General features: G+C 64.0%; 50 protein-coding genes, 1 tRNA gene and 1 CRISPR repeat array (1 of these 52 running past the window's edge). Of the genes, 31 read left to right on the forward strand and 20 right to left on the reverse strand.

The annotated features are described in order from the left end of the window. From AC22G6_RS15350 to cas2, 8 genes are all read left to right on the forward strand, one after another. Positions 1-133 (forward strand): integrase core domain-containing protein (locus AC22G6_RS15350; protein WP_487367561.1); only part of this gene is annotated, 133 nt, incomplete at its 5' end. A gap of 204 nt (positions 134-337) precedes the next feature. Beyond that, the gene (locus AC22G6_RS15355) at positions 338-2,590 is read left to right on the forward strand and encodes a CRISPR-associated endonuclease Cas3'' (RefSeq protein ID WP_108972065.1); all 2,253 of its coding nucleotides are present in this window, start codon (positions 338-340) and stop codon (positions 2,588-2,590) included. A gap of 497 nt (positions 2,591-3,087) precedes the next feature. Then, the gene (gene cas5c / locus AC22G6_RS15360; RefSeq protein ID WP_108972066.1) at positions 3,088-3,762 is read left to right on the forward strand and encodes a type I-C CRISPR-associated protein Cas5c; all 675 of its coding nucleotides are present in this window, start codon (positions 3,088-3,090) and stop codon (positions 3,760-3,762) included. Then, entirely contained in the window at positions 3,759-5,594 is a 1,836-nt protein-coding gene (gene cas8c, locus AC22G6_RS15365) for a type I-C CRISPR-associated protein Cas8c/Csd1 (protein WP_487367477.1), read from the forward strand. Before cas5c ends, cas8c begins: the two co-directional genes overlap by 4 nt. Next, entirely contained in the window at positions 5,591-6,484 is an 894-nt protein-coding gene (gene cas7c, locus AC22G6_RS15370; RefSeq protein ID WP_487367478.1) for a type I-C CRISPR-associated protein Cas7/Csd2, read from the forward strand. The genes cas8c and cas7c overlap by 4 nt, the downstream gene beginning before the upstream one ends. A gap of 25 nt (positions 6,485-6,509) precedes the next feature. Further along, entirely contained in the window at positions 6,510-7,145 is a 636-nt protein-coding gene (gene cas4 / locus AC22G6_RS15375) for a CRISPR-associated protein Cas4 (protein WP_487367479.1), read from the forward strand. Positions 7,146-7,148: 3 nt separating this feature from the next. Beyond that, positions 7,149-8,189 carry a type I-C CRISPR-associated endonuclease Cas1c gene (gene cas1c / locus AC22G6_RS15380; protein WP_487367480.1) on the forward strand — a complete coding sequence of 347 codons (1,041 nt, stop codon included), beginning with the start codon at positions 7,149-7,151 and terminating at the stop codon, positions 8,187-8,189. A gap of 9 nt (positions 8,190-8,198) precedes the next feature. Continuing rightward, on the forward strand, positions 8,199-8,489 hold the full coding sequence (gene cas2, locus AC22G6_RS15385; protein WP_108972071.1) for a CRISPR-associated endonuclease Cas2: 291 nt from the start codon (positions 8,199-8,201) through the stop codon (positions 8,487-8,489). Between the two features lie 184 nt (positions 8,490-8,673). After that, positions 8,674-14,814: a CRISPR direct-repeat array (repeat unit 32 nt; unit sequence GTCGCGCCCCGCGTGGGCGCGTGGATTGAAAC). Positions 14,815-14,976: 162 nt separating this feature from the next. On the opposite strand, the gene AC22G6_RS15390 is transcribed toward cas2, so the two are convergent. Genes AC22G6_RS15390 through AC22G6_RS15400 form a run of 3 tightly spaced genes read right to left on the reverse strand, consistent with a single transcriptional unit; the run spans position 14,977 to position 17,417 of the window. Continuing rightward, positions 14,977-15,951 carry an HD domain-containing protein gene (locus AC22G6_RS15390; RefSeq protein WP_108972072.1) on the reverse strand — a complete coding sequence of 325 codons (975 nt, stop codon included), beginning with the start codon at positions 15,949-15,951 and terminating at the stop codon, positions 14,977-14,979. Then, the gene (locus tag AC22G6_RS15395) at positions 15,944-17,188 is read right to left on the reverse strand and encodes an Arm DNA-binding domain-containing protein (RefSeq protein ID WP_487367481.1); all 1,245 of its coding nucleotides are present in this window, start codon (positions 17,186-17,188) and stop codon (positions 15,944-15,946) included. The genes AC22G6_RS15390 and AC22G6_RS15395 overlap by 8 nt, the downstream gene beginning before the upstream one ends. Further along, positions 17,181-17,417, reverse strand: a complete 237-nt coding sequence (locus AC22G6_RS15400) for a hypothetical protein (RefSeq protein ID WP_487367482.1) — start codon at positions 17,415-17,417, stop codon at positions 17,181-17,183. Before AC22G6_RS15400 ends, AC22G6_RS15395 begins: the two co-directional genes overlap by 8 nt. A 143-nt stretch (positions 17,418-17,560) precedes the next feature. On the opposite strand from AC22G6_RS15400, the gene AC22G6_RS15405 reads away from it, so the two are divergent. Further along, entirely contained in the window at positions 17,561-17,821 is a 261-nt protein-coding gene (locus tag AC22G6_RS15405; RefSeq protein WP_487367483.1) for a helix-turn-helix domain-containing protein, read from the forward strand. Between the two features lie 208 nt (positions 17,822-18,029). Here the strand turns inward: AC22G6_RS15405 and AC22G6_RS15410 are convergent. The 6 genes from AC22G6_RS15410 to AC22G6_RS15435 form a co-directional block, all read right to left on the reverse strand. Continuing rightward, positions 18,030-18,106, reverse strand: a tRNA-Arg gene (locus AC22G6_RS15410). A gap of 104 nt (positions 18,107-18,210) precedes the next feature. Further along, complete coding sequence (hemW, locus tag AC22G6_RS15415) at positions 18,211-19,443, reverse strand: radical SAM family heme chaperone HemW (RefSeq protein ID WP_487367484.1); 1,233 nt, start codon at positions 19,441-19,443, stop codon at positions 18,211-18,213. Next, the gene (rdgB, locus tag AC22G6_RS15420; protein ID WP_487367485.1) at positions 19,440-20,036 is read right to left on the reverse strand and encodes an RdgB/HAM1 family non-canonical purine NTP pyrophosphatase; all 597 of its coding nucleotides are present in this window, start codon (positions 20,034-20,036) and stop codon (positions 19,440-19,442) included. The genes hemW and rdgB overlap by 4 nt, the downstream gene beginning before the upstream one ends. Before the next feature lie 4 nt (positions 20,037-20,040). Continuing rightward, on the reverse strand, positions 20,041-20,757 hold the full coding sequence (gene rph, locus AC22G6_RS15425; protein WP_487367486.1) for a ribonuclease PH: 717 nt from the start codon (positions 20,755-20,757) through the stop codon (positions 20,041-20,043). 17 nt (positions 20,758-20,774) lie between these two features. After that, positions 20,775-21,692, reverse strand: coding sequence for a PP2C family protein-serine/threonine phosphatase (locus tag AC22G6_RS15430; RefSeq protein WP_487367487.1), 918 nt, complete (start codon positions 21,690-21,692; stop codon positions 20,775-20,777). Between the two features lie 11 nt (positions 21,693-21,703). Next, on the reverse strand, positions 21,704-22,651 hold the full coding sequence (locus AC22G6_RS15435; RefSeq protein WP_487367488.1) for a serine/threonine protein kinase: 948 nt from the start codon (positions 22,649-22,651) through the stop codon (positions 21,704-21,706). A gap of 92 nt (positions 22,652-22,743) precedes the next feature. Here AC22G6_RS15435 and AC22G6_RS15440 point away from each other — a divergent pair, with 92 nt between their 5' ends. Further along, positions 22,744-23,610 carry a YicC/YloC family endoribonuclease gene (locus AC22G6_RS15440; RefSeq protein ID WP_487367489.1) on the forward strand — a complete coding sequence of 289 codons (867 nt, stop codon included), beginning with the start codon at positions 22,744-22,746 and terminating at the stop codon, positions 23,608-23,610. A gap of 4 nt (positions 23,611-23,614) precedes the next feature. Further along, positions 23,615-24,505 (forward strand): EamA family transporter, encoded by an 891-nt coding sequence (locus AC22G6_RS15445; RefSeq protein WP_487367490.1) that lies wholly within the window; start codon positions 23,615-23,617, stop codon positions 24,503-24,505. A 4-nt stretch (positions 24,506-24,509) separates the two neighbouring features. Here AC22G6_RS15445 and AC22G6_RS15450 read toward each other — a convergent pair whose 3' ends face one another. The 10 genes from AC22G6_RS15450 to urtA all read right to left on the reverse strand — a co-directional run bounded on the left by AC22G6_RS15450 (position 24,510) and on the right by urtA (position 34,869). Beyond that, positions 24,510-26,150 (reverse strand): nitric oxide reductase activation protein NorD, encoded by a 1,641-nt coding sequence (locus AC22G6_RS15450; RefSeq protein ID WP_487367491.1) that lies wholly within the window; start codon positions 26,148-26,150, stop codon positions 24,510-24,512. Then, a complete protein-coding gene (locus AC22G6_RS15455; protein WP_487367492.1) occupies positions 26,134-26,934 on the reverse strand; it encodes an AAA family ATPase in 801 nt (266 codons plus the stop codon). The genes AC22G6_RS15450 and AC22G6_RS15455 overlap by 17 nt, the downstream gene beginning before the upstream one ends. Positions 26,935-27,200: 266 nt before the next feature. Beyond that, the gene (locus AC22G6_RS15460; protein WP_108950174.1) at positions 27,201-28,238 is read right to left on the reverse strand and encodes an aliphatic amidase; all 1,038 of its coding nucleotides are present in this window, start codon (positions 28,236-28,238) and stop codon (positions 27,201-27,203) included. Positions 28,239-28,273: 35 nt separating this feature from the next. After that, positions 28,274-28,615, reverse strand: a complete 342-nt coding sequence (locus AC22G6_RS15465; protein ID WP_108950175.1) for an FmdB family zinc ribbon protein — start codon at positions 28,613-28,615, stop codon at positions 28,274-28,276. Positions 28,616-28,683: 68 nt separating this feature from the next. Further along, positions 28,684-29,916, reverse strand: a complete 1,233-nt coding sequence (gene fmdA / locus AC22G6_RS15470) for a formamidase (RefSeq protein WP_487367493.1) — start codon at positions 29,914-29,916, stop codon at positions 28,684-28,686. Between the two features lie 21 nt (positions 29,917-29,937). Further along, positions 29,938-30,627, reverse strand: coding sequence for an urea ABC transporter ATP-binding subunit UrtE (urtE, locus tag AC22G6_RS15475; RefSeq protein WP_108950177.1), 690 nt, complete (start codon positions 30,625-30,627; stop codon positions 29,938-29,940). 12 nt (positions 30,628-30,639) lie between these two features. Continuing rightward, on the reverse strand, positions 30,640-31,383 hold the full coding sequence (gene urtD / locus AC22G6_RS15480; RefSeq protein WP_487367494.1) for an urea ABC transporter ATP-binding protein UrtD: 744 nt from the start codon (positions 31,381-31,383) through the stop codon (positions 30,640-30,642). Between the two features lie 21 nt (positions 31,384-31,404). After that, positions 31,405-32,598 carry an urea ABC transporter permease subunit UrtC gene (gene urtC, locus AC22G6_RS15485; protein WP_487367495.1) on the reverse strand — a complete coding sequence of 398 codons (1,194 nt, stop codon included), beginning with the start codon at positions 32,596-32,598 and terminating at the stop codon, positions 31,405-31,407. 27 nt (positions 32,599-32,625) lie between these two features. Continuing rightward, complete coding sequence (urtB, locus tag AC22G6_RS15490) at positions 32,626-33,540, reverse strand: urea ABC transporter permease subunit UrtB (RefSeq protein ID WP_108950180.1); 915 nt, start codon at positions 33,538-33,540, stop codon at positions 32,626-32,628. A gap of 72 nt (positions 33,541-33,612) precedes the next feature. Continuing rightward, positions 33,613-34,869 carry an urea ABC transporter substrate-binding protein gene (gene urtA, locus AC22G6_RS15495; RefSeq protein WP_487367496.1) on the reverse strand — a complete coding sequence of 419 codons (1,257 nt, stop codon included), beginning with the start codon at positions 34,867-34,869 and terminating at the stop codon, positions 33,613-33,615. A gap of 306 nt (positions 34,870-35,175) precedes the next feature. On the opposite strand from urtA, the gene AC22G6_RS15500 reads away from it, so the two are divergent. The 8 genes from AC22G6_RS15500 to AC22G6_RS15535 all read left to right on the forward strand — a co-directional run bounded on the left by AC22G6_RS15500 (position 35,176) and on the right by AC22G6_RS15535 (position 45,060). Then, a complete protein-coding gene (locus AC22G6_RS15500) occupies positions 35,176-38,538 on the forward strand; it encodes an ATP-binding protein (protein ID WP_487367497.1) in 3,363 nt (1,120 codons plus the stop codon). After that, on the forward strand, positions 38,535-39,440 hold the full coding sequence (locus AC22G6_RS15505; protein ID WP_487367498.1) for a response regulator: 906 nt from the start codon (positions 38,535-38,537) through the stop codon (positions 39,438-39,440). The genes AC22G6_RS15500 and AC22G6_RS15505 overlap by 4 nt, the downstream gene beginning before the upstream one ends. A gap of 73 nt (positions 39,441-39,513) precedes the next feature. Continuing rightward, entirely contained in the window at positions 39,514-40,128 is a 615-nt protein-coding gene (gene gmk, locus AC22G6_RS15510) for a guanylate kinase (protein ID WP_108950184.1), read from the forward strand. Between the two features lie 3 nt (positions 40,129-40,131). Beyond that, positions 40,132-40,347 (forward strand): DNA-directed RNA polymerase subunit omega, encoded by a 216-nt coding sequence (gene rpoZ, locus AC22G6_RS15515; RefSeq protein WP_108950185.1) that lies wholly within the window; start codon positions 40,132-40,134, stop codon positions 40,345-40,347. A gap of 24 nt (positions 40,348-40,371) precedes the next feature. Then, positions 40,372-42,573, forward strand: a complete 2,202-nt coding sequence (locus AC22G6_RS15520; protein WP_108950186.1) for a RelA/SpoT family protein — start codon at positions 40,372-40,374, stop codon at positions 42,571-42,573. Positions 42,574-42,665: 92 nt separating this feature from the next. Continuing rightward, the gene (locus tag AC22G6_RS15525) at positions 42,666-42,854 is read left to right on the forward strand and encodes a DUF3460 family protein (protein ID WP_487367499.1); all 189 of its coding nucleotides are present in this window, start codon (positions 42,666-42,668) and stop codon (positions 42,852-42,854) included. 9 nt (positions 42,855-42,863) lie between these two features. Then, on the forward strand, positions 42,864-43,631 hold the full coding sequence (locus tag AC22G6_RS15530; RefSeq protein WP_487367500.1) for a class I SAM-dependent methyltransferase: 768 nt from the start codon (positions 42,864-42,866) through the stop codon (positions 43,629-43,631). Continuing rightward, the gene (locus AC22G6_RS15535) at positions 43,603-45,060 is read left to right on the forward strand and encodes an exonuclease domain-containing protein (RefSeq protein WP_487367562.1); all 1,458 of its coding nucleotides are present in this window, start codon (positions 43,603-43,605) and stop codon (positions 45,058-45,060) included. The genes AC22G6_RS15530 and AC22G6_RS15535 overlap by 29 nt, the downstream gene beginning before the upstream one ends. A 16-nt stretch (positions 45,061-45,076) precedes the next feature. On the opposite strand, the gene AC22G6_RS15540 is transcribed toward AC22G6_RS15535, so the two are convergent. Then, entirely contained in the window at positions 45,077-45,769 is a 693-nt protein-coding gene (locus tag AC22G6_RS15540) for a Crp/Fnr family transcriptional regulator (RefSeq protein ID WP_108950189.1), read from the reverse strand. Between the two features lie 240 nt (positions 45,770-46,009). Here AC22G6_RS15540 and AC22G6_RS15545 point away from each other — a divergent pair, with 240 nt between their 5' ends. The 12 genes from AC22G6_RS15545 to ccmC form a co-directional block, all read left to right on the forward strand. After that, positions 46,010-47,926 carry a histidine kinase gene (locus AC22G6_RS15545; protein ID WP_487367501.1) on the forward strand — a complete coding sequence of 639 codons (1,917 nt, stop codon included), beginning with the start codon at positions 46,010-46,012 and terminating at the stop codon, positions 47,924-47,926. Beyond that, positions 47,923-48,567 (forward strand): two-component system response regulator NarL, encoded by a 645-nt coding sequence (gene narL / locus AC22G6_RS15550; RefSeq protein WP_487367502.1) that lies wholly within the window; start codon positions 47,923-47,925, stop codon positions 48,565-48,567. The genes AC22G6_RS15545 and narL overlap by 4 nt, the downstream gene beginning before the upstream one ends. 204 nt (positions 48,568-48,771) lie before the next feature. Then, positions 48,772-49,263: a ferredoxin-type protein NapF gene (napF, locus tag AC22G6_RS15555; protein ID WP_487367563.1), complete on the forward strand. Its 492-nt coding sequence runs from the start codon at positions 48,772-48,774 to the stop codon at positions 49,261-49,263. Further along, positions 49,260-49,514: a chaperone NapD gene (locus tag AC22G6_RS15560; RefSeq protein ID WP_108950193.1), complete on the forward strand. Its 255-nt coding sequence runs from the start codon at positions 49,260-49,262 to the stop codon at positions 49,512-49,514. The genes napF and AC22G6_RS15560 overlap by 4 nt, the downstream gene beginning before the upstream one ends. 5 nt (positions 49,515-49,519) lie before the next feature. After that, positions 49,520-52,066 (forward strand): nitrate reductase catalytic subunit NapA, encoded by a 2,547-nt coding sequence (gene napA, locus AC22G6_RS15565; RefSeq protein WP_487367503.1) that lies wholly within the window; start codon positions 49,520-49,522, stop codon positions 52,064-52,066. Positions 52,067-52,136: 70 nt separating this feature from the next. Beyond that, on the forward strand, positions 52,137-53,000 hold the full coding sequence (gene napG, locus AC22G6_RS15570; RefSeq protein ID WP_487367504.1) for a ferredoxin-type protein NapG: 864 nt from the start codon (positions 52,137-52,139) through the stop codon (positions 52,998-53,000). Then, the gene (gene napH, locus AC22G6_RS15575) at positions 52,997-53,920 is read left to right on the forward strand and encodes a quinol dehydrogenase ferredoxin subunit NapH (protein WP_487367505.1); all 924 of its coding nucleotides are present in this window, start codon (positions 52,997-52,999) and stop codon (positions 53,918-53,920) included. Before napG ends, napH begins: the two co-directional genes overlap by 4 nt. Then, on the forward strand, positions 53,917-54,366 hold the full coding sequence (locus AC22G6_RS15580) for a nitrate reductase cytochrome c-type subunit (protein WP_487367506.1): 450 nt from the start codon (positions 53,917-53,919) through the stop codon (positions 54,364-54,366). Before napH ends, AC22G6_RS15580 begins: the two co-directional genes overlap by 4 nt. A gap of 22 nt (positions 54,367-54,388) precedes the next feature. Beyond that, on the forward strand, positions 54,389-55,009 hold the full coding sequence (locus AC22G6_RS15585) for a NapC/NirT family cytochrome c (RefSeq protein WP_487367507.1): 621 nt from the start codon (positions 54,389-54,391) through the stop codon (positions 55,007-55,009). A 165-nt stretch (positions 55,010-55,174) separates the two neighbouring features. Further along, the gene (gene ccmA / locus AC22G6_RS15590; RefSeq protein ID WP_487367508.1) at positions 55,175-55,801 is read left to right on the forward strand and encodes a cytochrome c biogenesis heme-transporting ATPase CcmA; all 627 of its coding nucleotides are present in this window, start codon (positions 55,175-55,177) and stop codon (positions 55,799-55,801) included. Further along, positions 55,795-56,463: a heme exporter protein CcmB gene (gene ccmB, locus AC22G6_RS15595; RefSeq protein ID WP_108950199.1), complete on the forward strand. Its 669-nt coding sequence runs from the start codon at positions 55,795-55,797 to the stop codon at positions 56,461-56,463. Before ccmA ends, ccmB begins: the two co-directional genes overlap by 7 nt. A 39-nt stretch (positions 56,464-56,502) precedes the next feature. Beyond that, positions 56,503-56,876 carry the start of a heme ABC transporter permease CcmC gene (ccmC, locus tag AC22G6_RS15600; RefSeq protein ID WP_487367509.1) on the forward strand. 391 nt of this gene lie beyond the right edge of the window, so the window shows 374 of its 765 coding nt (coding positions 1-374); it begins with the start codon at positions 56,503-56,505; its stop codon lies off the right edge, out of view.

Consider the following 56,876-nt stretch of genomic DNA (forward strand, 5'->3'; position numbering starts at 1 on the left):
ACGCGTCGTCATCGAGCAGTGGCGCCGTCGTTACGACGAAGTACGACCGCATTCTGCGCTGGGATACCTGACCCCGGCGCAGTACGTTCAGAACCAGTCAGGCAACGACCACGAGGCCATCCGTCTCAAGTAACTCGTGGTCCGAAGAATCGGGGCAGGTCAATGCCCCTCGGCTGGATGCCTCCTATGCCGCGAATCTGCCGACCTGTCCTCCAATTACCGGTCTCTCCGTCAGGTCGTATGGTCAAGTTTGTTTTCGCAGGACTTTATCGCCTAAGGAAAATGGATATCATGATGGCATGAGTGACAACTTATCGCCGTTTTGGCGTGTTCCGTGATGGCTTACTACGCGCATTCCACGCCGAGCGTGGATAAATCCGATTGGCAAAGCCTAGCGGAGCATCTTCATAGCGTCGGCAAGATTGCCGGTAAGAACGCGGCGACCTTCGGCGCTTCAACATTGGCTGAGGTAGCCGGGTTACTTCACGATCTCGGCAAGTATTCGGAAGACTTTCAACGACGCATCGCGGGGAATGCGATTCGTGTTGATCACGCCACCCGAGGTGCGATGATCGCTGCAGAGCGCTTCGGCCCGATCGGCATGTTGCTCGCCTATGGCATCGCCGGCCATCACGCAGGTTTGGCGAACGGAGCTGAGGGCGGTGAACGCACGGGACTTCGCGACCGCATGAAGGGCATCGGCTTACCGCCGCTGAAGGACGACTGGGCACAGGAGATATTCCTGCCGGAGCAACTGCACGCACCGAAACTCTTGCTCCACAAAGAGCGCAGCATGTTTCAGTTCGCATTCCTTGCGCGCATGCTGTTCTCCAGCCTGGTGGATGCCGACTACCTCGATACCGAGGCCTTTTACGATCGGGTCGCCCCTCCCGGACAGCCCAACGACCGCAACGCATCGCGCGCGCTCGAAGTCCCCTCCCTGCAAGCGTTGCGCGAGCGCCTCGATACTCATCTTTTGGGCTTCACAGCCGACTCCGACGTCAATCGCATCCGCGCGGACATTCTCGCCTATACGCGCCAAGCCGCGCAGCATGCGCCCAGCCTATTCTCGCTCACGGTACCGACCGGCGGTGGTAAGACGCTTGCCTCGCTCGCCTTCGCGCTCGATCACGCGATTAAGCATGGGCTGCGGCGGGTGATCTTCGTGATTCCCTTCACCAGCATCGTCGAGCAGACCGCTGCGGTATTCCGTTCCGCGCTGAGCGATCTGGGCGAAGCGGCGGTGCTTGAACACCACAGCGCCTTCGTCGCAGCGCCACTTCCGCGCTCGGACGCCGAGCGTTACCAGGCCCGGGAAAAACTGCGGCTGGCGATGGAGAACTGGGATGCACCCATCGTCGTCACCACAGCAGTGCAGTTCTTCGAGAGTCTGTTCGCGGCACGCCCGTCGCAATGCCGCAAGCTGCACAACATCGCCGGCAGCGTGGTCATCCTCGACGAGGCGCAGACCCTGCCGCTGAAGCTGTTACGGCCGGCGGTCGCGGCCATCGACGAACTGGCCCGGAACTACCGCAGCAGCGTCGTCCTGTGCACAGCCACCCAGCCGGCCTTGAACGCGCCGGATTTTCGCGGCGGACTGGAGAACGTGCGTGAACTCGCCCCGAATCCGCCGGAACTCTTCCGCAAGTTGGACCGGGTACGTGTGCGCCATGTCGGCACGCTCGACGATGACGCGCTCGCGGCGCAACTCCGCGATCTCGATCAAGTGTTGTGCATCGTCAACAACCGCCGCCACGCCCGCGCCCTGTATCAGGCACTCGCCTACCAACCCGGCGCGCGCCACCTGACCACGCTGATGTGCGCCAAGCATCGCAGCCAGGTGCTCGCCGAGGTACGGGTACGCCTCAAGGCCGGTGAGCCCTGCCGGCTGGTGTCGACGTCGCTGATCGAAGCCGGCGTCGACATCTCGCTGCCCACCGTCTACCGCGCCGAAGCCGGCCTGGACTCAGTCGCCCAGGCGGCCGGGCGTTGCAACCGCAACGGCGAGCGCGCAGCGGAGCTGAGCGAGGTGCGCGTGTTCGGCACCGCCAACAGCGACTGGGCACCGCCGCCGGAACTGCGCCAGTTTGCCCAGGCCGCGCAGGAGGTCATGCGCCAGCCGCGGTTCCGCGACGATCCGCTGTCGCCGTCCGCGATCGAAGCCTACTTCCGACTCCTTTACTGGCAGAAAGGCGACAAGGAACTGGATGCCGCTAACCTGCTTGGCCTGTGCGCGGAAAGCCGCATCGATTCCCTGCCGTTGGAAACGCTGGCGGCCAAGTTCCGCATGATCGACACCGTGCAGATGCCGGTGATCGTACCCTTCGACGACGACGCCCGCGAGTACCTGAAGAGCCTGCATCACGTGGACAAGAGCGGCGGCCTCGCACGCAAGCTGCAGCCGTATCTGGTGCAGTTGCCGCGCAACGGCTTCGATGCGCTGCGCAAGGCGGGCGCGATTCAGCCGGTTGCGCCGGAGAGATGGGGGGAACAGTTCATGGAACTGGTGAACGAAGACTTGTACAACCAACATTCTGGGCTGTCTTGGGACGATCCTTCCTTCCTAAGCACAGAGCGACTGCTTTGGTGAACGTTCGTTGAGCTATTGGATAAACTTGTTCATTGAACTGTTAGCTGAAAGCGATGATATAATTTGACGGCATCCCCATTGTCTGTGTACGCTAGCTACGAAATGGCGAAGACCCCGGTGTCTGCCAACACCGAGGCCTTCAAGTAGCAACCGCTGCCACGCGGCAGAGCTAGCGTCTGGGGCTAGTAAGGAGGGCTCGTATATGGCTAGAACCCATATGACCCTGATAGGAGATTGAACTCAATCACCCACGACTCAACTCGCACCTCGCCTGCCAATCAAGGTGCGTTTGAACTGTACCGTACTTTGCAGTTCTCGTCGCACCTCCGTGGGCGCGTGGATTGAAACATTGAGCTGTTAGCCGAAAGCGTTTGATGAAACCGTGCCTCCGGCAGGTGATCTTGTCGGAGGCACTACCCAGAAGAGCAGCCTTGTCGTTAACTGCGTCGAGCACGTTCGCGACATACGCACAGCCCGATTTGGGAGGGAGGGTGTCAATGAGCTACGGAATCCGCCTGCACGTCTGGGGCGATCGGGCCTGCTTCACGCGGCCGGAAATGAAGGTGGAGCGGGTGAGCTACGACGTCATCACGCCGTCGGCCGCGCGCGGCATCCTGGAGGCCATTCACTGGAAGCCGGCGATCCGCTGGGTGGTGGATCGCATCCATGTGCTCAAGCCGGTGCGCTTTGAATCCATCCGTCGCAATGAGGTTGGCAGCAAGCTGTCACCCGGCAACGTGAGCAGGGCGATGAAGGCGGGCACCACCGCCGGGCTGGCGACCTATGTCGATGAAGACCGCCAGCAGCGTGCCGCCACGGTGTTGCGCGACGTGGCCTACGTGATCGAGGCCCACTTCGAACTCACCGACAAAGCCGGGCCGGACGATTCGGTGGGCAAGCATCTGGACATTTTCAACCGCCGCGCCCGCAAGGGGCAGCACTTCCACGCCCCCTGCCTGGGCGTGCGCGAGTTTCCCGCCCATTTCAGCCTGATCGAGGACGGCCAGCCGCTGCCCGACGCGCACCCCGCACGCGATGCGGACAAGGACTTGGGCTGGATGCTGCACGACATCGATTTCGCCCGGGACATGACGCCGCGCTTCTTTCGCGCGCAGTTGAAGGCAGGCGTGATCGAGGTGCCGCCATGGCAGGGCGAGGGGGTAAAGTCATGATCCTGCAGGCGTTGAACCGCTATTACGAGCGGCTGATCGAGCAACAGGCCGAGGATGTGGCGCCTGCGGGCTGCAGCCCGGAAAAGATCAGCTTCGAGATCCTGCTCACGCCGGATGGCGATGTGGCGCAGGTCAACGACATTCGCGACACCTCCGGCAAGAAGCCCCTGCCGCGCATGCTCAACGTGCCGCAGGCCGAAAAACGCACCGTCGGCATCAAGTCCAACTTCCTTTGGGACAAGACCAGCTACGTGCTTGGTGTGAGCAACACAAGCAAGCGCACCGACAAGGAGCATGAGGACTTCGTCGAATTGCACGAAACTGTGCTCGCCGGCGAGGACGACCCCGGACTCAAGGCCTTGCTCAGCTTCCTGCGCGGCTGGTCGCCGGATCAGTTCGAGGCACGTGGTTTCCCTGCCGACATGGTCGACGCCAACCTCGTGTTCCGGATGGACGGCGAGCATTGCTTCCTGCACGACCGGCCAGCCGCACGGGCGGTGCGCGCCCGGCTGCTCGCAGGCGACGGGGGACAGGAAGCGGCGGCAAGCGGGACGGTTTGCCTGGTCAGCGGGGAAGTGGCACCGGTGGCCCGCCTGCATCCCGCGATCAAGGGGGTGAACGGAGCGCAGAGCTCGGGTGCGTCCATCGTTTCCTTCAATCTCGATGCCTTCACGTCCTATGCCAAGAGTCAGGGCGACAACGCACCGGTATCCGAACAAGCCGCCTTCGCCTACACCACGGCGCTGAACTACCTGCTACGCCGGGGCGAACACAACCGTCAACGCCTGCAGGTGGGCGACGCCTCAGTGGTGTTCTGGGCCGAAGCGGTCGATGCAAAGCAAGCAAGCGCCGCCGAGGATCTCTTCGCCTCCATGCTCAGCCCGCCCGCCGATGACGCTTCGGAGGCCGCGCGGGTGCGTGCGGTGTTGGACTGCATCGCGAAAGGCCACCCGGTGGCGGACCTCGCCCCGAATCTCGAACCCAGCACCCGCATGTACGTGCTGGGCCTCGCGCCCAACGCGTCGCGTCTGTCGGTGCGCTTCTGGCAAGTGGATACGCTGGGCGTGCTCGCTGGCCGTATCGCCCAGCACGCTGAAGACCTGCGTCTCGAACCGCTGCCGTGGCGCACCGAACCATCCGCGTATCGGCTGGTGCTGGCGACCGTGCCGCATCGCGAGGGCGCCAAGCCCAAGGCCGACGACGCGATCAACATCGTCATTGGCGAGACGATGCGAGCCATTCTGAGCGGCGGGCCGTATCCACGCAGTCTGTTGGCCAACACCATCATGCGGTTTCGGGCGGACGGAGACATTTCCGGCCTGCGCGTGGCCTTGTGCAAGGGCGTTCTGGCGCGCGAACGGCGCCGGGACATTCGTACATCCGAGGAGGAGATCCCCGTGAGTCTCGACAAGCAATCCACCCAGCCCGGTTACCTGCTCGGGCGGCTGTTCGCAGTGCTGGAAAACGTGCAGCGCGCCGCCCTGGGCGGCCAGGTCAACGCCACGATTCGCGACCGCTTTTACGGCGCGGCATCGGCCACACCGGCCTCGATCTTTCCGGTGCTGTTGCGCAACACCCAGAACCACCTCGGCAAGCTGCGCAAGGAGCGCATGGGCCAGGCGGTGAACCTGGAGAAGGACATCCGCGAGATCGTCGGCGGCCTGCCCGACCAGTTCCCGCGCAGCCTCAAGATCGAAGACCAGGGCCGCTTCGCCATCGGCTACTACCACCAGTCGCAGTACTACTTCACGCGCCGCGACGCGGTCGGGGACGCGCCCGCCGACGAATCCGCCGAACCCACCGACATCGAAACCGAAGGAGCCGACCAATGACCGCCATCGCCCACCGCTACGAGTTCGTCTATCTGTTCGACGTCATCAACGGCAACCCCAACGGCGACCCGGACGCCGGCAACCTGCCGCGCCTGGACCCGGAAACCAACTGCGGCCTGGTGACCGACGTCGCGCTTAAGCGCAAGATCCGCAACTTCGTCGCTTTGGATAGAAACGGCGGATCGGGCTACGCGATTTATATGCAAGAAAAGGCCATTCTCAACGCACAGCACCTTCTGGGCCGCGAAGGCGTCGGTCTAACGAATGAAAGCAAGGAAGAACTGAAGAAGCTGCCGAAAGACGAGGCCAAGGCACGCGAAATCACCGCGTGGATGTGCGCGAACTTCTTCGACGTGCGCACCTTCGGCGCGGTGATGACTACGGGTGTCAATGCCGGCCAAGTACGGGGGCCGGTACAACTGGCGTTTGCGACATCAGTCGAGCCAGTCCTTCCGTTGGAAATCTCAATTACCCGTATGGCAGTGACGACTGCGGAGGAAGCGGAGAAGCAGTCGGGCGACAACCGCACCATGGGCCGCAAGCACATCCTGCCCTATGGGTTGTATCGCGCGCACGGCTTTGTCTCCGCCAAGCTGGCCGAGCGCACCGGCTTTTCCGACGACGACCTGCGACTGCTGTGGAACGCGCTCATCAACATGTTCGAGCACGACCGCTCCGCAGCGCGGGGTGAAATGGCGGCGCGCAAGCTGATCGTGTTCGAACATGAGAGCGCCATGGGCAACTCCCCGGCGCACGCGCTGTTCGATGCGGTCAAGGTGCAGCGTGCCGAGGGCACGGAAGACCGACCCGCACGCAGTTTTGCGGACTATCGCGTCCGCGTCGATTCGGAAGCCATGCCCAAGGGCGTGAGCGTGCGCGAGCTGTTGTAAAGCAGCGGGCGAAGGGGGGCGAAGCATGGACGAATCCGACGATCTCGTTCCCCTGTCCGCGCTGCAGCACTATCTCTACTGCCCGCGGCAGTGCGCGTTGATCCATGTCGAGCGCCTGTGGGCCGAGAACCGCCAGACCGCGGAAGGGCGCGTGCTGCACGACCGCGCCGACACCCCGCAGATCGAGCGCCGCCACGGCGTGCGCACGATTACCGCGATGCCGCTGTCCAGCGCGGAACTGGGCATCGCCGGGGTGGCGGATGTCGTCGAGTTTCGGGCGGAAGAGGGAGGCGAGCATCCCGTGCCGGTCGAGTACAAGCGCGGCCGCCCCAAAGCCCACCGTGCCGACGAGGTACAGCTGTGCGCGCAGGCGCTGTGCCTGGAAGCGATGTTCGGCTGCCGGGTGGCGGAGGGCGTCTTATTCTACGGTCAGACACGTCGCCGGCAGACTGTGGTGTTTGACGACGCGCTTCGTCAGCTGACTCTGGAATCCATACAGGCCACGCGCGAGATGATCCGCGCGGGGCAAACACCAACGGCGAGCTATCTGGCGAAACGCTGCGACGCCTGTTCGCTCATCGAACTGTGCCAACCCAAGCTGCTCGACAAGGGGCGGGATGTCGAAGCCTGGCTACGCGAGCAGATTGCTGAGGAACCCTGACGCATGCGTCGCCAACTCAACACCGTGTATGTGACCACCGAAGGCGCGTGGCTGCGCAAGGATGGCGAAAACATCGTCATGGAGGTGGAAGGCGAAACCCGCGCCCGCCTGCCGGCACACATGCTCGACAGCCTGGTGTGCTTCGGCCGCGTCCTAGTTTCCCCGCCGTTGCTCGGCTACTGCGCCGAGCAGGGGATCTGCGTGAGCTATCTGAGCCCCAACGGCAAGTTCCTCGCCCGCGTGGAAGGGCCGGTTTCCGGCAATGTGTTGCTGCGCCGCGAGCAGTACCGACGAAGCGACGACGGGCCGCGTTGTGCCGCCATCGTGCGCAACGTTCTTGTGGGCAAGGTGCATAACCAGCGCGCCGTGGTGTCACGCGGACTGCGTGATTACGGCGAAGATCTGCCGCCGGAGGCACGCGCAGCGCTATTGCATACCGATAAGCGCTTGAAGCGGATCGGCGTGCGACTGCTTGCCGATGCGCCGGTCGACGTTCTGCGTGGCCTGGAAGGAGAAGCAGCACAGGCCTATTTCGGAGTGCTTGACCACTTGATACGAGTACCTGATGCGGCGATGCGTTTTGGCGGGCGTAGCCGCCGTCCTCCCACTGATTCGGCGAATGCGCTGCTGTCCTTCCTGTACACATTATTGACCCACGATTGCCGGTCGGCGCTCGAAACAGTGGGGCTTGATCCCGCCGTGGGTTTCCTCCACCGAGACCGCCCCGGTCGCCCTAGTCTCGCACTGGATCTTGTTGAGGAGTTCCGCCCCGTGTTTGCTGATCGTCTGGTCTTGTCGCTGATCAATCGTAAACAGGTGTCCGCGCGTGATTTCACGCGTATGGACAATGGCGCTGTCCTGCTTAAGGAGGACGCGCGCAAGACCGTTCTCACCGCCTACCAGGAGCGTAAGAGAGAGCAATTGCGCCACGCCTTTATCGACGAAAAAATCGACATCGGGCTGTTTCCCGCTATCCAGGCACAGTTGCTTGCTAGGCACCTGCGAGGCGATCTTGATGCTTACCCTCCTTTTCTCTGGAAGTAGGGTTTCATCATGATGGTCCTCGTTAGCTACGACGTGAGTACGATCACAGCGAGCGGACAGAAACGCCTACGGCGACTGGCCAAGGCGTGTCGCGATTACGGCCAGCGCGTGCAATATTCCGTGTTCGAGATCGAAGTGGATTTTGCCCAGTGGACCTTTCTCAAGAGCAAGTTGTGTGAGCTGATCGACCCAGAGCAGGACAGTCTGCGCTTCTATTATCTTGGTAAAAATTGGCAGACAAAGGTTGAGCATGTCGGTGCAAAACCGGTTCTTGACTTGAATGGTCCGCTCATTCTCTGAATAACGGCGCGAACCTGAAGCGTCCGGGAAAACCCCGGGAGGTTCGCAATAGGTCAAAGTCTCCCATTCTTCGAGTATCTGGCTGCAGATGTCAGCCTTTTACTCCTGCTTTACGGTAACTCTCACCAGAGTTCGCAGATATCCGGTATTTTTCGTATTGTTCTCATGGAGTTGTGAGGGCACTGTCGCGCCCCGCGTGGGCGCGTGGATTGAAACTACATCGGCGATCGCCTGCCGCGGTTCCGCTCGGCGTCGCGCCCCGCGTGGGCGCGTGGATTGAAACTCCACCAGCACTTGGGGCATGCGGCGCTGCTCATGTCGCGCCCCGCGTGGGCGCGTGGATTGAAACACGTCCATCTGATTGATCGGGTCGTTCCAGAAGCGGGTCGCGCCCCGCGTGGGCGCGTGGATTGAAACAAAACGAACCATGTCAACAAAAAAAGAGACGGATGTCGCGCCCCGCGTGGGCGCGTGGATTGAAACCGTATCCGCCGGCTTGCGCGGTGAGTTGCCCGGGTCGCGCCCCGCGTGGGCGCGTGGATTGAAACCAGGCAGGACTCCAGAGGCAGGCACGCCCGGAGTGTCGCGCCCCGCGTGGGCGCGTGGATTGAAACGCCACCGGCACGCGGTGCCCGCCGATCACCATTTGTCGCGCCCCGCGTGGGCGCGTGGATTGAAACCCTTGATTCGATCCAGCAGCCGGCCGGTGATACGTCGCGCCCCGCGTGGGCGCGTGGATTGAAACCGTCCCTCGGCGCGTGCGCGTGCATGCCCTGTATGTCGCGCCCCGCGTGGGCGCGTGGATTGAAACATACTCCTGCTGGTGGTGGTGAAAAAAGGGTGAGTGTCGCGCCCCGCGTGGGCGCGTGGATTGAAACCGCTGCGCCAGGCTTTCCCGGGCAGGCGGATCATGTCGCGCCCCGCGTGGGCGCGTGGATTGAAACAGGTAGTCATAATCGGCCTCGACAGAGTACGCCGGGTCGCGCCCCGCGTGGGCGCGTGGATTGAAACCTCGCTTTAGCGCCCACTCGACCGTTGCGCGCTGGGTCGCGCCCCGCGTGGGCGCGTGGATTGAAACGATTCTTTGGTGACGAGCCCAACCGGTCACATATAGTCGCGCCCCGCGTGGGCGCGTGGATTGAAACATCGTGAGCAACCCCGCTACAAACATCCAGTACGGGTCGCGCCCCGCGTGGGCGCGTGGATTGAAACAGCTACACGTTGCGTTTGTTACACGCAACAGGGCGTCGCGCCCCGCGTGGGCGCGTGGATTGAAACATCCCAATGTGCATCACGAATGACATATACATAGGTCGCGCCCCGCGTGGGCGCGTGGATTGAAACATCAGATAGCCGATGGCGTTGCGCTTGACCGTCGTCGCGCCCCGCGTGGGCGCGTGGATTGAAACCGCTTGGTGATTACAAGGATGTTTTCGCTGAGCGAGTCGCGCCCCGCGTGGGCGCGTGGATTGAAACAGTCCGAGGTGTTCGGCAATCTCGCCTTCTGAAATGCGTCGCGCCCCGCGTGGGCGCGTGGATTGAAACGTGACGGATTCAAAGAGGTGCAGCAAAACCTCGGTCGCGCCCCGCGTGGGCGCGTGGATTGAAACATTGTGGGCGACAGCGTGCATGTGTCCGGCGTGTCCGTCGCGCCCCGCGTGGGCGCGTGGATTGAAACACGCCTACGAAGCTGCCGGCAAAAGCTGTGAGCGTCGCGCCCCGCGTGGGCGCGTGGATTGAAACATCGCGTGGTTGCGGGCCTGGGAGCCTGCTACGTCGCGCCCCGCGTGGGCGCGTGGATTGAAACACCAGCAGCCGCGAACGGATTGCTCGCAATTGGGTCGCGCCCCGCGTGGGCGCGTGGATTGAAACGCTTGCGTTGCCTTCATCCCCGCGTCGCCCTTGAGTCGCGCCCCGCGTGGGCGCGTGGATTGAAACTCTACCTTGCCGCGCTTGCTGGTGGTCTGTTCGACGTCGCGCCCCGCGTGGGCGCGTGGATTGAAACTGCGCAAGGCTATGGCTAAGGCAGAGATCGAGGATGTCGCGCCCCGCGTGGGCGCGTGGATTGAAACAAAACTACCTGAAGGAAGAACTGTGAAATCGAAAAGTCGCGCCCCGCGTGGGCGCGTGGATTGAAACGCCCCCGCATCCGCCAGCGCGGGCGCCATCGCAGGTCGCGCCCCGCGTGGGCGCGTGGATTGAAACGAGACCGTGGGCAGCGTGGGCATTGCCACGCTCACCGTCGCGCCCCGCGTGGGCGCGTGGATTGAAACAAACCCTGGGCAGCATCGGCGACCGCGAAGAAGGCGTCGCGCCCCGCGTGGGCGCGTGGATTGAAACTAACACCTCAGACACTCCAGCGAACCTCCAGCGAGTCGCGCCCCGCGTGGGCGCGTGGATTGAAACTGATCCGAGTTCGTCCGAGTTCGTGGTTTGGAGTCGCGCCCCGCGTGGGCGCGTGGATTGAAACTTCTTGGTTTCAGCCTAGTGCGAAACGGTGGGGATGTCGCGCCCCGCGTGGGCGCGTGGATTGAAACATGCGCGCACCAACTGGGCGAGGCTCTCGGCGCCGGTCGCGCCCCGCGTGGGCGCGTGGATTGAAACAACACGCTGAACGTGCTCGAGAACGATCCAGAGTGTCGCGCCCCGCGTGGGCGCGTGGATTGAAACGGAGCGTACTTGATCCACTCCCATTGCACACAAAGGTCGCGCCCCGCGTGGGCGCGTGGATTGAAACAGGTATCTGTCGGCTTAGGGGCCCCAGGGTCGATTGTCGCGCCCCGCGTGGGCGCGTGGATTGAAACACAAGGGCGATTCCATCGCCGTAACTATCCTGAAACGTCGCGCCCCGCGTGGGCGCGTGGATTGAAACTACTGCGTTTCCTCCCGGGACGAAGCCGTCGAGTAGTCGCGCCCCGCGTGGGCGCGTGGATTGAAACGGAAACACCCAGCGCGGGTGCTTACCGATCTGCTCGTCGCGCCCCGCGTGGGCGCGTGGATTGAAACTCAGACCGTGGCGGTGAAATGTCCGCTAACGTGGATTGTCGCGCCCCGCGTGGGCGCGTGGATTGAAACGAGTCGAACGGCGCAACGGCGACCGTCCGCGCTCGGTCGCGCCCCGCGTGGGCGCGTGGATTGAAACCATACGATTTATGAAGAACTCGGCGCCTACGGCAGTGTCGCGCCCCGCGTGGGCGCGTGGATTGAAACAACATGGTCGGCGGTGCGCCTGACTACTGGACTGGTCGCGCCCCGCGTGGGCGCGTGGATTGAAACAGACCGTAACCCTCACTGAAGGCCCGAACAACACGTCGCGCCCCGCGTGGGCGCGTGGATTGAAACGTCGCAGTCGGCGAGCTGACGCGGCTATCAGGTCGCGCCCCGCGTGGGCGCGTGGATTGAAACTGGTGACGGCCAGCAGCGCGCGCCCTCGTTATAGGTCGCGCCCCGCGTGGGCGCGTGGATTGAAACGATCAGGAAGCAGATCAAGCAGCTGGAAGACCTCCGTCGCGCCCCGCGTGGGCGCGTGGATTGAAACTGGCAGTCGTCTGGACTGAATGCGCTCGCCGACGGTCGCGCCCCGCGTGGGCGCGTGGATTGAAACACTGGCGCCGAGGCGCTTGGGCTTGTTCGCAATGGTCGCGCCCCGCGTGGGCGCGTGGATTGAAACTGACCTGTCGCGGTCGTTCGCGCAGCTCGCTAACACGTCGCGCCCCGCGTGGGCGCGTGGATTGAAACAACATGGTCGGCGGTGCGCCTGACTACTGGACTGGTCGCGCCCCGCGTGGGCGCGTGGATTGAAACAGACCGTAACCCTCACTGAAGGCCCGAACAACACGTCGCGCCCCGCGTGGGCGCGTGGATTGAAACGTCGCAGTCGGCGAGCTGACGCGGCTATCAGGTCGCGCCCCGCGTGGGCGCGTGGATTGAAACTGGTGACGGCCAGCAGCGCGCGCCCTCGTTATAGGTCGCGCCCCGCGTGGGCGCGTGGATTGAAACGATCAGGAAGCAGATCAAGCAGCTGGAAGACCTCCGTCGCGCCCCGCGTGGGCGCGTGGATTGAAACTGGCAGTCGTCTGGACTGAATGCGCTCGCCGACGGTCGCGCCCCGCGTGGGCGCGTGGATTGAAACACTGGCGCCGAGGCGCTTGGGCTTGTTCGCAATGGTCGCGCCCCGCGTGGGCGCGTGGATTGAAACTGACCTGTCGCGGTCGTTCGCGCAGCTCGCTAACACGTCGCGCCCCGCGTGGGCGCGTGGATTGAAACCTGATGAAGGATGAAGCCGACAGACTCATCAAGGCGTCGCGCCCCGCGTGGGCGCGTGGATTGAAACAGCGGCAGATTGAAATGGCACCACTCCGGGCGTCGTCGCGCCCCGCGTGGGCGCGTGGATTGAAACAAGCGACGCAGGCTGCAATAAACTTCCTGAAGCGTGTCGCGCCCCGCGTGGGCGCGTGGATTGAAACTTCGTCTTCGTCAGGCACCCATCCTTTGACTTCGTGTCGCGCCCCGCGTGGGCGCGTGGATTGAAACCTCACCACGGCCGATGACCCAGACCGTCACCGCCAGGGTCGCGCCCCGCGTGGGCGCGTGGATTGAAACGAGCCATTACTGCACCCGCAGGCGATACGTGCGGTCGCGCCCCGCGTGGGCGCGTGGATTGAAACTGCTGGATGCCGGCGACCACTTGCGCGCTGAACTGTCGCGCCCCGCGTGGGCGCGTGGATTGAAACACAAGCAGCGCATCAAAGTCATAGGCGAGCACAGTCGCGCCCCGCGTGGGCGCGTGGATTGAAACGCATCCGAGCAAGCCATCCGGTACGGGCAGAAGGTCGCGCCCCGCGTGGGCGCGTGGATTGAAACCTCTGAGGGAGTCTCAGATCAATCTCGGCCATGTGTCGCGCCCCGCGTGGGCGCGTGGATTGAAACACTCCGCTGGTCGCATCGCGGTTGAGTGTGGTGTCGTCGCGCCCCGCGTGGGCGCGTGGATTGAAACGAGGCCATGCGAAAGGCCAACCGCATCCTGTTCGAAGTCGCGCCCCGCGTGGGCGCGTGGATTGAAACTGCGCCCTTGAGATCGCCCTCATAGCCCTTGATCACGTCGCGCCCCGCGTGGGCGCGTGGATTGAAACGGCTACGGTGAGGTGTCGAAGAAGACGACGGCAAAGGTCGCGCCCCGCGTGGGCGCGTGGATTGAAACTGTGTTGAGGGTTGCGCGGCTACGGCGCAGGGTGGTCGCGCCCCGCGTGGGCGCGTGGATTGAAACGGTATGGCGCTCAATATCCCCGGTGGCTACGACGGTCGCGCCCCGCGTGGGCGCGTGGATTGAAACTGAATTGTCGCCTGCCATGAGCTGATCGGCAGCCGAGTCGCGCCCCGCGTGGGCGCGTGGATTGAAACCTCGGTCACGTGGCCAAGTTGCCGGGTTGGGTGAGTCGCGCCCCGCGTGGGCGCGTGGATTGAAACAACAAACTGCAGGTGCGCATCTGATGGGCATTAGTCGCGCCCCGCGTGGGCGCGTGGATTGAAACCAGTTCAATTTGTCAGGCGCTACAGCGGGATCATGTCGCGCCCCGCGTGGGCGCGTGGATTGAAACAAGGACGGTGGCAAGGTCCGAGACATGCGAGATGCGTCGCGCCCCGCGTGGGCGCGTGGATTGAAACCCGCCGACGTGTCACGCCGGATTGAAATGCTGGGTCGCGCCCCGCGTGGGCGCGTGGATTGAAACACGAGTAACGATACGTCGCAACTGCTGGCAATTCGTCGCGCCCCGCGTGGGCGCGTGGATTGAAACTGCGTTGAGGGATGCTCGGCGACGGCGCAGGGCGTCGCGCCCCGCGTGGGCGCGTGGATTGAAACTGCTTGGTGCGTTGATCTGGATTTTTTTGCAGTGGTCGCGCCCCGCGTGGGCGCGTGGATTGAAACGGTATAACGTCCAAGCCTGCGCTGCGGGTGAAACGTCGCGCCCCGCGTGGGCGCGTGGATTGAAACATTGCAGCGCATCTCCACCGGATGCTGTGGTGAGTCGCGCCCCGCGTGGGCGCGTGGATTGAAACAATCCATAGGCCGCCACGGCAGCCGGGGCAACGACGTCGCGCCCCGCGTGGGCGCGTGGATTGAAACGACAAACGATCGGGCGCAGTGCTGGGGTTGGACTGGTCGCGCCCCGCGTGGGCGCGTGGATTGAAACGTTGACGTGCGGTATCGCGTTTTGCCTTGGACTGAGTCGCGCCCCGCGTGGGCGCGTGGATTGAAACGTCCAGTTGTCGCTTGAGCACTTCGATGTTCTCTGGTCGCGCCCCGCGTGGGCGCGTGGATTGAAACATCAGCGGCAAGATCGGCTATGAGGCGCAGCTTGGTCGCGCACCTCTCACGGGGTGCGCGTGGATTGAACTTTCCTGACTTATCCTCCGATGCCGAATACAAAAAAGCCCGTGCTCACCTCTCAGTGGCCCGGGCCTCTAGGCATACTCCTCGCTCGATGTCTCACAAGTGCTCACTTGCCCCGCTCACAATCACATACGGCTGCATGCCAAGATGCCGATGGTACTGCCCAAACCCCGTGCTCTTTGGCGCGTGCCGTCGGATCAATTCGCCCTCTCCAGATGCCCTGTCTGCCATTGAGAGCAATTTCGCCTCAAGGCTTTGCGGTTCCCGCAGGCCGAGCCAGAGCGGCGCGCCCTTGGCGCTCGACAGGATATGAATCAGTGCCAACCGGTGATCATGGGGAATATCCACGTTGTGCTTTGCACACGCTGCGGCGACCCACTCGATCACCGTGGTGCGATGCCCGATGAGACGCCCGCGGTCCGAAAGCACAAGCCGTCGGTTGGCCAGGCGGTATTCATCGGCTTTGCCTGCATCGTGAAGTAGAGCTGCAAGAATAAGTGCTTCTTCGCAGACAACGGGATCACCGGCGGCCAGTGCGAGGGCTCGCTCGGCAACCTCAACGCTGTGCCGGAGGTTGCCTTCACGGTCGTTATGATGACCGTTGAGCGAGCTTGGTCCCATGACGAAGCGATGAAAGCGGTTGTCGTCCCAGAAGATCGCGTTCAGCAGATGCCGATACGGCAGTGGAAGCGCTTCCCACAACTTGGCAGCACGCTTAAGCAATGCACGATCGCGCACCCAGCTCGGGAGCACTGTCGCGAAGAGATTCAATGAGGGCATGGGCCGCTCAAGCACCGCGAGGCGAGCAATGTTCACCGCACCACCAATGGAGGTTGGGCGACCGCGCCAGCGGATTGAGACCAGTGCGCCCGCCACAATCCGGTTGTCCGCGTGGCGATCGGACCATTCGACCGAGAGCGAAGCTGCATCATGATAAAGCGCGGCACGTGACAGCACGCCAGCGTCTCCGTGGGGGTATCGCTCGATCGAGCAGACACGGAAGGCGGGCGGCAGCTTCTGGACGACCAGATCTTCGGAAGCGCTGGGCACCGGGAAGTAGTGATCACTCATGGTCGCCCCCTCCGTTTGCCGCCACAGTGACATCCAGCGGATGCTCGGCGATGGCGCCCGTGATCAGTCGCTCGAAGGCCGAGCCATCCCGGCGCGTGAGGTTCGGGACATACCGGCTGTAGACGCGAAAGAGCATCTCGGTCGTCGTGTGTCCGAGCTGGCGGGCGATCCATTCCGGTGCCTCGCCGGCGGCGAGCCACAGCGTTGCTGCCGTGTGCCGGCACTGGTAGGGACGGCGCTTCTTCAGCCCGAGGTGGCGCAGCAGCGGGTACCACACCCTGTTGGTGATGTTCTTGTGATCGAGCGGCTTGCCGAGCCGGTTACAGAACACGTACTCGGAGAGCGTGCCCGTAGCGGCCTGCTGTCGCTTCAGCGCCTCGAATACGATCTGGCTCATTTGGATATCGCGCTGACTGCCGTCGGTCTTGGTGTATTCGTCCTCGCCATTCACCACGGTCTCCCGGATGAGGAGCAGACGGTTTTCGAAGTCGACGTACTTCCACTTCAGCCCATCGACCTCGCCCGTGCGCATGCCGGTGAAGAAGCGCACGGTGAAGTAGTCGCGAAAGTCCGCCCGGATCGTGTCCAGGATGGTCTTCACCTCATCGAGCGAGAATGGATCGACGTCGGTCCGTTTGATACGAAGCTGTTTGATGCTGTGGAACGGTGTGCGAAAATCAAAGCGGTCGGCCGCTTCATTGAGGATTTGCCTGAGTGGGTTCATCACTTTGTTGATCCTTGCTGCAGACAGCTTCGTCTTTTTGCCTTTCGCGGTTGCTTTCCCGAGCTCGGCGCGATAGGCAAGCACTTCCGCCTTGGAGATCTGGCCGACCTCCTTATCCCCGAAATGGGGAATCAAATGACTGTCGAGTGTCGCCCTGAGCGTGAGCTTGTACGACTTGCGCCACTCGATCTCCCGCTCGCCGTACCAGACCTCCGCAAAGTCACAAAAGAGCGGGGTGGTGGGCGCTGGCGCTGCTCCAACGATAGCGGCCGCAGTGATGGTCAGAGACAGCTTATCGTCGAACTTGGCGGCGTTCTTGCTGTTCGGGAAGTAGCTGCGGTACTGGAAGGTGCCGGCTGCGATGTCGGCTTCGATTAGCCGCAACATTTTCTCAAGCTTCTTCTTGTTGCTCGGTGCGTCTGGTAGCGCCGTATATTCCCTGCAACGCTGTCCTTGGTACCGAAAGTCGAAGAAGAGCGCGCCGGTCTGGTCATGCTTTCGGATGCTACCCATGACAGATGCCTCCGTTGGCCATCGGAATGGCGAACGAGCTGACCGACGACCGAACTGCCATGTCCTGCTCGATCTGCTCCCAGATATAGAGGATCTTGCGGCCGCCAAACGGGCGGATGTAATGGGTGCCCTCGAGCAGCACGCTGTCCTTGAGGCGCTCACGAATCGTTCTCGGGTCATACTTGATTCGCACCGAGAGTTCGTCTGTGGTCAGGTAGGTGAGTGACATGACTTTCTCCTTGATTAAAGTCGTTTGCAGAAGTCACGATATATGAGCTTCTGATAACAAATTTAATCATGGTTGTGAGCAATGTCAACTGCGGGTGATAATGTTTTTTATCACTCGATAGTAAACAGACTCAGGCGTAGATCATGATTAGGTTCAGGCTTAAGGAACTTGTCGCGGAGAAGGAGTTTCGCGAACGTCGCGTGATTACGATGACGGAGGTTGCTGCCAAAACTGGTATCAACCGGATGACATTGTCGAAAATCGCAAACCACCCGGGTTACAGCACTGTTACAGACAACCTCGACCGGCTATGCGATTACTTCGAGTGTCGTCTTGAGCAACTGGCGCAGCACATACCGACATTACCGAACGAAAGTTCATCATCGACTGATGTTCAGCCTTGAGTCGGTACGGTGCGTTGTGTGAAGAAAGGGCGCGCTGCCTTGCCGCCTTAAAAAAATTTACTGTTTTGGCTAGGAAAGCAGGGGTCAAAATTGGTGCTGCGAAAAATTTCTGGAAGGATCGTGGGCCAGACTTGGGCCAAGAATGGGCCAAAGATGGGCCAAAAATAAAAATGGGTTAGGTCGCTTTGACCTAACCCATTGAAAAATATGGCGCGCCCGAGACGATTCGAACGTCCGACCACTGCCTTCGGAGGGCAGTACTCTATCCAGCTGAGCTACGGGCGCAGAGTGGGCCGGTCAGAACGACCAGCGCACGAAGGCCGGAAGGATATACCGCTTCGCGGGGGAAGTCCATTCGGCCTTCGTGTGTCAATGAAGCGGTGTGGGGTTCAGTCGCGCAGAAAGACCTGCAGCAGATCATTGAGAAAGCGGCGGCCTTGCTCGGTGGGGCGCAGGGTGTTGTTGGCGGTGTCCAGCAGGCCGCGCTTGCGGGCGTCGATGAGTTCGGCTTCGATGCTGGCCAGCGGCAGGCCGGTGCGTTCGGCGAACAGGGTGTGGGGCACGCCGCCTGTGAGGCGCAGGGCGTTCATCATGAACTCGAAGGGGAGTTCGGTGGTGCCGACGTCGCGGCGCTCCTGGATGAAGTCGCCTTTGGTTGCGCCTTCGAGGTAGCGGCCGGGGTGCTTGTGGCGCATCTCGCGCACGATGCCTTCGTGGCTGGAGAGCTTGCCGTGGGCGCCGGGGCCGACGCCGAGGTAGTCGCCGAACGCCCAGTAGTTGAGGTTGTGGCGGCATTCCTGGCCGGGGCGGGCGAAGGCGGAGGTTTCGTAGTGCCTGAAGCCGGCGTCGGCCAGGCGCGCTTCGATGGCGTCCTGCATGTCGGCGGAGAGGTCGTCGTCCGGCAGCGAGGGCGGCGTGTGGGCGAAGGGCGTGTTGGGTTCGAGCGTGAGGTGGTAGCACGACAGGTGGCTGACGCCGGTGGCGAGCGCGGTGTCGAGGTCCTTGAGTGCGCCTTCGAGCGTCTGCTCGGGCAGGGCGTACATCAGGTCGAGGTTGATGCGCTCGAAGTGCTGCTGGGCGATGTCGATGGCACGGCGCGCTTCACCGCTGTCGTGGATGCGCCCGAGGCGCTTGAGCATGGTGTCGTCGAAGCTCTGGATGCCGATCGACAGCCGATTGACGCCGGCGGCGCGGTAGTCGCGGAAGCGTTCGGACTCGAAGGTGCCGGGGTTGGCTTCGAGGGTGATCTCGGCCATCGGGTCGAGCTGCAGGCGCATGCGCAGGGCGACGAGCAGGCGGTCGAGGGTGGCGGCAGACATCAGGCTGGGGGTGCCGCCGCCGATGAAGATGCTCAGCACGCGCCGGCCCCAGACCTGCGGCAGGGCGGATTCGACGTCGGCGATGACGGCATCGAGCCACGCATCCTCGGGCAGGCTGCCATCGCTGCTGCGACTGGTGTGCGAGTTGAAGTCGCAGTACGGGCACTTGCGCACGCACCACGGGAAATGCACATACAGCGACAGCGGGGGCGAGGCGCTGAGCTGGGGTTTTTCGAGGGTGTCGGGGCGGGCGCCGACGGCGGCCGGGGCCGGCGTCAGCGGGATGATGCGGCGATCACTCACAACGGATGGGCGGCGAGGCGGTCGAGCAGGTGACGCATGGCTGCGCCGCGATGGCTGAGCGTGTTCTTGAGCCCGGCGTCGAGTTCGGCGGCGGTCTGTTCGAGTTCGGGCAGCCAGAACAGCGGGTCGTAGCCGAAGCCACTGTCGCCACGCGGTGCTTCGAGGATTTCGCCGTGCCATTCGCCGTCGGCGATGAGCGGGCGCGGGTCCTGAGCGTGACGCACGAGGACGACCGCGGAATAGAAATACGCCGTGCGGTCGGTCTCGTTGGCGAGTTTGTCGAGCAGCAGCAGATTGTTGCGTGCATCGGATTTCGGCTCACCGGCGAAGCGCGCCGAGTGCACGCCGGGCGCGCCACCGAGCGCGGTGACGCACAGGCCGGAGTCGTCGGCGATGGCGGGCAGGCCGGTGGCCGCGGAGGCGTGGCGGGCCTTGGCCAGCGCGTTCTCGACGAAGGTGGCGTGGGGCTCCTCGGCTTCGGACACGCCGAGCACGGATTGCGGTACCACCTCGATGCCGAGTGGCGCGAGCAGGGCCTGCATTTCGGCGGCTTTCTTGGCGTTGTTGCTGGCGAGAACGAGACGCTGGCTCATGGTTTCAACCCCCTAGTGCAGCCTGTTGCAGTTCGGTCAGGCGACCGATGCCGGCCTCGGCGAGATCGAGCAGGGCGTTGAGTTCGGTGCGCGAGAAGGCGGCGCCTTCGGCCGTGCCCTGCACTTCGATGAGACCGCCGGCGCCGGTCATGACGACATTCATGTCGGTGTCGCAGTCGGAATCTTCATCGTAGTCGAGGTCGAGCACCGGTGTGCCCTTGTAGATGCCGACCGACACGGCGGCCACGAAGTCGGTCATCGGACTGGTGGCGAGCTTGCCGTCGGCGACCAGCTTGTCGAGCGCATCGCGCACCGCGACGCAGGCGCCGGTGATGGCAGCGGTGCGGGTGCCGCCGTCGGCCTGCAGCACGTCGCAGTCGATGGTGATCTGGCGTTCGCCCAGTGCGGCGAGGTCGACCACGGCGCGCAGGCTGCGGCCGATCAGGCGCTGGATCTCCTGGGTGCGGCCGCTCTGCTTGCCCTTGGCCGCTTCACGCGCGCTGCGGGTATGGGTGGCGCGCGGCAGCATGCCGTATTCGGCGGTGAGCCAGCCCTGACCCTTGCCGCGCAGGAAGCCCGGTACGGTTTCTTCCACGCTTGCCGTGCACAGCACGCGGGTTTCACCGAACTCGACCAGCACCGAGCCTTCGGCGTGTCGGGTGAAGCCGCGGGTGATGCGGACGGGGCGGAGTTGATCGGGCTTACGTTGACTGGGTCGCATTGCAGATTCCTGTTGCTTTACTTGGTGAATTTCTTGATGGCCGAGTTGATCTCGGAGATGGCGCGTTCGATTTCGTCGTCGGTGAGGTCTGCCGCGCTGGCCGGGCTACGGGTGCGCTGGAAGGCTTCCATCTGCGTGGTGAAGTCGTGCAGGGCCATGGTCTGGGTGGACACCGAATCGGGCACGGCTTCGCCCAGGTCGTCGTGCCAGCACATGGTGACCATCGACAGGTTGTCGCAGGTTGCGCCAGCAAGCGTCTCGGCCTCGGACATGAGCTTCGGAACGGCTTCAAGCAGATTGGTTCCGGTCAGGCCGCGCAGCAGGCCCTGATTGCCCACTGGCCCCCATACGCCGTCCGAGCAGATGGCGATGATGTCGCCGTCCTGCAGCAGGGTGCGGCGGGAGAACTCGATCTGCGGCGGATGGGTGCCACCCAGGCAGGAGTAGATGCGGTTGCGCCCGGGGTGGGTCGCCGCGCCTTCTGCGTCGAGCAGGCCCTGATCCATCATCAGTTGCACGCGCGAGTGGTCGCGGGTCTGCACGTTGATCCTGCCCTGGCGCAGCAGGTACAGGCGCGAGTCGCCGGCATGAGCCCAGTGAGCGTAGCCTTCCTGCACCACGCAGACGACGATGGTCGTGCGTGGCGCCTCGGGCAGATTCTTGTCGAGGGCGTAGTCGAGGATGGCATGGTGCGCGCTCGACAGCACCCGCGACAGGAACAGCGCTGGGTCCTCGAGCTTGGGCTGGGCCTCGCGCTGGAAGGCCTGAGTGATGTACTGCACGGCAATATGAGAGGCGACCTCGCCATGGAGGTGGCCACCCATGCCGTCGGCAAGCACCATGATCAGGGCGTCGCGCGAGTAGCAGTAGGCGATGCGGTCCTGATTGGTCTTGCGTTTGCCGATACGGCTTTCCTGGAAGATGGTGAATCTCACGACGTGCTCCCTCAGCCCTTGCCGATGAAGGTTTTGAGCCGGGACCCGAGGTCGGTGAACCAGGTCGCCGGCATGGCTTCGCCCGCCTGCTTTTGCATCAGCGCCTTCTGCAACGAATAGACGCTTTGCGGACGTTTCAGGGGGTCGAGGTGCAGGCACCACTCGACCAGTTCCAATAGCTGTTCAGAATACTTGCCGGCATGCGTTTTTGATACCGGTTGTACGGTATCGCGCTTTAAGCGCTCGTCAGAGCGCAGCGGGGCAGTGCCGACGATGCAGGCATACATGCTGGCGCCGACACTGTAGATGTCGCTCCAGGGGCCAAGGGCTTCGCGGTTGCCGAACTGCTCGGGCGAGGCGAAGCCGGGGGTGTACATCGGCTTGAGCATCGGCTGCTCGAGCGCCAGCGTCTGGCGCGCGGCGCCGAAGTCGAGCAGCACCGGTGTGCTGTCTGCACGCAGGTAGATGTTCGATGGCTTGATGTCGAGGTGCAGCAGCTTGTGCGCATGCACTTCGCGCAGGCCGTTGAGCATGCGGGTGAACACGCCGCGGATGAAGCGCTCGCGCACTTCGCCCTTGTGCTTCTGGATGTAGTCGTGAAGGGTGCGGCCGCGCTCGAACTGCATCACCATGTACACCGTCTGGTTGGCGCGGAAGAAGTTGAGCACGCGCACAACGTTGGGATGCATCAGCTTGGCCAGCGAGCGCCCTTCCTCGAAAAAGCACTTCATGCCGTAGCGGAAGGCGGGCTGGTTTTCGTCCGAGACCTGCGGTTCGATCTCGCCGTCCTTGCGCAGGGCGAGCGAGTTCGGCAGATACTCCTTGATCGCGACCGGCGTGCCGTCGGTATCGTAAGCGAGATACACAATGGAGAAGCCGCCGAGCGATAGCTGGCGCTCGATCTTGTAATGATCGAGTTGAAAGCCGGAGGGGAGTGCGCAGTTTGCTTGAGGCGGCATCTTCGAGGGCGCTAATATTCGGCTTTCCGCAGCTTTTCCTGACAGGGCCCTGCAGTGTAAACGATCGCAGCAGGTTCCCGGAGACCCTACCCATGATTCACAGCATGACAGGCTTTGCGGTGCAAACCCGTGACCTAGGCCCCGTTAGCCTTCATCTGGAGCTGCGCAGCGTCAACTCCCGCTATCTGGACCTCAACTTTCGCATTGTCGAAGACCTGCGCCAGGCCGAGCCCGCGATTCGCGAGCAGATTACCGGCCGCCTCAGCCGCGGCAAGGTCGAGTGCCGTCTGAACCTGCAGACCAACAATGCCGCACCGCGCACGCTGGCGCTCAACAGTGGCCTGCTGGCCCAGCTCGCGGATGCCCAGACCAAGGTGCAGGCGCAGTTTCCGTCGGCCAAGCCGATGTCGGTGGGCGAGTTGCTGCGCTGGCCCGGCATGCTGGCCGATGACGGCGTGACCTTCGAGCAGATGCAGCCGGCCATTGCCGAGCTGGCGCGCGCGGCGCTCGACGAGCTCGTCGCCACCCGCGGGCGCGAGGGCGAAAAGCTGGCGGAGATGATCCGCGAGCGCATCGCGCGCATGCGTGAGCTGGTGGCGATCGCCACGCCGCGCATGCCGGCGATCGTGGTCGAGTATCAGAACAAGCTCACCGCCCGCTTGCGCGAGGCTGTGGCCACGCTGGACGAAGACCGCGTGCGCCAGGAGGTTGCCCTGTACGCGCAGCGTATCGACGTGGCCGAAGAGCTCACCCGCCTCACCACGCACCTCGACGAGCTCGAGCGCATCCTCAAGGCAGGGGGTTCGGCCGGCAAGCGCCTGGACTTCCTGATGCAGGAGCTCAATCGCGAGGCCAACACCCTGGCTTCAAAATCGCCGGCAACCGACATCACGGCGGTGGCGATGGAGATGAAGGTGCTGATCGAACAGATCCGCGAGCAGGTTCAGAACCTGGAGTAGACAAATGACCCCGCGCGACTTGCTGCTGGCCTTGTTGGTGGTTGTGGTGTGGGGTGTGAATTTCGTGGTCATCAAGGCGGGCGTGTCCGAGCTGCCCCCATTGCTGCTCGGCGCCTTGCGTTTTGTCGCCGCGGCCTTCCCGGCGGTGCTGCTGTTCCGCCGCCCGGACGTGCCCTTGCGCCTCTTGCTGGCTTACGGGCTGACGATTTCGGTGGGGCAGTTCGCCTTTCTGTTCACTGCCATCCATGTCGGCATGCCGTCCGGCCTGGCATCCCTGGTGCTGCAGTCGCAGGCCTTCTTCACCATGCTCTTCGCCGCCTTCTGGCTCAAGGAGACATGGCGTCCAAGCCAGCTGGGCGGGCTGGTGCTGGCGGCCTGCGGCCTGGCGCTGATCGGATCTGCCCACGGTGTGAGCATGCCGCTCGGCGGCTTTCTGCTGACCTTGCTGGCCGCGTCGATGTGGGCCGCCGGCAATATCGTGACGCGCGAGATCGGGCGCCACGGCCCGGTGGACATGCAGGCGCTGGTGGTGTGGGCCAGCCTGGTGCCGCCACTGCCTTTCCTGCTGCTGTCGCTGCTGATCGAGGGGCCGACGGCCATCGGGCGCGCGCTTGCCGCGTTCAGCCTGCAGTCTGCCGCCGCCATCGCCTATCTCGCCTGGGTCGCAACGCTGCTGGGCTACGGCATCTGGAGCCGGCTGTTGTCGCGCTACCCGGCCAACCAGGTGGCGCCGTTCTCCTTGCTGGTGCCGGTGGTCGGCCTGACGACCGGCTGGGTGGTCTATGGCGAGGAACTGCAGATGGTGCACTTTGCCGGCGGCGCGCTTCTGATGGCGGGGCTTGCGGTCAATCTGTTCGGCGCACGAATCATGGCGCGCTTGAGGCGGATGGCCTGAGCCTTCAGCGTCGGCCCAGTTGCTCGTGCAGTTGTGTCAGTGCCCGCGACAGGGCCGCCGGGCGCAGCACGGTGCGGTAGTTGCCATGGCCGAACACCCGGCGCAGGGCGTCGCCGGCCTGGCTGTCGAGCGCGAGGCAGAAGACATGGATGCCCTCCTTGCGCGCCTCACGCACTGCGGCGGCGGCGTCTTCACGCAGGTAGGCGTCGTCGAATACGTCGATGTCCGAGGCTTCGCCGTCGCTGAGCAGCACCAGGTGCCGGCTGCCTTCGCGCTCGTCACGCATGCACGTCACCGCGTGGCGGATGGCCGCGCCCATGCGGGTGGAGTGGCGCGCGTGCACGCCGCTCAGCGTCTGCTCGAGCCGTCCGGGATCGTCCATGCCGAATTCGCTCAGGCGCAGGTAATCGACCTGCTCGCGGGTGTTGGACGAAAAGCCGTGCACCGCCACCCGGTCGCCGCTGCGTATGGCCGCCGCCTGCAGTGCGATGGCGGCTTCACGCTCGAGATCGAGCACGGTGGTGCCATCGGCGTCGATCACGTCGTTGGCTGAGGTGGACAGGTCGAGCAACAGCAGCAGGCTTCGGCGGCGCGGGCTGCGGCCGCTGCGGCGGTGGATGCGCGGCTCGGGTGGCGCGCCAATGCGGCGGTCGATCATCAGCTCGGTGGCGGCGTCGAGGTCGATGTCCTCACCCTCCTGCTGCCTGCGCAGGCGTACCCGGTGATCCAGTTGCGTCACGCGGTGGGGCGCTGTTCCGGAGCGGTGCCGGGTGGAGGCGTGGGACCCTGCTGGAGGCGGGGTGCTGCGTTCGACCACGGTGCTCCATCGCATGCGCTCGCGCTCGAGCCGGTAGTCCCATTCCGGATAGGGGTAGCGGGCGAGAATGATCTCCTGCGGCGACGCGCTCCGGGTGCTGCGGCTGCCCGCCGGGGCGGAAGGGGCGTCGACACTGGCCGTGGTCTGCTCGCCTGTCTTGTCGAACATCCACAGATAGCTGTTGTCGTCGCCGTGCGCATAGGGGACGGCATAGCCTTGCAGGTTCATCCGCACCCGCATCTGGCCAAGGTCGTTGGCGAGCACCGAGGCGACGGCGCGCAACGCGGCCGGATCGTCGAGTCGTGCGGCCTGCGCTTCGAACTGCTCCCGACCCTTGCTGACCCAGTAACCGTCGTCCTCGTGGCTGGGGTCGAGCAGCGCCAGGTGAAGCCGGGCGACGAGGTCGGGAAAGCTGCCCTCCGGACCTTGCGGCTGCCGGCAGGCGAGCCTGGCCTGGTGCAGCAGCGGGGCGCGCAGCCCCGGGTAGCGTGCGATCAACAGGCGCTCGACGCGAGCATCCTCGATGGTCGATGCCATGGCGATACCCATCGGCTTGAGCTTGCCCACCGCCTGCGCCGCGGGCGAGAACAGCAGGTGCGCGGCCGCGTGCGCGATCGCGGCAAGGCGCAGGTCATTGTCGGCGTCGACCGGCAGCAGGAGCCTGTCGGCGCGCAGGATCGGGCGTGAGTGTTCCGATCCGGGCTGGTCGGCCGTAAGCCATTGAACGTCTATCCGGCGCCCGCTCAGCGCGTCGATGAGGTGGCCGAGGGACTCCAGGCTGCGCGAAGCGGTATCCGCCGCAGGCAAGGTCTCAGCCGAGGCAGGCATCCACGATGTCCTGCAGGGCCTGACGCAGATCGGGGTCGTCGGTGATGGCGCTGGTCATGGCCATGTGGCAGCTCTCGGCCGCTGGCAGCCCATCGCGGATAAGCACGCCGGCATAGACCAGCATCCGGGTGGAGATGCCTTCGTCCAGGCCGCGGGCACGCAGCGCGCGCGAGTGACGGGCGATATCGACCAGGGTGGCGGCGAGCGCGGGCTCGATTCGCGCTTCGTGGGCGACGATTTCGGCTTCGGCGCTTGCGTCCGGATAATCGAACTCGAGTGCGGCAAAGCGCTGGCGGGTGGAGGGCTTGAGGCTCTTCGCGCTGCTCTGGTAGCCCGGGTTGTAGGACACCACGAGCTGGAAATCCGGATGTGCCGTGACCACTTCACCCTTGCGGTCGAGCGGCAGCTTGCGCCGCGAGTCGGTGAGCGGGTGGATCACCACGGTGGTGTCCTGGCGCGCCTCGACCACTTCGTCGAGATAGCAGATGGCTCCGCGGCGGGCGGCCACGGTCAGCGGGCCGTCGTGCCAGTGGGTGCCGTCGGCGTCGAGCAGGAAGCGCCCGACGAGGTCGGCTGCAGTCATGTCTTCGTTGCAGGCGAGGGTGATCAGCGGCTTGCCAAGGCGCCAGGCCATGTATTCGACGAAGCGCGTCTTGCCGCAGCCGGTGGGCCCTTTCAGGATCAGGGGCAGGCGGTGGGCGTAGGCGTGCTCGTAGAGCGCGATCTCGTGGCCGACCGGACGGTAGTAGGGTTCTGCGCTGAAACGGTAGTCTGAGAGGTCCATTTTTGCTGGTCAGAAAGGCAGGATGGAGGGGAGGCCAGTGCCCGCTTGCGTCGGCCGGCGCTGCGGCTCATGCAGGCCTCGCCCTTCGGGTACCCGCCATAGGCACCGTCATCCTGGCCGCGCCGGAACTCGCTGCGCTCGGACAGCCGGCGCGGAAGACCCCAGGATGACGATGCCTGCGGCGGCGGGCCTGAAATCGCCTCAGCGCCAGCCAACGCAAGCTGTCTTGCAGTGTGCCTGGACCGACGCAGGACATCGGCCGACGCTCAGCGGTGTTCCGGTTCCTGGTTCGGAATGCCGTCGATCGGGCATTCGGGCGTGCCCACCGTGCTGCGGGTGATGGCCTCGACCTTCTTGCGCGTGCCTTCGGGGTCGTTGATCCAGTCGGCGTAGAAACCGTAGGGACAGGCGGCGACGCCAGCGGCTTCCTCGCCGGAGTTGATCTTGCCGGTGTAGCCACGGTGCAGCAGCTTGAACAGGTGGTTCTGCGACTGCGCGTTCTTGCGGAAGTCGCGAATCAGGCTGGTCGACAGCTCGGCATACTGGATGCCCATGTCCTCCTCGCCGCATTCGCCCAGCGTGCGGCCGTCGAAGCCGACGATCGCGGAGTGGCCGAAGTAGGAATACACGCCGTCGAAGCCCGAGGCATTGGCCACGGCAACGTAGCAGTTGTTCATCCACGCCATGGCCTTGGCCACCAGCACCTGCTGATCCTTGGCCGGATACATGTAGCCCTGACAGCGCACGATCAGCTCGGCGCCCTTCATTGCGCAGTCGCGCCAGATCTCGGGGTAGTTGCCGTCGTCGCAGATGATGAGGCTGATCTTCATGCCCTTGGGGCCGTCGGACACATAGGTGCAGTCGCCCGGATACCAGCCCTCGATGGGCACCCAGGGCATGATCTTGCGGTACTTCTGCACGATCTCGCCCTGGTCGTTCATCAGGATCAGGGTGTTGTACGGGGCCTTGTTCGGGTGCTCTTCGTGGCGCTCGCCGGTGAGCGAGAACACGCCCCACACCTTGGCCGTGCGGCAGGCAGCGGCAAAGATCTCGGTTTCCTCGCCGGGGATGGCCGCGGCGGTGTCGTACATCTCCTTGGGGTCATACATGATGCCGTGGGTCGAGTACTCGGGAAACACCACCAGATCCATGCCGGGCAGGCCGCGCTTCATGCCGACCACCATGTCGGCGATCTTGCGGGCGTTGGCGATGACCTCTGCCTTGGTATGCAGGCGGGGCATCTTGTAGTTGACGACTGCAACGCCGACGCAGTCCTTGCTGCTGGAAATATCTCCGTGTCTCATCTTGCGTGTCCTCGAAACTGGGTTTCAGTGCGCCATCAATGGCTGATCATCCACGGGCGCTTGGTAGGGAAGGTCTTGGCACCGTCGGGGCTCTTGACGGTCGATTTGGAGAGGCCCGATCCGCATCCGCAGCCCGGCCCGTGACGATGGGTGGCGTGGTGTTCGGCGCTGGTTCTGGGGGCGTGGGCGGCGCGTTCGTTGGTGGCGTGGGCGATGCGATTGGTGGATGACATCGTCGCCAGCGTTGGCGCGCTGAGGATCACGCGCTCCGATCCCTTGCCGCAGTAAGGGCAGATGCACGGGTCGTTGCGCACGGCGATCGGGCGGTAGGCCGTGAAGTCGCCGCAGTCGTCACAGCGGTATTCGTAAGTAGGCATCCCGGAACTCCTCGAATCTTGCAGGGCAAAGCACTGCGCGCCGCGAGGGCGCGCAGTGATGGTCAGGCTCAGACCTTGTCGTAGGCGATCGGCAGGTCGGCCGTGCCGGTGATGAACTTGGTCGGGCCCGATGCGTTGGGGTTGATGTCGAACTCGAAGATCTCGGTCGGCAGCCACAGGGTCGCGCAGGCGTTCGGAATATCGACCACGCCACTGATGTGGCCCTGTACCGGCGCGGTGCCGAGCAGCGAGTAGGCCTGCGCGCCTGAGTAGCCGAATTTCTTCAGATACTCGATGGCGTTGAGGCAGGCCTGGCGATAGGCGACATGCACGTCCAGATAGTGCTGCTTGCCTTCTTCATCCACCGAGATGCCCTCGAAGATGACGTAGTCCTTGTAGTTCGGCGTGATCGGGCTGGGCTTGAAGATCGGATTCTTGATCGCGTACTTCTCCATGCCGCCCTTGATCAGCGACACCCGCATGTGCACCCAGCCGGCCATCTCGATGGCGCCGCAGAAGGTGATCTCGCCATCGCCCTGCGAGAAGTGCAGGTCGCCCACCGACAGACCGGCGCCCTTTACATAGACCGGGAAGAAGATCTTCGCGCCGCGCGACAGATCCTTGATGTCGCAGTTGCCGCCGTGTTCGCGCGGCGGCACCGTGCGTGCGCCTTCGGCCGCGGCCTTGTCGCGTGCATCGCCCTGCATCTTGCCCATGTGGGCGGTCTTCGGGGCCGGCGGGTTGGCCAGCGGCGGCACGCGGTCGGGCTGGGTGGCGATGAAGTCCACTTCGCGCTCGTTCCACATGTCGAGCATCTTCTGGTCGGGCAGGCAGCCGATCAGGCCGGGGTGAATCAGGCCGGCGAAGTTCACGCCGGGAATGTGGCGGCTCTTGGTGAACATGCCTTCGAAGTCCCAGATCGACTTCTGTGCATGGGGGAAGTGCTCGGTGAGGAAGCCACCGCCATTGGTCTTGGAGAAGAAGCCGTTGAAGCCCCACAGGCTGTCGTCACGGGCGCCGATGTCGAGCAGGTCGACCACCAGCAGGTCGCCCGGCTCGGCACCTTCGACGCCGACCGGGCCGGACAGGAAGTGCACGGTGGACAGATCGACATCGCGCACGTCGGCTGCGTCATCGTCGTTCTTGATCGCGCCACCGGTCCAGTCATAGGTTTCGAGCACGAAATCGTCGCCCGGCTTGACCCAGCAGGCCATGGGAATATCCGGGTGCCAGCGGTTGTGGACCATCTCGTTTTCATACGGGGACTGCTTGAGATCGACCTTGATCAGAGTTTCAGGCATGGCATACCTCTTTGGTGTGAGTTAAACCGAAAGGAACTGCTTGATACGCGCCTCGTCGGTATCCGCGCGCGTGCTTTCATGGACCAGACGACCGCCTTCAATGACGAACAGGCGGTCCGCAACGTCCATGGCAAAGGAAAGGACCTGCTCTGAGACCACGATGGTGATCTGGCGCAGCTTGCGGATCTCGTTCAGCGCCTTGGCAATGTCCTTGATGATCGAGGGCTGGATGCCTTCGGTGGGTTCGTCGAGCAGCAGGACCTTGGGGTCGGTGACCAAGGCGCGCGCAATGGCGAGCTGCTGCTGCTGTCCGCCCGAGAGGTTGCCGCCCTTCCGGCGGCGCATGTCCCACAGCACCGGGAAGAGGGCGTAGATTTCCTCGGGGATATGCTTGGTCTTCGAGTTCTCGAGACCGGTCTGGATGTTCTCTTCCACGGTCAGGGTGGGAAAGATCATCCGGCCCTGGGGCACGTAGGCGATGCCTTTGGCGACACGACGATAGCTCTCGTCCTTCGACACCTCCTGTCCGTCCACCTCGACCGAGCCCGAGCGGATGGGCAGCACGCCCATCAGGGACTTGAACAGGGTGGTCTTGCCCATTCCGTTGCGGCCCATGATGGCGATAGCCTCATTGCGTTCGGCCTTGAACGAGATGCCGTGCAGCGCCTCGCTCTGACCGTAATTCACCACGACATCCGATACGTTCAGCATGATTGGCTCCTGTCAGTGGCCGAGATAGACGTCGATGACCTTGGGATCGGCCTGGACCTTTTCCATCGAGCCTTCGGCAAGGATCTTTCCTTGGTGCATGACGGTGACCTTGTGTGCGATGCGCGACACGAAGGCCATGTCGTGCTCGATGACGATGACCGAGCGGTTCTTGCAGATGCGCAGCAGGAGGTCGGCGGTGAGCTCGCGTTCGCGGGCGCTCATGCCGGCAATCGGCTCGTCGAGCATCAGCAGTTCCGGGTCCTGCATCAGCAGCATGCCGATCTCGAGCCATTGCTTCTGGCCGTGCGAGAGCAGTCCGGACTCCAGTTCGAGACGATCGGAAAGGCCGATCATCTCCGCCACCTCCATCACCTTGCTGCGCACCTCGTCGTCGCACTTGAAGCCGAGCGCACCGAACACGCCGCGACCGCGCGGGAATGACACTTCGAGGTTCTTGAACACGCTCAGGTTCTCGTAGATCGACGGGGTCTGAAACTTCCGTCCGATGCCGGCGCGCACGATCATGTGCTCAGGCAGGCTGGTCATCTCCTGGTTCTTGAACTTGATGCTGCCCGCCGAAGCGCGGGTCTTGCCGCAGATCAGGTCGAGCAGCGTGGTCTTGCCGGCACCGTTGGGGCCGATCACCACGCGCAGTTCGCCGCGGTCGAGATAGAGGTTGAGGTTGTCGATGGCCTTGAAGCCGTCGAATGACACCGTCAGATCCTCAACGGCGAGCACGAAATCGGTATTGCTCATGGTCTGTTCCTCCGTTGTCGATCAGGCGGACTGGCTGCTGACTTTGCCGGGCAGGTTCATGTCGCCATCGGTCCGTTGCGGTGCGGCGGCGGGCTGCGGTGCGCTGCTGGCGCTGACCGTTTCCGTTTCCGCAGGCTGCTTGCGGCGGGCGAGGCGGGGCTTGACGTGGCTCTCGTACAGACCGGCGAGGCCGTTGGGGAAGACCATCACCACGCTGATGAAGAGTGCCGACATCAGGAACAGCCACAGGTCGGGGAAGCTCTCGGAGAAGTAGGTCTTGCCGAAGTTCACCAGCAAGGTGCCGTACACCGCGCCCACCAGGCTCATGCGTCCGCCGATGGCGGCGAAGATGACCATCTCGATCGATGGAACGATGCCGACGAAGGAGGGCGACATGAAACCGACCTGCAGCGTGAACATCGCGCCGCCGATGGCCGACAGTGCTGCGGCCAGGCAGAAGGCGAAGACCTTGAACATCGACACGTCATAACCGGAGAAGCGCACCCGGTCTTCCTTGTCGCGCATCGCCAGCAGCAGGGTGCCGAGCTTGCTGAGCTGGATCCAGCGGCACAGCACGATGGCGCCGAGCAGCAGCCCCACATTGACGAAGTAGAGGATGTACTTGGAACTGTCGTCGCGGATGTCCCAGCCCATCAGGGTCTTGAGGTCGGTCATGCCGTTGACCCCGCCGGTGAAGCCCTGCTGGCCGATGATCAGTACGGTCAGGATCAGCGCCACGGCCTGGGTGATGATGGCGAAGTACACACCGCCGACGCGGCGCTTGAACATCGCGTAGCTGATGATGAAGGCAAGCAGCGTGGGAACCGCGATCACCGCAATCAGGGTCAGTGGCAGCGACTTGAACGGGAGCCACCACATCGGCAGTTCGGTGAGCTGATTCCAGTCCATGAAGTCGGGAATGCCCGGCGTCGATTGAATGGCGGTGCTCTCGGGGTCGGACGCTTCGAGCTTGAGGAACATCGCCATGGCGTAGCCCCCGAGGCCGAAGAACACGCCCTGGCCGAGGCTGAGCACGCCGCCGTAGCCCCACAGCATGACCAGGCCGATGGCCACGAAACCGTAGGTCAGGTACTTGCCTACGAGATTGAGGCGGAAGATGTCCATCAGCAGCGGAAACGCTACCAGCAGGATGAGGGCGAGGATCACGAAGCTGCCGTAGCCGCCTCGCATCACCCAGTTCTTGATTGCATTCATGGTTGGCTCTCCGGAATGGGCGGGGGGTCAGCGACGGACCTTGGCTGCAAACAGACCTTGCGGGCGCAGCATCAGGATGGTCACGATCATCAGCAGGGTCAGCACCTTGGCGTTCGAGCCGCTGAGGAAGAACTCCGAGATCGACTGTGTCTGTGCGATGCCGAAGGCCGAGACCACCGTGCCCCACAGGCTGGCCGCACCGCCGAAGGTCACGACGAGGAAGGCGTCCACGATGTAGAGCGAGCCGCTGGTCGGTCCGGTGGAGCCGATCGTGGTGAAGGCCGCGCCGGCCACACCGGCGACGCCGCAGCCGATGGCGAAGGTCAGACGGTCGGTGCGCGTGGTGTTGATGCCGATGGCGTTGGCCATGGTGCGGTTGGCGACCGTTGCACGGACCCGCAGACCCCAGCGCGACTTGTACAGAGCGAGCAGCACGCAGCCGGTGACGAACACCGTCAGGCCGAGCACGAACATGCCGTTGATCGGAATGTCGAGGCCGTCGGTCGGGGCCCACGAGCCCATCAGCCAGTCAGGCAGCGTGGGGCTGACTTCCTTGGGGCCGAAGGTGGAACGGAACAGCTGCTGCATGCCCAGCGACAGGCCCCAGGTGGCGAGCAGGGTGTCGAGCGGGCGTTTGTAGAGATGCCGGATCAGCGCCCATTCGGCCAGCCAGCCGAAGGCGAAGGCGATCAGGAAGGCGCACACGATCGCAACCGGGAAATAGACCTGTATCAGGCCGGGGGCGAGGGATTCGGTGAGGCTGGAAAACAGGAAGATGGTGTAGGCACCGATGGTCATGAACTCGCCGTGCGCCATGTTGATGACGCCCATCTGGCCGAAGATGATCGCCAGGCCGAGTCCCATCAGCAGCAGCACCGCAAACAGGCTCAGCCCTGCAAAACCCTGCATCAGGGTGATGTTGTAGATTTCGTCGAATGTCATGACGGAGCTCCGGGAGTTGATGCGCTGAACGGCCGAAAACCGCCGCGGCGTGTGCCGCGGCGGCTGCCAGTCTTACTGGTAGCCCTTGGGGAAGGGGTTCGGTTCGATCAGCTCGGGGGATTCGGCGACGACCTTGAACTGGCCGTCGGCCTGACCCATGCCGATGCGGGTCTTGCTCCACAGGTGATGGTTCTCGTGGACCTTCACGTAGCCTTCCGGCGCGGTCTTGAGTTCGATGCCAGGGGAGGCGGCGACGACCTTGTCCACATCGAAGCTGCCGGCCTTTTCGACAGCCGCCTTCCACAGCCATGGCCCGAGGTAGGCCGCCTGGGTGACGTCGCCGATGACCGCCTTGGGTCCGTACTTGGCCCTGAAGGCAGCGACGAACTTCTTGTTGTTCTCGTTCTCGAGCGACTGGAAGTACTTCATCGATGCATAGAAGCCCTCGAAGTTTTCGCCGCCGATGCCGAGCATTTCGTCTTCGGTGACCGACAGCGTGAGCAGGAACTGCTTGCTCGCGGTGATGCCCGCAGCCTTGAGCTGCTTGTAGAAGGCGACGTTGGAGCCACCCACCACGGCGCAGAAGATGCAGTCCGGCTTGGCGATCTTGATCTTGTTGATCAGGGAGTTGAAGTTGGTGTTGCCGAGCGGGTAGTACTCTTCGCCGACGACGCTGCCCTTCTGGAAGTTCTCGATGTGCTTGCGCGCGATCTTCATCGAGGTGCGCGGCCAGATGTAGTCCGAGCCCACGAGGAAGAACTTCTTCGCCGACTTTTCCTTCTGCGCCCAGTCGAGGCCCCAGATGATCTGCTGCGTGGCTTCCTGGCCGGTGTAGATCACGTTCTTCGACTGCTCCAGGCCTTCGTAGAAGGTCGGGTAGTAGAGCAGGCCGTTCTCTTTCTCGAAGATCGGCAGCACGGCCTTGCGCGAGGCGGAGGTCCAGCAGCCGAACACGGTCGCAACCTTGTCGTTGACCAGCAGCTTGCGCGATTTCTCGGCGAAGGTCGGCCAGTCGGAGGCGCCGTCTTCCTTGATCACCTTGATCTTGCGGCCGAGGATGCCGCCCATGGCGTTGATTTCGTCGATCGCCAGCTGTTCGGCCTGGATCGAGCCGGTTTCGGAGATCGCCATCGTGCCAGTGCCGGAGTGAAGCTGGCCGACCGTGACTTCGGTGTCGGTGATCGCGAGGCCGGTGGTATTGACCTTGGCTGTCGGGAACTGCTGGCCGAAGCTGAGACCGGACATGCTTACCAGGGGCAGTGCAGCGAGCCCTTGCAGCAGACGGCGACGGTCGAGGGAGATCTTGTTCTGGTCAGACTTTGAAGACATGGATGACTCCTTGCTCTGCGGGAATGAAAAGCGTCGGCATGGCGCCGCATCCGGATTGCAGCGGCGTTGCTGCTGCGCACAATCTATTCGCAGGGGTGCGTAGTCCCAATACGTCGTTTGACGTAGTGAGGAGCGCCTCGGGATGGTGCGTTGCTGCACCAGAATCAGGCGTCGCCCGTGACCGGGCACGCAGTCGACGGCGCTCGGGGCGCCGGATTGGCGCGGCGCTGCCCGGTGGTGGCGGGGACGGCACGGTGTGGAGCGCGTCTTGCTTGAGGAATCAATCTTTTACTGCCGCCCAGACCCATGCCTGCAAACACGCAGCGCATCTTCAGGGTCCGTCGCGACTACAACACCTGGGTCGCCAACGAGACGCTCGAGGACTACGCGCTTCGCTACACTCCGCGCTCCTTTCGCCGCTGGTCGGAGTTCCGCGTTGCCAACACGGCGTTCGGCGCGGTGTCCTTTCTGGCGATGGAGGCCATTGGCGGCACCATGGTGGTCAACTATGGTTTCGCCAATGCGCTGATCGCGATCCTCGTGGTGGGGCTGCTGACTTTTCTGACCGGGCTGCCGATCAGCTATTACGCGGCCCGCTACGGCGTCGACATGGACCTGCTGACCCGTGGGGCGGGTTTCGGCTATCTCGGTTCGACCTTCACCTCGCTGATCTACGCGACCTTCACCTTCATTTTCTTCGCCCTCGAAGCGGCCATCATGGCGCTTGCGCTGCAGATGGCCTTCGACTGGCCGATTGCCTGGTGCTACGTCGTGTCTGCGGTGGTCATCGTGCCAATGGTGATCTACGGGGTCACGTTCATTTCACGCCTGCAGTGGTGGACCCAGCCTGTGTGGCTGCTGCTGTGGCTTGGCCCCTTCGTTTTCATCCTGTTCAAGCAGCCTCAGGCCTTCGTCGATTTCGTCGGCATGACCGGGCGTACTTCCGGTGACAGCGGCTTTGACTGGATGATGTTCGGCTCTGCGGCAACCGTGGCGTTTGCGCTCATCGTGCAGATCGGCGAGCAGGTGGACTTCCTGCGTTTCATGCCTGAGAAGACCGCGCTCAACCGTCGGCGCTGGTGGTCGGCCGTCATCGTTGCCGGTCCCGGCTGGATCGTGCCCGGCATGCTCAAGATGCTGGGCGGTGCCTTTCTCGCCTTCCTCGCCCTGCAGCACGAGATCCGCCCCGCAAATGCCACCGAGCCCACGCAGATGTACCTCGCTGCCTACGGCTATGTGTTTGCCGAACCGTTCTGGGCGGTCGCGGCGACCACCGTGTTCGTGATCATTTCCCAGATCAAGATCAATGTGACCAACGCCTATGCCGGCTCGCTGGCGTGGTCCAACTTCTTTGCACGTGCCACGCACAGCCACCCCGGGCGCGTGGTGTGGCTGGTATTCAACGTCCTGATCGCCACGCTGCTGATGCTGTTCGGCGTGTTCCAGGCGCTGGAGCCGGTGCTGGGGCTGTATGCCAACGTCGCGGTGGCCTGGGTCGGGGCGCTGGTGGCCGATCTGGTGATCAACAAGCCGCTCGGCCTGTCGCCTGCCCATATCGAGTTCAAGCGTGCCCATCTCTTCGACATCAATCCGGTGGGCCCGGGCGCCATGCTGATCGCAGCGACGGTGGCGATCATTGCCTACTCGGGCTCCTTCGGACCCATTGCGCAGGCGTACTCGCCATTCATCGCCCTGTTTCTGGCGTTTCTTTGCGCGCCGGTGATCGCGTGGCTGACGCACGGACGCTATTACCTGGCGCGTCAGAGTCATCCCGCCTGGCGTCCGGGCGAGATGGTGCGCTGCGTGGTGTGCGAAAACCATTTCGAGGCGGACGACATGGCGACCTGTCCGGCCTACGAGGCGCCGATCTGCTCGCTGTGCTGCACCCTCGAATCACGCTGTCACGACCGCTGCAAGGCGGGCGCGCGGGTAACCGAGCAGGTGCAGCGCCTGCTGACCGTGCTGCTGCCGGTCGCCATTTCGCGACGCTTCAACTTCCGGGTCGGGCACTACATGCTGCTCCTGTGCAGCCTCTTTCTGCTCATCGGCACCGTGCTGGGCATCAACTACTATCAAGCGACCGTGACGGCGGGCTTCAATCCGGACGTCGATCATTTTCTTCGCAGCGCATTCGGCAAGAGCTTCAGCATGATGGCGCTGCTGGCTGCGGTGGGGGCCTGGTGGATGGTGCTGAGCAGCGAGAGCCGGCAGCTTGCCGAGGATGAGTCGAATCGCCAGAACCTGCTGCTGAGCCGGGAGATCGAGGCGCACCGCCAGACCGATGTTGCCCTGCAGCAGGCCAAGGAGCTCGCGGAGTCGGCCAACCGTGCCAAGACGCGCTACGTCACGGGGGTCAGTCATGAGCTGCGCACGCCACTCAACAGCATTCTCGGCTATGCGCAGATTCTCATTCACGACGCCAGGCTGGAGCGCGACCAGTTGCGCTCGGTGTCCACCATTCATCGCAGCGGCGAGCATCTCGCCAGCCTGATCGACGGCCTGCTCGATCTTGCGCGCATTGAAGCAGGACGCCTGACGCTCGACCCCACGGTGTTCGATCTGCCCGAGTTCATCGACGATCTAGAGCGCATGGTGGGGCCGATGGCCGCGGCGAAGCAGCTTGGCTTTCGCGTTGAGCTGGGTGCCGGCTTGCCCGGTCTCGTGCGTGCCGACCTCAAGCGGCTGCGCCAGATCCTGATCAACCTGCTGGTGAATGCGGTCAAGTTCACCCTGCGTGGCGAGGTGCTGCTGCGCATCAGCTACCGTGCGGACGTTGCGCGTTTCGAGGTCATCGACAGTGGCGTTGGCATTGCTGATGAGGATCTCGAGCGCATCTTCCTGCCCTTCGAGCGCAGCGGCGTGCAGAACCGTGAGCCCGGCACCGGGCTGGGGCTGACCATCACGCAGCTGCTGACCGAGCTGATGGGCGGTGAGCTCAGCGTGCACAGCGAGCCCGGCAAGGGGAGTTACTTCGGGGTGCGCATCTACCTCCCGGCGCAGACCGCGGATCAGGGCGACACCCAGGTCATGACCGCGGTGACCGGATATGGCGGCAAGCGCTGCAGGGTACTGGTGGTCGATGACGAGGCCGATCACCGCCAGCTGATCATCGGTCTGCTCAGTCCGCTGGGCTTTCTGTGCGCAGAGGCTGCAAGCGGCGCCGACTGCCTGGCCCTGCTCGATACCGAGGCGCCGGACGTGGTGCTGCTCGACATCAGCATGAGCGGCATGGACGGCTGGACCTGCGCGTACCGGATTCGTGCGGCCGGTCATCGCTGTCCGATCATCATGGTGTCGGCCAATGTGTTCGACAACCGCCAGGAGCAACTGCTCGCCGCACAGTGCCAGGGTTTCGTCAGCAAGCCGGTGCGCGAGTCGGAGCTGCTCGCCTGCCTGGGCGCCGTGCTGGAGATCGACTGGTTGCGCGCCGAGCGCCCGCCGCGGGAGAGTGCGGGCGCCGGGTTGCCGGAGAACACGCTTGCGGCCGACGACCGGGCCAGCCTTACCGCCCTGCTCAGAATCGGTCATGTACAGGGTGCGCGGCGGGAGCTGCAGCGCATTGCAGCTGAGGCGCCGGGCGTGGCAGCGGCATGCGAACATCTTTCCGCCCTGATGGACAACTATGAGCTGGAGCGTTGCATGGACTATCTCGGAGTGCCCGTGTCATGACGGTGGACGTACAGGAAGTCGAACGCGTCGTTCTGCTGGTGGACGACATGCCGTCGAGCCTGGATTTTCTGGTCCAGGCGCTGGATCAGGCGGGGTATACCGTGCTCGTCGCTCCCGGCGGCGAACCGGCCCTGCGTCTGCTCGATCTCAGTGTGCCGGATGCAATCCTGATGGATGCGGTCATGCCGGGCATGGACGGTTTCGAGGTCTGCCGCCGGATCAAGGCGGTCGATGCCTACGCGCACGTTCCGGTCATTTTCATGACCGGGCTGGCCGAAACGGAAGATGTGCTCGCCGGCTTCGCCGCGGGCGGCGTGGATTACGTGGTGAAGCCGGTCCGGATTCCCGAGGTCCTCGCGCGTCTGGCCACGCATGCGCGCAACGCGCGGCTTGCACGGCTGTCGCGTGAAGCGCTGGATATCGGCGGTCACGGCGTGGTGCTGCTCGACGGACTGGGACGGATCGCCTGGCAGTCGCCGCAGGCCGCCGCCTGGCTTGCTGCGCTGTTCGGTACGCCGGCTGCGGCGGCAGACTGGCTGCGCGGGCTGATTGCAGACCCTACCCGGGGCAGCGGCGAGACCCGCGTGATGCCCGACGGGCGAAGCCTGCAGCTGCGCCCGTTGGGACCCGCCGGAATCGGCGAGACCATGATCTTTCTGTCGCTGCGGCAGCCGGGCAATGTGCAGCCAGCGCGGCCGGCGCTGGCCACGCTGACACGGCGTGAAACCGAGGTGCTGTCATGGATCGCGAAGGGCAAGACCAACCGCGACATCGGCGACATCCTCGGGATGAGCCCGCGCACGGTCAACAAGCATCTCGAACACGTTTTCGAGAAGCTGGGCGTGGAAACACGCGCTGCTGCGGCCGCGCTGGCAATCCGCGAGTTCGATCCGGAGCCGTGAGCGCCCGGGGGCGTTACAATCCTCACTTTCCGCCGCATTGTCCCTGCGGCGCGCCGTATAGTGAGAGCCTGAAATGTCCGGAACCCTTTTCATCGTCACCGCGCCTTCCGGCGCCGGCAAGACCACGCTGGTGCGGGGTCTGCTCGAGCGCGATCCGCAGGTGCAGCTGTCCATCTCCTACGCCACCCGCGAGCCGCGTCCGGGCGAGAAGAACGGGCGTGAGTACCACTTCGTTGATGTACCCACGTTCCGTGCGCTGCGCGACCGCGGCGAATTTCTCGAATGGGCCGAGGTGCATGGAAACTATTACGCGACCTCCAAGGTCTGGCTAAAGGAGCAGATCGAGCAAGGGCGCGATACGCTGCTCGAAATCGACTGGCAGGGTGCGCAGCAGGTGCGCAAGGTTTTTCCTGCCGCGGTGGGGGTGTTCATCCTGCCGCCGTCGCTCGATGAACTGGAAAACAGGCTGCGTGGACGGGGTACGGATAGTGACGATGTCATCAACCGCCGCCTGCTTGGCGCACGTGGCGAGATGCGGCACGTGGCCGAGTTCGACTACGTTATAATTAACAACGAGTTGCAAGTCGCGCTCGAAGATCTGGTTGCCGTCGTTCGCGCTTCGCGCCTGCGCAACGCCAATCAGCACCAGCGACACCCGCAGTATTTTGATTTCCTTGAACAGGACTGAGTCATGGCCCGCATCACCATCGAAGAATGTCTGAAAAAGATTCCGAACCGCTTCCAGCTCACGCTGGTGGCGACCTATCGTGCCCGTCAGCTGACCCTCGGCGGCACGCCCCAGATCGACATGGACCAGCATGAACGTGACAAGCCGACCGTGATCGCGCTGCGCGAAATTGCTGAGGGCAAGGTTGGCCTGGAAATGCTTAACCGCGGTCAGGCCTGATTGCGCGCGGGGCGAGGCGAGATCATGGAAACCGACCTTGCGCCCGCGCCCCCGCAACCTTTTCGCCCGCCCGCATCGAGCGCGGTTCCGATCGACTTCGAACTGCTGCGCGAAAAGCTTGCCACGTATCTGAAGCCCGAAGATCTCGGGCGCGTTGAAGCGGCATACCATTTTTCGGCCAGTGCGCACGAGGGGCAGTTCCGCATCAGCGGCGAGCCCTATGTGTCGCACCCGGTGGCGGTCACCTCCATCGTTGCCGACTGGCATCTCGACCCCCAGGCCCTGATTGCTGCGCTCCTTCACGATGTGATGGAGGACACGCACATCTCCAAGGCGGAGATTGCTGAGCGCTTCGGCAAGACCTCTGCCGAACTGGTGGACGGCCTGTCCAAGCTGGACAAGATCGAATTCCGTTCGCAGGAAGAGGCGCAGGCCGAGAACTTCCGCAAGATGTTGCTGGCCATGGCGAGCGACCTGCGGGTGATCCTCATCAAGCTTGCCGACCGCCTGCACAACATGCGTACGCTCGATTGCGTGCGCCCGGCCAAGCGCCGCCGGATTGCCAGCGAAACGCTGGAGATCTATGCCCCGATCGCCAACCGGCTCGGGCTCAACAACATCTACCGCGAGCTGCAGGAACTGTCCTTCGAGCACAAGTACCCGATGCGTTTCCGGGTGCTGGCCAAGGCCATCCGCGCTGCGCGCGGCAACCGTCGCGAGGTGGTGGGCAAGGTGCTCACCACGATCGAGGAGCGACTGCCGCAGTGGGGCATCACCGCCGAGGTCTATGGGCGTGAGAAGCACCTGTACAGCATCTACCGCAAGATGATGGAAAAGCACCTGTCGTTTTCGCAGGTGCTCGATATCTACGGTTTTCGCGTGATCGTGCACGACGTGCCTTCGTGCTACCTCGCGCTCGGCGCCCTGCATTCGATGTACAAGCCGGTGCCGGGCAAGTTCAAGGATTATCTCGCGATACCGCGCGCCAACGGTTACCAGAGTCTGCACACGACGCTGATCGGGCCCTTCGGCACACCGGTCGAGGTGCAGATCCGCACCCGCGAGATGCACCACATCGCCGAGTCGGGCGTGGCCTCGCACTGGCTGTACAAGGAAGACGAGAAGACGCTCACCGAACTGCAGCAGAAAACGCATTCGTGGCTGCAGTCGCTGCTCGAACTGCAGTCCACCTCGGTTGGCGCTGCCGAGTTCCTGGAGCACGTCAAGATCGACCTCTTCCCGGGCGAGGTCTATGTGTTCTCGCCGATGGGCAAGATCTTCAATCTGCCGCGCGGCTCGACGCCGGTCGACTTCGCCTATGCGGTGCATACCGACGTGGGCAATCGCTGCGTGGCCTGCCGCATCAACTCCGACCTGATGCCCCTGCGCAGCGAACTGCGCAACGGTGATCAGGTGGAGATCATCACCGCGGCGCATGCCGCGCCCAATCCGGCCTGGCTGTCCTATGTGCGTACCGGCAAGGCCCGCGCGCAGATCCGACATTTCCTCAAGAACGCCCAGCAGGAAGAGTCTGTCGCGCTCGGCGAACGCCTGCTCAATCAGGCATTGCGCCCGCACGGCCTCACCCTGGGGCAGATCTCCACCTTCGCCTGGGACCGTTTCCTGCGCGATCGCGGTGTGCGCATCAAGAAGGACATTTTCGCCGACATCGGTCTCGGCAAGCGCCTGCCGGTCATCGTGGCCCGGCGCCTGTCGCAGGCGCAGGACCAGGAGTCGGGTCGCCCCGACGTGGTCAAGCCCAAGCCCGCCGGCGCGATTCAGATCCGTGGCAGCGAAGGCATTGCAGTACAGCTGGCACGCTGCTGCCAGCCGATTCCAGGCGATCCGATCATCGGCACCATTCGCAAGGGCCAGGGGCTGGAAGTGCATCTGCACGACTGTCCGGTGGTCGCCAAGTTGCGTGGCGACCGCGCGCGCTGGGTGGATGTCGAGTGGGAGCCGAGCGACGAGCGTCTGTTCGACGTCACCATCCGCGTGCTGAGCAAGAATTCCCGCGGGGTGCTGGCCCGAGTGGCCAGCGCGATCTCCGAGGAAGACTGCAACATCCAGACCGTCAACATGGACAACGAGCAGGGCGATTACACCGCCCTCAACCTGACCGTGCAGGTGCGTGACCGCATGCACCTGGCCCGCGTCATGCGCGCGGTCAGGCGCGTGCCCGAAGTGGTCCGCATCGGCCGCCTTAAGGCCGACGGCCGCGTCTGACCGCGCAATCCTGCCGCTGCACCGTGCGCGGCAGGGAGACCGCCCGCGTCCGACCTGCTAGAATCCCGCGGGTCTACGAGGGAGAAGGCATCATGGCGATCTACGAATCAGAACATACCAAATTCATGCGTGAGTGGATGGAGAAGCACCCCGAGCAGGCTGTCGAGCAGCGCCAGGGACGTGCGCTGTGGTGGGACAAGCCGCAGGACCTCGCGGCGCAGAAGTGCGCGCAGGAATCCAAAGTGCCGACCAAGGGCTACTACTACGACATCAACCACTGATCCGCACTGATGACCGAACCCGCCCGGAGCGCGAGTCCGCTTCAGACCGATCCTCAGTTGCAGCGCTATTTCGCCAGCGAGGAAGAACGCCGGGTCAATACCCGAAAGCTGTTTGACAGTGCCGCTTCGGGCTATGACCGGGCGGAGAACATCACCGCGCTCGGTACCGGCCCGTGGTATCGGCGCTGGGCATTGCAGCGCAGCGGGCTGACCGCAGGCATGACCGTGCTCGACGTTGCCGCAGGGACTGGGCTGGTTGCGCGCGAGGCGCAGCACATCATCGGCGCCAAGGGCCGCCTGATGGCGCTCGACCCCTCGCCCGGCATGCTCGACGAGTTGCGCAAGAAGCTGTCGGTGGAAACCATCGAGGCCTACGCCGAGTCGATTCCGCTGCCCGAGAACAACGTCGATTTCGTCTCCATGGGCTACGCACTGCGCCACGTCGGCTCGCTTGAGCAGGCCTTCGGCGAGTATCTGCGCGTCCTGCGTCCGGGTGGCCGGACCTGCGTGATGGAGATCACCCGTCCGCGCAGCGCCTTCGGGCGGCTGATGATGCGCATCTACATCCGCGGCATCGTGCCCCTGCTGTCCCGGGTGGCGCGCTGCAACCCCGATGTGTCGATGCTCTGGGAGTATTACTGGGACACCATTCAGGCCGCCGTCGAGCCCGAACGGGTGCTCGAGGCAATGCGCCAGGCCGGTTTCGAGGATGTGCGCTGCATGCTCACCCTGGGTGTATTCCGTGAGTATGTCGGCCGCAAACCTGCCACTGTCTGAGCGTATGTCCCTGCCCGAGCGGCTCGCCTTCGTCGATCTCGAAACCACCGGCGCCAACCTGCAGCGTGACGGCATCACCGAGATCGCGATCATCCGCGTCGAGCACGGGCGCGTCGTTGAGCGCTGGGAGAGCCTGGTCAACCCCGGGCGCTCGATCCCGGCCACGATCCAGAGTTTCATCGGCATCACCGACGAGATGGTGGCCGACGCGCCGGCGTTCGCGGCGCTTGCCGATGCGGTCGCGGCCCTGCTCGAGGGCTGCGTGTTCGTCGCCCACAATGCCCGCTTCGATTACGGCTTCCTCAAGAATGCCTTTGCCGGCCTTGGCCGCAGTCTGGATGCGCCGGTGTTGTGCACCATCAAGCTGTCGCGTGCGCTCTATCCGGAATTCCATCGCCACGGGCTCGATGCGCTCATCGCGCGCCACGGGCTGGCGTGCGGCGCGCGCCACCGGGCAATGGGCGATACCGATGCGCTGTGGCAGTTCGTTCAGCTGGTGGAGCAGTCCTTCCCTGCGGAAACCCTGCAGCAGGCCGTCACACGTGCAATGAAGGCGGCGGCGCGCCCGCCCGGTCTGCCTGAAGGGGCGATCGAGGGCATGCCGCCGTCGCCCGGCGTCTATCTTTTCTTTGGCACCGAAACCGCGCCCGAAGGCGGGCGTCCCGACTTGCCGATCTACATCGGCAAGAGCGTGAATCTGCGCACCCGGGTGATGGAGCACTTCTCAGCCGCAACCCGCAAGGGCAAGGAAGCCGAGCTTGCACGTCAGGTCAGGCGGGTGGACTGGATCGAGACCGCTGGCGAGCTGGGCGCGCTCCTGCTCGAGGCCGATCTGGTCAAGACGCGTCAGCCGCTGCACAACCGCCTGCTGCGCGCCAGCGAGGAGACCTTTGCCCTGCGCATGGTGCCTGGCCGCAAGCGGCCGCCGGTGCTCGAGCGTGTGCGCATTGCGGACACCGATCCCCGCGACTGGGAAGAGCTGTTCGGCGCGTTTCGCAACCGCAAGGAGGCAGAGAACCTGCTGCGCGAGCTCGCCCAGGCCTATCAGCTGTGCCCGCGCCGGCTGGGTATCGAGCCAGGCAGCAGCGGGCCGTGCATGGCCTTCGGCATGAAGCGCTGCGCCGGCGTGTGCGCCGGGCGGGAGTCGTTCGAAGCGCACGATACGAGGCTGCTGGGCGCACTCGGTTCGGCCCGTCTCAAGCCCTGGCCGTGGCCGGGTGCGGTGATCTTGCCTGAAGTTCACGAAGCCAGCGGGCGGGCGGCATTCCATGTGGTCGACCACTGGTGCCATCTGGGCAGCGTCGAAACGCGGGATGAGGTGGCTGCGGTGCTCGACAGCGTGCAGCCGCGCTTCGAACTCGATACCTACCGCATCCTGAGTCGCTGGCTCGGCGCTGCTGAAAATCTCGCGTCTGCCGAGCCGCTCTAGCGCCGTCTGACCGCGCTCAGCCCGCAGCGCAGCTGCGCAGCATCGACAGATTGTCCAGCACCAGACCACGGCGCCCCTGCGGGCGAATCATGCCATCGCGCATGAAGCGCGACAGCACGCGTGACAGGGTTTCCGGCGTCAGGTTGAGCTGCGCGGCGATGTTCTGCTTGTCGGTCTCGAGCTGGATTTCAAAATGCTCGGCGCTCTCGGGCGCAAGCCGCGACAGATAGTGGGCGACGCGCTGCGTGCTGGTGCCCTGCAGACAGATCTGCAGGTTCTCGATCAGGTCGTAGATGGACGACGAAAGGCGCAGCGTCATTGCATTGGCGAACGAAGCCGACGCCGCCATCGCGGTGCGCAACGAAGCGCTGCGGACCAGTAGCAGATTGGTGTCACGCGTGGCTTGGGCGGTGAACAGCTGGGGCCGGCCGAGCAGGGCTGCCTCCTCGCCGAACAGTGCGCCCGCGCCGGCAACCTGTATGATCTTTTCAGCCCCGCTGGCGGAAATCAGTGAGCACTTGACCTCGCCGTTGAGCACGACCCACATGCAATCCGCTGCGTCGTGCGAGTGCGTGACGATTTCGCCACGCTCGCAGTGAAGCACCCGGCCGCCGTCGATCAGTCGCAACATGCCCTCGTTGTCGAGCAGGTCGAACGGCGAGGTGCGGGCAAGGGTCGAAAAGAATGTGGAAACAGGTTCGGCGGTCATTGTACTAGCTCCTTGCGGCCGACTCGTGGTAGCCGCGTCTTGTCCAGTTTAGGGCGTATTCCCGCGCGTCTGAATCCGCACCCCGGTGTGTCTCGATCACCGAAGTACCTCCGAAGAGGTATGGGCGTTTCGCCTCAATGCCTTGTTTACTATAGACATGAATTTTGAAATTGAGGTTTTTTGTATGCCATGGGCGTGTTCGGGGTACCCCCTCATATCCGGGTTTTCAGGAGCAGGAAAATGACTGGACGTCTGTTTGACGGGCTGGCGCGACGCTCAATCCTGTGGCTGGTCGCGCTGGCCATGGCGGCGCTGACGGTGATCGGTCTGGCGGGCATGAGCACCTCGGTCCTCGTGGCCGAGACCGTGCAGGGCAGTGCGAGCGCCATCAACGTCGCCGGCAGCCTGCGCCGGCTCACCCACCGCATGGCCAGCCTGGTCGTGGCTGACGTGCTGGAGGAGAAAGTCGCGACCGAGCGCGTGCTGGCGTCGCTCAGGGAGTTCGAAGAGAGTCTCGTCCATCCGGCCCTGCTGCGCGTGCTTGAGCGCACGCCGGACAGTGTGTTCGCGGCGACCTATCGTGGTGCCGAGGCGGCCTGGCGTCTGAGCGTGAAACCCCGCGTCGATTCGATCCTGACAGACGGTCCTCCGCCTTCGCGTGAAAGCGTGGGCGCCTTGCTGAACGAGGTCGACGCCTTCGTCGAACAGCTCAACACCCTGGTGGCGGTGCTCGAACATGACACCGAGCAGCGCATCGGCGACCTGCGCCAGATTCTCGCGCTTGCGATCGGGCTGACCCTGCTCGTGGTGGCACTGGCGCTGGTGTTGCTCCAGCGCCGGGTGTACCGGCCACTCAACGCGCTGCTGCTGGCTGCCAGGCGCATTGCGGCCGGCGATCTTTCTGCGCAGGTGAGTCACACCGGACGCAACGAGCTCGGACAGCTCGGGACGGCTTTCAACACCATGACGGGCGAACTGTCCAAGCTCTATCGCGACCTGGAGAGTCGGGTCGAGTCCAAGACGGCCGAGCTTCAGCGCAGCAACCGGGCGCTCGAGCTGCTGTACCACGCGATTGCTCGCCTGTACCACGCGCCGGCTGCGCCTGAGGCTTACGAGGCCACGCTGCGTGACATCGAGCAGGTGGCGGGGCTGCGGGGCAGTCTGGCCTGCATCGAGCCGCGCCATGACGGGCCGGCTTCCGTGATCGCGAGTTCGATCGGCCCGTGCCCCGACCATGTCGAGAGCGGGGTCGAGGCCGAGCTGGCCTGTGCCCGCTGTCGTTCGCATTCGGGTGACTGGGATTACGAGCGCGAGGGCGACCACGACCTGTTGCGGGTCCCCTTGCGTGATGCTGAACGTCATCTCGGCATGTTGCGTCTGGCGCTGGCGCCCGGGCAGCGGCTCGAAGCCTGGCAGCAGCAGCTGGTCGAGGCGCTGTCGCGCCATGTCGGGATGGCACTTGGGGCCGCACGACGCAGCGAGCAGGCGCGCCTGCTCGCCCTGCAGGAGGAGCGCTCGGTGATTGCCCGCGAGTTGCACGATTCGCTCGCCCAGGCCCTGTCTTACATGAAGATCCAGGTCAGCCTGGTGCAGCCACTGGTGGGCGATCCTGCGCGCAGCGCCGAGGCTGAGGCCATCCTCGCCGACCTGCGCGAGGGCATCAGTGCCGCCTACCGCCAGTTGCGCGAGCTGCTGGTGTCGTTCCGGCTCAAGATGACGGGTGATTTCTCGGAGCTGCTGCAGGCCGCAGTGGACGAGTATGCGAGCAAGGGCAAGATCGAGGTCGAACTCGAAACCCGGCTTGCGGACTGTCACCTCGGCCCCAACCAGGAGGTGCATGTGCTGCATATCATCCGCGAGGGGCTGTCGAACATGGTGCGACATGCGCGTGCGAGCAAGGCCTGGCTGAGCCTGAAGTGTGATGCGGACGGTAAGTTCTCCGTCGTGCTCGACGATAATGGTGTGGGGCTCGGCGAGCCGGTCTCCGATGCACGCAACCATCATGGCCTTGCGATCATGCGCGAGCGTGCGCGCAGCCTGGGGGGGCGTTTCGACATTGCCCCGCGTCCGGGCGGGGGGACGCGGGTCAGTCTGCGTTTTCGTGCCGGCACGGCGATCGTGACCGAGACACCCATCGCATTCGGGAGCGTGAAATGAGCGATGTCCAGAGCGTCATCATCGTCGATGACCACCCGCTGTTCCGCAAGGGCCTGATCCAGCTGCTGAAGACCGTCCCCACGCTGAACCTGATCGGCGAGGCCGCCGGGGGAGAGGAGGGCCTGGCGCTGGCTGTGCGCCTGCAGCCGGACCTGATTCTGCTCGACCTGAACATGAAGGACATGAACGGGATCGAGGTCTTGAGCGCCATCCGCGCCGCCCGTCTCGACAGTCGCGTGGTGATGGTGACGGTGTCCGATCACGGCGAGGACCTGGTCGCCGCCTTGCGCGCGGGCGCTGATGGCTACCTGCTGAAGGACATGGAGCCCGAGGCCATGGTCGATGCGCTGCGCGATGTGGGCAGTGGCCGCATCGTCATCTCCGACGCGCTCACCCACCTCATGGCCGCCGCCCTGCGCGGCCCTGCGCAGCCCGAATCAATCGCCGCCGCCGGACTGACCGAGCAGGAGGTGCGCATTCTCGAGCAGATCTCCGGCGGTCTGTCGAACAAGCTCATCGGGCGCGAGCTCGACATCGCCGAAGGCACGGTGAAGGTCCACGTCAAGCACATCCTGCGCAAGCTCAAGATGCGCTCGCGGGTGGAAGCCGCGGTGTGGGCGGTCGAGCACCTGCGCAGCTAGACATCTATTTCCTTCGTTGTAGTTTGCAGTGTTCTCCGCGCGTCACCTCGCGCACCCGGTCATGCGCATCGAAGCCGCATAACTGAGAGCTATTCTCGTCTTGACGTCCATCAATGACGTACTCCCGGCAAGGGTTTTCAATGTCCCTATTCGCTATACGGGAAAACCCTCTTGGAACCTGCAGCTCTTTCGCGCCGAAGTTTTTTGCGTGGCCGCATCCGCACCGTGAACCCCGCCCAGCGTCCACCGTGGGCGCTTGACGAGGCTGCCTTCATCGAGCGTTGCACGCGCTGCGACGCCTGCATCAAGGCCTGTCCGACCGGCATTCTGATTCATGCCGACGGCGCCTATCCGGCAGTCGATTTCAGCCACGGCGAGTGCACCTTCTGTGGCGAGTGCGTGAGTCGCTGCGAACCGGCGGCGTTGCAGCGCGCGGCGGAGGATGCTCCGGCGTGGCGTCTGCAGGCGCACATCGGGGACGCCTGCCTGGCAATGAGCGGCGTGGAGTGCCGGGTCTGCGGCGAGGCCTGTCCTGCGGGGGCAATCCGTTTTCGCCCGCGTCTTGGCGGCGTGGCGCTGCCGGCGCTGACGCTGGAGAGCTGCAATGGTTGTGGTGCCTGTTTCGCCCCCTGCCCGGTCCGGGCAATCACGGTGAAGGCAGGGGAGATGGATATGGCGAACAAGGAGAGCACATGAACATCGCAAGCCTGGTAGTGCGGGCGAAGCCCGAGGATTTCGCCGTCGTGCACGACTTTCTGAAGCAGGTGCCCGGCGTTGAGGTGCAGGGTGAATCGCTTGAAACCGGTCGCATCGTCGTCACCGTGGAAGACGGTGAAGGCTGGTCGGTGACCGACTCGATACTGAAGGTGAATCTCGGCCCCAGGGTGCAAGGGGTGACGCTCGCCTACGAATACACGGATGAAGGTCTCGAAAACCTGGAGGCATGAAGAAAATGAGCATGGACAGACGCGAATTCATCAAGGCCAATGCGGTTGCGGCCGCAGCGGCAACGGCGGGCATCAGCATTCCGGTGGTGGCGCAGGCGCAGGCCAAGAATGGCGACGGCACCAAGGTGCGCTGGGACAAGGCAGCCTGCCGCTTCTGCGGTACCGGCTGTTCGGTGCTGGTCGGCGTGCAGAACGGCCGCATCGTGGCCACTCAGGGCGACCCGGATGCACCGGTTAACCGCGGCCTGAACTGCATCAAGGGCTACTTCCTGTCGAAGATCATGTACGGCGACGACCGTCTGACCAAGCCGCTGCTGCGCATGAAGGGCGGCAAGTACGACAAGAACGGCGAGTTCACGCCGATCTCGTGGGATCAGGCCTTCGACATCATGGCCGACAAGTGGAAGGCCGCGATCAAGACCCACGGCGCCGACTCGATCGCGATGTTCGGTTCCGGGCAGTGGACGGTGTGGGAAGGCTATGCGGCGGCCAAGCTGTACAAGGCCGGTTTCCGCACCAACAACCTCGACCCCAATGCGCGTCACTGCATGGCGTCGGCTGTTACCGGCTTCATGCGTACCTTCGGCATCGACGAGCCGATGGGCTGCTACGACGACATCGAGAACGCCGACAGCTTCGTGCTGTGGGGCTCGAACATGGCCGAGATGCACCCCATCCTGTGGAGCCGCATCACCGACCGTCGGCTGTCGAAGGAAGGCACCGAGGTCCACGTGCTGTCGACCTTCGAGCATCGTTCCTACGAGCTCGCCGACAACCCCATGATCTTTGTGCCCAACACCGATCTGGCGATCCTGAACTACATCTGCAACTACATCATCCAGAACAAGAAGGTGAACACCGAGTTCGTCAGCCGCAACGTCAATTTCAAGATGGGCGAGACGGATATCGGTTTTGGCCTGCGTCCGAACCATGTGCTGGAAGCGAAAGCCACCAATAACGGCTATCCGGGCGCGGACGGCAAGCCCAAGGGCAATGCCAGCGCGGCCAAGGACATTACCTTCGACGAGTTCGCCAAGTTCGTGTCCGAGTACACCGCCGAGAAAGTGTCCAAGCTTTCCGGCGTGCCGGTCGCGAACCTGCAGCGGATGGCCGAAACCTATGCCGACCCGAACCGCAAGGTGGTGTCGTTCTGGACCATGGGCTTCAACCAGCACACCCGCGGTACCTGGGTGAACAACATGATCTACAACGTGCATCTGCTCGTTGGCAAGATCTCGGAGCCGGGCAACAGCCCGTTCTCGCTCACCGGTCAGCCCTCGGCCTGCGGCACGGCACGCGAAGTCGGCACTTTTGCCCACCGTCTGCCGGCAGACATGGTGGTTGGCAATCCGATGCACCGCGCGATTGCAGAGGAGATCTGGAAGCTGCCGGAAGGCACGATTCCGTCCAAGGTCGGCCTCCACGCCGTGGCCCAGAGCCGCGCGCTCAAGGATGGCAAGGTCAAGTGCTACTGGACATCGACCACCAACAACATGCAGGCCGGCCCCAACATCAACGATGAGGTCTATCCGGGCTGGCGCAACGAAGAGGCTTTCGTGGTGGTGTCGGACGTCTATCCGACGGTGTCGGCGATGTCGGCCGACCTGATCCTGCCCTCGGCGATGTGGACCGAGAAGGAAGGCGCCTACGGCAATGCCGAGCGTCGCACCCAGTTCTGGCGTCAGCAGGTGTCACCCCCAGGTGAGGCGAAGAGCGACCTGTGGCAGTACATCGAATTTGCGAAGCGCTTCAAGGTCGAGGAAGTGTGGCCGGCCGAGCTCATCGCCAAGATGCCGCAGTACAAGGGCAAGACCCTGTACGACGTGCTCTACGCCAACGGCCAGGTCAACAAGTTCCCGCTGTCCGACATCGAGAAGGCCAACAGCCACGCGATCAAGGGCTACACCAACGACGAGTCGAAGGCGCTGGGCTACTACCTGCAGAAAGGCCTGTTCGAGGAGTACGCACGCTTCGGTCGCGGTCATGGTCACGACCTCGCCGACTTCGACGTGTATCACAAGGCGCGCGGTCTGCGCTGGCCGGTGGTCGATGGCAAGGAAACCCTGTGGCGCTTCCGCGAGGGCTACGACCCGTATGTCAAGACCGGCGAGGGGGTGAAGTTCTACGGTCACAAGGACAACAAGGCCGTGGTGTTCGCGCTGCCCTACCAGGATCCTCCGGAAATGCCGGACAAGGACTTCGACATGTGGCTGTGTACCGGTCGCGTGCTCGAACACTGGCACACCGGCTCGATGACCCGTCGCGTGCCCGAGCTGCACCGCTCGGTGCCCGAGGCCCAGGTCTTCATGCATCCGGACGATGCAAGCAAGCGCGGTCTGCAGCGTGGCATGGCGGTGAAAGTCGCTTCGCGTCGTGGCGAGATCGTCGCCCGGCTCGAAACCCGCGGCCGCAACAAGCCGCCGGTGGGCCTGATCTTCGTGCCCTTCTTCGATGAGGGCCGGCTGGTCAACAAGCTCACGCTCGATGCGACCTGCCCGATCTCGAAGGAAACCGACTTCAAGAAGTGCGCAGTCAAGGTAACCAAGGCCTGAAACCACGAGGCGTGAGCCTGACACCTGCGGTGCCGATGGGGCACTGCAGGTGGCCGGATACACGACAATCATGAGTAAAACCCAGAATACGACCGCTTCCGCGCCTGCCAGCACCGGCCCAGCCAAGTCACGTCGCCGCTTCCTCAAGGATGCGGCAGGCGTGGCGGGCGGGGCGGGTCTGCTCGCGCTCGGGACCGGTCTGTATTCCCGACAGGCTTCGGCGCTGCCGGCGACGGCGATCCGTCCGCCCGGTGCGCTGGCCGAAGCCGATTTTCTGGCCGCCTGTGTGCGTTGCGGGCTGTGCGTGCGTGACTGCCCGTATGACACGCTGAAGCTGGCGGTACTTGGCGACAGCGTGGCCACCGGCACCCCTTACTTCGAAGCACGTAAGATTCCGTGTGAGATGTGTGACGACATCCCCTGTGTGGCGGCGTGCCCGACGGGGGCGCTCGATCGCGGGCTGAGCGAGATCGGCGAGGCACGCATGGGTCTTGCGGTGCTGATCGACCAGGAGAACTGCCTCAATTTCCTCGGTCTGCGCTGCGACGTCTGCTACCGGGTGTGCCCGGTGATCGACAAGGCCATCACGCTGGAACTGGTGCATAACCCGCGCTCCGACCGTCACGCCATGCTGCTGCCGACGGTGCATTCGGACGCCTGCACCGGTTGTGGCAAGTGCGAGCGTTCCTGCGTGCTGCCGGGCGAGTCTGCCATCAAGGTGTTGCCGCTCAAGCTGGCGCAAGGCTCCAAGGCCGAGCACTACCGTCGCGGCTGGGAAGAGAAGGCCGAAGCCGGCGGCTCCCTGATCGGCGACCAGCTCGAGATGCCGGTGCGGGGGCTCGAAGGCAAGGCCTACGGCGACACCCGCGTAGGACCGGGTGATGCACCTGCTGCGGCTGAAAAAAGCGGTATCGACTCGGGGTGGAAGCCATGAGCGCGCATACCCAGAGCCGTGGCGCGGTGCCGCCAACCAGCGTGCGCGGTGCCGCGATGCGCGGCGTGGTCGCACGTCCGGGCGCGGAAGCCATCGAAGCCAAGGGCTGGTTGATCGCGCACAAGTGGCTGCTGCTGCGGCGTGCCAGCCAGCTCGGCATTCTCGCGCTGTTCATGGTCGGGCCGTGGTTCGGCTGGTGGATCGTCAAGGGCAATCTGGCTTCGAGCCTGACCCTGGGCGTGCTGCCGCTGACCGATCCCTTCCTGATCGCACAGCAGGCCGCTGCCGGGCACTTGCCGTATCGTGAAGCGCTGATCGGCGGCGCCATCGTGCTGGCGTTCTATCTGCTGCTCGGTGGCCGGATGTTCTGCGCCTGGGTGTGTCCGGTCAATCTGGTGACGGATGCCGCGGCCTGGCTGCGGCGCCGGCTTGGCCTCAAGGGCGGCAAGGTGCCCTCGGCCAATACGCGTTACTGGCTGCTCGGCTTCGTGCTGGTGCTGGCTGCGGTGACCGGGTCGTTGGCGTGGGAGTGGGTGAATCCGGTGTCGATGTTCCATCGCGGGCTGATCTTCGGTTTCGGTCTGTCGTGGGGCATCGTCGGCGGCATCTTCCTCTACGACCTGCTGATCGCGCCGCGTGGCTGGTGTGGCCACCTGTGCCCGCAGGGTGCTTTTTACGGACTGATCGGCAAGAGCGCGATGCTGCGCGTCTCGGCCAACCGGCGCAGCGCCTGTAACGACTGCATGGACTGCTTTGCAGTCTGCCCCGAACCTCAGGTCATTCGTCCCGCGCTCAAGGGTGTGGGGCAGGACCATCCGCTGATCCTCGATGGCGACTGCACCTCGTGTGGCCGCTGTATCGATGTCTGTGGCAAGGACGTTTTCCGTATTTCGACACGATTTGACAGGAGCGAGTCATGAACAAAAAGACCCGACAAATTGCACTCGCGCTGATGGTCGCACTGGGCCTGAGCGCGGCCGCTGTGCCAGTCGGCGCGCAAAACGTCAGCAGTATCCGCGGCGCGGACGTTTCGGCCAACGAGCTGCCGGCGGGCAGTTTCAAGCCGGTGCCCGACCAGCCGCCGATCCAGCGCGACTATGTGCAGCAGCCGCCCTTGATCCCGCACAAGGTGGATGGCTACGAATTGACCAAGAATTTCAACCGCTGCATGGATTGCCATGCGTGGAGCCGCTACAAGGAGACCGGGGCGACCAAGGTCAGCCTGACGCACTTCAAGGACCGCGACGGTGGCGAGTTGTCCAACATTTCGCCGCGACGCTACTTCTGCATGCAGTGCCACGTGCCGCAGACCGACGCCAAGCCGTTGGTCGGCAATACCTTCCAACGCGCCGAGGGCCTGCGCTAAGGCCGTCTGACCGGGGATAGACATGACTGAAAAGAAGGGAATGCGGCAGAGGCTGCGCAACGCCGGCTGGGGCGCCATCGTGCTGCTCTTTGCCGCCGGCATCGTGTTCTGGGGCGGGTTCAACTGGGCCCTGGAAATGACCAACACCGAGAAGTTCTGCGTCTCGTGCCACGAGATGGAGGACAACGTGTTCCAGGAGTATCGCAACACGATCCACTACCAGAACCGCACCGGCGTGCGTGCGACCTGCCCGGACTGCCATGTGCCCAAGGAGTGGGGGCCGAAGATGATCCGCAAGATCAAGGCCTCGAGGGAGGTCTATGGAAAGATCATGGGTACGATCAATACCCGCGAGAAATTCCAGGAAGAGCGCCTGCGCCTGGCAGAGAACGAGTGGCGGCGGATGAAGGCCAACAACTCGCAGGAATGCCGCAACTGCCATAACTACGAGTACTTCGACTACTCGGTTCAGGGCCGGCGCTCCAACCAGATGCACCAGGCCGGGCTGGCCGAAGGCAAGACCTGCATCGACTGCCACAAGGGCATCGCTCACTCCCTGCCTGCAGTGGATCAGAGCATCGGCGCCGATCATGGCGGCGTCGCACCCGAGGTCTTCCACCCCACGCCACCTAAGGCTGAATAAGACCTTCTGTCCGTCAGCGGCTTCCGGCCCGGCACGCAGTCGACGACTGTTGTGCCGGGCCGGAAGCGTTCAAGGCGTCGCGAAACGCGGCGATTTTGTCGTGTGAGCGGGTTTACAAGCAGAAAACGTTTCAGCCAGCGCCGTGCTGTGGTTCAATCCGTCCCCATGCTCGAAGCCGACAATCTTGCCTGCCTGAAAGGCGACCGCCTGCTGTTTCGTGGACTCGCCCTGCGCCTGGCGGCGGGAGATCTGCTGCGGATTGCCGGCCCCAACGGGGTGGGCAAGACCAGCCTGCTGCGGCTGGTCTCCGGGCTTGCGCTGGCCGAGGCGGGAGAGGTGCGCTGGAAGGGGACGGCCATCGGCCGCGACCGCGAGGCATTTCACCGCGACCTGCTCTACCTGGGTCATGCGCCTGCACTCAACGACATGCTCACACCGCTCGAGAACCTGCAGTTTGCCGTTGCCGCCGCGGGCGACGATGCCGACGCCGAAACCTGCATGCAGGCGCTGGTGCGCATCGGCCTTGCCAATCAGCTCGATCTGCCTGCGCGGGTGCTTTCCCAGGGACAGCGCCGCAGGGTGGGGCTGGCACGCCTGTTTCTGTCCGGACGGCGGCCCCTGTGGGTGCTGGACGAACCGTTTACCGCGCTCGATGTGGGCGCCGTCGAGGATCTGGCGGGTACGCTGTCGGACCATTGCACGTCTGGCGGCATGGTGATGCTCACGACGCACCAGGATGCACCATTCGCCGTGCCGCCCAAGGTGCTCGATGTCGGAGCGTTTGCGTGCTGAGGACCTTTTTTGCCGTTCTGCGCCGTGACCTGTTGCTGGCCTGGCGGGGCCGGGCCGACGTCATGGTGACGCTGGCCTTCTTCGTCATCGTGGTGTGCCTGTTCCCCTTCGGTGTCGGTGCCGAGCCCAACCTGTTGCGGGCGATTGCGCCCGGCGTGCTGTGGGTGGCGGCCTTGCTGGCCTGCCTGTTGTCGCTGCACCGCCTGTTTGCGCAGGACTATGCCGACGGAACTTTGGAGCAGCTGCTTCTGTCAAGTGAGCCGGCAGTGCTGTGGGTGCTGGCGAAGGTGCTGGCGTTCTGGCTCACCACAGGCCTGCCTGTCGTGGCGGTGGCACCCGGTCTGGCGCTGTTACTTGACCTTGAGCAAGGCGCGTTGCCGGTGCTGGTCTTAAGTTTGGCGCTGGGCACGCCGATTCTTGCCCTGCTGGGCGCGGTCGGTGCGGCGCTGACACTGGGTGTACGTGGTGGCGGCATGCTGCTGGCACTGCTGATCCTGCCGCTGTTCGTGCCGGTGCTGATTTTCGGTGCCGGCGCGGTGGAAGCCGAGGCTTCCGGCACGGGGGCGGTGGCGCATCTGCTGCTGCTCGGCGGCGGTCTTGCCGGGGCCCTCGCACTGGCACCACTGGCGTGCGCTGCATCCTTGCGTATTTCGACTGAATGACCTGACATGGCCTCTGGCCCAAACGACCAAGACACTCGCATGAACTCAAGTCCGCGTGGTCCCAGCCTGCTCCGTTTTGCCGCTCCGCAGAATTTCTATCCACTGGCGGGGCGCATGGCGCCCTGGTTTGCGGCGATCGCCGTCGTGCTTACGCTGGCCGGCTTGTGGCTGGCGTTCTTCGTGGCGCCGGTCGATGCGACGCAGGGCAACGTGTATCGCGTCATCTTCATCCACGTGCCGGCGGCATGGATGTCGATGTTCATTTACCTGGTGATGGCATTCTGGTCGGCGGTCGGGCTGATCATGAACACCCGCCTGTCTTTCGTCATGAGTCAGGCGCTGGCGCCGACCGGCGCGATGTTCTGTTTCGTGGCCTTGTGGACCGGTGCCTTGTGGGGACGGCCGACCTGGGG

The organism is Parazoarcus sp. PS-13 R2A (assembly GCF_057621855.1).

Coding starts and splice junctions, on each gene's coding strand:
- AC22G6_RS15455 (WP_487367492.1), bottom strand. CDS start 26,934: ATGGACCTCTCAGACTACCGTTTCAGCGCAGAACCCTACTACCGTCCG.
- AC22G6_RS15525 (WP_487367499.1), top strand. CDS start 42,666: ATGGCGATCTACGAATCAGAACATACCAAATTCATGCGTGAGTGGATG.
- cas4 (WP_487367479.1), top strand. CDS start 6,510: ATGGACGAATCCGACGATCTCGTTCCCCTGTCCGCGCTGCAGCACTAT.
- cas8c (WP_487367477.1), top strand. CDS start 3,759: ATGATCCTGCAGGCGTTGAACCGCTATTACGAGCGGCTGATCGAGCAA.
- rpoZ (WP_108950185.1), top strand. CDS start 40,132: ATGGCCCGCATCACCATCGAAGAATGTCTGAAAAAGATTCCGAACCGC.
- urtA (WP_487367496.1), bottom strand. CDS start 34,869: ATGTCTTCAAAGTCTGACCAGAACAAGATCTCCCTCGACCGTCGCCGT.
- rdgB (WP_487367485.1), bottom strand. CDS start 20,036: ATGAGCCAGCGTCTCGTTCTCGCCAGCAACAACGCCAAGAAAGCCGCC.
- AC22G6_RS15445 (WP_487367490.1), top strand. CDS start 23,615: ATGACCCCGCGCGACTTGCTGCTGGCCTTGTTGGTGGTTGTGGTGTGG.
- napH (WP_487367505.1), top strand. CDS start 52,997: ATGAGCGCGCATACCCAGAGCCGTGGCGCGGTGCCGCCAACCAGCGTG.
- AC22G6_RS15465 (WP_108950175.1), bottom strand. CDS start 28,615: ATGCCTACTTACGAATACCGCTGTGACGACTGCGGCGACTTCACGGCC.
- cas2 (WP_108972071.1), top strand. CDS start 8,199: ATGATGGTCCTCGTTAGCTACGACGTGAGTACGATCACAGCGAGCGGA.
- AC22G6_RS15500 (WP_487367497.1), top strand. CDS start 35,176: ATGCCTGCAAACACGCAGCGCATCTTCAGGGTCCGTCGCGACTACAAC.
- AC22G6_RS15440 (WP_487367489.1), top strand. CDS start 22,744: ATGATTCACAGCATGACAGGCTTTGCGGTGCAAACCCGTGACCTAGGC.
- AC22G6_RS15450 (WP_487367491.1), bottom strand. CDS start 26,150: ATGCCTGCCTCGGCTGAGACCTTGCCTGCGGCGGATACCGCTTCGCGC.
- AC22G6_RS15390 (WP_108972072.1), bottom strand. CDS start 15,951: ATGAGTGATCACTACTTCCCGGTGCCCAGCGCTTCCGAAGATCTGGTC.
- AC22G6_RS15580 (WP_487367506.1), top strand. CDS start 53,917: ATGAACAAAAAGACCCGACAAATTGCACTCGCGCTGATGGTCGCACTG.
- fmdA (WP_487367493.1), bottom strand. CDS start 29,916: ATGCCTGAAACTCTGATCAAGGTCGATCTCAAGCAGTCCCCGTATGAA.
- urtB (WP_108950180.1), bottom strand. CDS start 33,540: ATGACATTCGACGAAATCTACAACATCACCCTGATGCAGGGTTTTGCA.
- AC22G6_RS15400 (WP_487367482.1), bottom strand. CDS start 17,417: ATGTCACTCACCTACCTGACCACAGACGAACTCTCGGTGCGAATCAAG.
- AC22G6_RS15530 (WP_487367500.1), top strand. CDS start 42,864: ATGACCGAACCCGCCCGGAGCGCGAGTCCGCTTCAGACCGATCCTCAG.
- gmk (WP_108950184.1), top strand. CDS start 39,514: ATGTCCGGAACCCTTTTCATCGTCACCGCGCCTTCCGGCGCCGGCAAG.
- cas5c (WP_108972066.1), top strand. CDS start 3,088: ATGAGCTACGGAATCCGCCTGCACGTCTGGGGCGATCGGGCCTGCTTC.
- urtE (WP_108950177.1), bottom strand. CDS start 30,627: ATGCTGAACGTATCGGATGTCGTGGTGAATTACGGTCAGAGCGAGGCG.
- AC22G6_RS15405 (WP_487367483.1), top strand. CDS start 17,561: ATGATTAGGTTCAGGCTTAAGGAACTTGTCGCGGAGAAGGAGTTTCGC.
- urtC (WP_487367495.1), bottom strand. CDS start 32,598: ATGAATGCAATCAAGAACTGGGTGATGCGAGGCGGCTACGGCAGCTTC.
- AC22G6_RS15460 (WP_108950174.1), bottom strand. CDS start 28,238: ATGAGACACGGAGATATTTCCAGCAGCAAGGACTGCGTCGGCGTTGCA.
- AC22G6_RS15505 (WP_487367498.1), top strand. CDS start 38,535: ATGACGGTGGACGTACAGGAAGTCGAACGCGTCGTTCTGCTGGTGGAC.
- napA (WP_487367503.1), top strand. CDS start 49,520: ATGAGCATGGACAGACGCGAATTCATCAAGGCCAATGCGGTTGCGGCC.
- AC22G6_RS15540 (WP_108950189.1), bottom strand. CDS start 45,769: ATGACCGCCGAACCTGTTTCCACATTCTTTTCGACCCTTGCCCGCACC.
- AC22G6_RS15520 (WP_108950186.1), top strand. CDS start 40,372: ATGGAAACCGACCTTGCGCCCGCGCCCCCGCAACCTTTTCGCCCGCCC.
- AC22G6_RS15435 (WP_487367488.1), bottom strand. CDS start 22,651: ATGCCGCCTCAAGCAAACTGCGCACTCCCCTCCGGCTTTCAACTCGAT.
- cas1c (WP_487367480.1), top strand. CDS start 7,149: ATGCGTCGCCAACTCAACACCGTGTATGTGACCACCGAAGGCGCGTGG.
- AC22G6_RS15395 (WP_487367481.1), bottom strand. CDS start 17,188: ATGGGTAGCATCCGAAAGCATGACCAGACCGGCGCGCTCTTCTTCGAC.
- ccmA (WP_487367508.1), top strand. CDS start 55,175: ATGCTCGAAGCCGACAATCTTGCCTGCCTGAAAGGCGACCGCCTGCTG.
- AC22G6_RS15585 (WP_487367507.1), top strand. CDS start 54,389: ATGACTGAAAAGAAGGGAATGCGGCAGAGGCTGCGCAACGCCGGCTGG.
- AC22G6_RS15560 (WP_108950193.1), top strand. CDS start 49,260: ATGAACATCGCAAGCCTGGTAGTGCGGGCGAAGCCCGAGGATTTCGCC.
- AC22G6_RS15355 (WP_108972065.1), top strand. CDS start 338: ATGGCTTACTACGCGCATTCCACGCCGAGCGTGGATAAATCCGATTGG.
- cas7c (WP_487367478.1), top strand. CDS start 5,591: ATGACCGCCATCGCCCACCGCTACGAGTTCGTCTATCTGTTCGACGTC.
- napG (WP_487367504.1), top strand. CDS start 52,137: ATGAGTAAAACCCAGAATACGACCGCTTCCGCGCCTGCCAGCACCGGC.
- urtD (WP_487367494.1), bottom strand. CDS start 31,383: ATGAGCAATACCGATTTCGTGCTCGCCGTTGAGGATCTGACGGTGTCA.
- AC22G6_RS15535 (WP_487367562.1), top strand. CDS start 43,603: ATGTCGGCCGCAAACCTGCCACTGTCTGAGCGTATGTCCCTGCCCGAG.
- narL (WP_487367502.1), top strand. CDS start 47,923: ATGAGCGATGTCCAGAGCGTCATCATCGTCGATGACCACCCGCTGTTC.
- AC22G6_RS15545 (WP_487367501.1), top strand. CDS start 46,010: ATGACTGGACGTCTGTTTGACGGGCTGGCGCGACGCTCAATCCTGTGG.
- rph (WP_487367486.1), bottom strand. CDS start 20,757: ATGCGACCCAGTCAACGTAAGCCCGATCAACTCCGCCCCGTCCGCATC.